Source organism: Pseudovibrio ascidiaceicola, from assembly GCF_900114245.1.
Lineage (GTDB): Bacteria > Pseudomonadota > Alphaproteobacteria > Rhizobiales > Stappiaceae > Pseudovibrio > Pseudovibrio ascidiaceicola.
On record NZ_FOSK01000008.1, the window covers coordinates 57672 to 114746 of the forward strand.

The 57075-nt window shown below is 51.3% G+C and carries 56 protein-coding genes and 1 tRNA gene (2 of these 57 running past the window's edge); 35 read left to right on the forward strand and 22 right to left on the reverse strand.

Annotation, left to right across the window (positions count from 1 at the left end; genetic code table 11):
• The 4 genes from BM231_RS15720 to hemB form a co-directional block, all read right to left on the reverse strand.
• On the reverse strand, positions 1-286 hold the 5' end (the start) of the coding sequence (locus BM231_RS15720) for an SLC13 family permease (protein ID WP_093520836.1). The gene continues 1547 nt to the left of window position 1, outside the view; 286 of the gene's 1833 nt are visible here — the first part of the coding sequence; the start codon lies at positions 284-286; the stop codon falls past the left edge of the window.
• An 83-nt stretch (positions 287-369) separates the two neighbouring features.
• Positions 370-858: an RDD family protein gene (locus BM231_RS15725; RefSeq protein WP_208860420.1), complete on the reverse strand. Its 489-nt coding sequence runs from the start codon at positions 856-858 to the stop codon at positions 370-372.
• A gap of 220 nt (positions 859-1078) precedes the next feature.
• A complete protein-coding gene (locus BM231_RS15730; protein ID WP_093520840.1) occupies positions 1079-2320 on the reverse strand; it encodes a threonine ammonia-lyase in 1242 nt (413 codons plus the stop codon).
• A gap of 34 nt (positions 2321-2354) precedes the next feature.
• Positions 2355-3383 carry a porphobilinogen synthase gene (gene hemB, locus BM231_RS15735; RefSeq protein WP_093520842.1) on the reverse strand — a complete coding sequence of 343 codons (1029 nt, stop codon included), beginning with the start codon at positions 3381-3383 and terminating at the stop codon, positions 2355-2357.
• A 467-nt stretch (positions 3384-3850) separates the two neighbouring features.
• Between hemB and BM231_RS15740 the strand changes: the two genes are divergently transcribed.
• The 17 genes from BM231_RS15740 to BM231_RS15820 all read left to right on the forward strand — a co-directional run bounded on the left by BM231_RS15740 (position 3851) and on the right by BM231_RS15820 (position 20844).
• Positions 3851-4990 (forward strand): isobutyryl-CoA dehydrogenase, encoded by a 1140-nt coding sequence (locus BM231_RS15740; RefSeq protein WP_093520844.1) that lies wholly within the window; start codon positions 3851-3853, stop codon positions 4988-4990.
• Between the two features lie 161 nt (positions 4991-5151).
• Entirely contained in the window at positions 5152-6201 is a 1050-nt protein-coding gene (locus BM231_RS15745) for an enoyl-CoA hydratase/isomerase family protein (protein ID WP_244527183.1), read from the forward strand.
• Positions 6202-6259: 58 nt separating this feature from the next.
• Entirely contained in the window at positions 6260-6670 is a 411-nt protein-coding gene (locus tag BM231_RS15750) for a DUF6163 family protein (RefSeq protein WP_057464290.1), read from the forward strand.
• A 115-nt stretch (positions 6671-6785) separates the two neighbouring features.
• Positions 6786-7730 carry a 3-hydroxyisobutyrate dehydrogenase gene (gene mmsB, locus BM231_RS15755; RefSeq protein ID WP_244527184.1) on the forward strand — a complete coding sequence of 315 codons (945 nt, stop codon included), beginning with the start codon at positions 6786-6788 and terminating at the stop codon, positions 7728-7730.
• A gap of 155 nt (positions 7731-7885) precedes the next feature.
• On the forward strand, positions 7886-8398 hold the full coding sequence (gene ldtR, locus BM231_RS15760; protein WP_057464291.1) for a transcriptional regulator LdtR: 513 nt from the start codon (positions 7886-7888) through the stop codon (positions 8396-8398).
• A gap of 505 nt (positions 8399-8903) precedes the next feature.
• Positions 8904-10256, forward strand: coding sequence for a L,D-transpeptidase family protein (locus BM231_RS15765; RefSeq protein ID WP_093520848.1), 1353 nt, complete (start codon positions 8904-8906; stop codon positions 10254-10256).
• A gap of 158 nt (positions 10257-10414) precedes the next feature.
• On the forward strand, positions 10415-10600 hold the full coding sequence (locus BM231_RS15770) for a DUF6898 family protein (protein ID WP_063307729.1): 186 nt from the start codon (positions 10415-10417) through the stop codon (positions 10598-10600).
• 183 nt (positions 10601-10783) lie between these two features.
• On the forward strand, positions 10784-12097 hold the full coding sequence (gene glyA / locus BM231_RS15775; RefSeq protein WP_063297549.1) for a serine hydroxymethyltransferase: 1314 nt from the start codon (positions 10784-10786) through the stop codon (positions 12095-12097).
• Between the two features lie 68 nt (positions 12098-12165).
• Positions 12166-12651: a transcriptional regulator NrdR gene (nrdR, locus tag BM231_RS15780; RefSeq protein ID WP_057464295.1), complete on the forward strand. Its 486-nt coding sequence runs from the start codon at positions 12166-12168 to the stop codon at positions 12649-12651.
• A 94-nt stretch (positions 12652-12745) separates the two neighbouring features.
• Entirely contained in the window at positions 12746-13891 is a 1146-nt protein-coding gene (gene ribD, locus BM231_RS15785; protein ID WP_093520850.1) for a bifunctional diaminohydroxyphosphoribosylaminopyrimidine deaminase/5-amino-6-(5-phosphoribosylamino)uracil reductase RibD, read from the forward strand.
• Positions 13892-14515 (forward strand): riboflavin synthase, encoded by a 624-nt coding sequence (locus BM231_RS15790; RefSeq protein ID WP_093520852.1) that lies wholly within the window; start codon positions 13892-13894, stop codon positions 14513-14515.
• 156 nt (positions 14516-14671) lie between these two features.
• The gene (gene ribH, locus BM231_RS15795) at positions 14672-15121 is read left to right on the forward strand and encodes a 6,7-dimethyl-8-ribityllumazine synthase (protein ID WP_057464297.1); all 450 of its coding nucleotides are present in this window, start codon (positions 14672-14674) and stop codon (positions 15119-15121) included.
• An 8-nt stretch (positions 15122-15129) separates the two neighbouring features.
• Complete coding sequence (nusB, locus tag BM231_RS15800; RefSeq protein ID WP_057464298.1) at positions 15130-15621, forward strand: transcription antitermination factor NusB; 492 nt, start codon at positions 15130-15132, stop codon at positions 15619-15621.
• Positions 15622-15624: 3 nt separating this feature from the next.
• On the forward strand, positions 15625-16644 hold the full coding sequence (thiL, locus tag BM231_RS15805; RefSeq protein ID WP_093520854.1) for a thiamine-phosphate kinase: 1020 nt from the start codon (positions 15625-15627) through the stop codon (positions 16642-16644).
• A 48-nt stretch (positions 16645-16692) separates the two neighbouring features.
• Positions 16693-17154, forward strand: a complete 462-nt coding sequence (locus BM231_RS15810) for an NUDIX hydrolase (RefSeq protein ID WP_093520856.1) — start codon at positions 16693-16695, stop codon at positions 17152-17154.
• Between the two features lie 162 nt (positions 17155-17316).
• Positions 17317-18534, forward strand: a complete 1218-nt coding sequence (locus BM231_RS15815; protein WP_063311619.1) for an MFS transporter — start codon at positions 17317-17319, stop codon at positions 18532-18534.
• Positions 18535-18714: 180 nt separating this feature from the next.
• Complete coding sequence (locus BM231_RS15820) at positions 18715-20844, forward strand: sodium-translocating pyrophosphatase (RefSeq protein WP_093520858.1); 2130 nt, start codon at positions 18715-18717, stop codon at positions 20842-20844.
• Between the two features lie 91 nt (positions 20845-20935).
• On the opposite strand, the gene BM231_RS15825 is transcribed toward BM231_RS15820, so the two are convergent.
• From BM231_RS15825 to BM231_RS15840, 4 genes are all read right to left on the reverse strand, one after another.
• A complete protein-coding gene (locus tag BM231_RS15825) occupies positions 20936-22201 on the reverse strand; it encodes a carbohydrate porin (protein WP_093520860.1) in 1266 nt (421 codons plus the stop codon).
• A gap of 284 nt (positions 22202-22485) precedes the next feature.
• Positions 22486-22905, reverse strand: a complete 420-nt coding sequence (locus BM231_RS15830; protein WP_093520862.1) for an acyl-CoA thioesterase — start codon at positions 22903-22905, stop codon at positions 22486-22488.
• A gap of 151 nt (positions 22906-23056) precedes the next feature.
• A complete protein-coding gene (locus BM231_RS15835) occupies positions 23057-23965 on the reverse strand; it encodes a DUF417 family protein (RefSeq protein WP_093520864.1) in 909 nt (302 codons plus the stop codon).
• A gap of 382 nt (positions 23966-24347) precedes the next feature.
• Complete coding sequence (locus BM231_RS15840; RefSeq protein ID WP_063311614.1) at positions 24348-24785, reverse strand: outer membrane protein assembly factor BamE; 438 nt, start codon at positions 24783-24785, stop codon at positions 24348-24350.
• A 127-nt stretch (positions 24786-24912) separates the two neighbouring features.
• Between BM231_RS15840 and BM231_RS15845 the strand changes: the two genes are divergently transcribed.
• The 6 genes from BM231_RS15845 to BM231_RS15870 all read left to right on the forward strand — a co-directional run bounded on the left by BM231_RS15845 (position 24913) and on the right by BM231_RS15870 (position 29444).
• Complete coding sequence (locus BM231_RS15845; protein WP_208860422.1) at positions 24913-25473, forward strand: ubiquinol-cytochrome C chaperone family protein; 561 nt, start codon at positions 24913-24915, stop codon at positions 25471-25473.
• Positions 25466-26038: a DUF177 domain-containing protein gene (locus BM231_RS15850; RefSeq protein WP_093520866.1), complete on the forward strand. Its 573-nt coding sequence runs from the start codon at positions 25466-25468 to the stop codon at positions 26036-26038. Before BM231_RS15845 ends, BM231_RS15850 begins: the two co-directional genes overlap by 8 nt.
• A 166-nt stretch (positions 26039-26204) precedes the next feature.
• Positions 26205-27254 (forward strand): phosphate acyltransferase PlsX, encoded by a 1050-nt coding sequence (gene plsX, locus BM231_RS15855; RefSeq protein ID WP_057464304.1) that lies wholly within the window; start codon positions 26205-26207, stop codon positions 27252-27254.
• A 10-nt stretch (positions 27255-27264) separates the two neighbouring features.
• On the forward strand, positions 27265-28242 hold the full coding sequence (locus tag BM231_RS15860; protein ID WP_063311612.1) for a beta-ketoacyl-ACP synthase III: 978 nt from the start codon (positions 27265-27267) through the stop codon (positions 28240-28242).
• A 135-nt stretch (positions 28243-28377) separates the two neighbouring features.
• Positions 28378-28689: an integration host factor subunit alpha gene (locus BM231_RS15865; RefSeq protein ID WP_057464306.1), complete on the forward strand. Its 312-nt coding sequence runs from the start codon at positions 28378-28380 to the stop codon at positions 28687-28689.
• A gap of 41 nt (positions 28690-28730) precedes the next feature.
• A complete protein-coding gene (locus BM231_RS15870; RefSeq protein ID WP_063311611.1) occupies positions 28731-29444 on the forward strand; it encodes a MerR family transcriptional regulator in 714 nt (237 codons plus the stop codon).
• Between the two features lie 102 nt (positions 29445-29546).
• Here the strand turns inward: BM231_RS15870 and BM231_RS15875 are convergent, their stop codons facing one another.
• Positions 29547-29975, reverse strand: coding sequence for an Lrp/AsnC family transcriptional regulator (locus BM231_RS15875; RefSeq protein WP_063305406.1), 429 nt, complete (start codon positions 29973-29975; stop codon positions 29547-29549).
• A gap of 139 nt (positions 29976-30114) precedes the next feature.
• Here BM231_RS15875 and BM231_RS15880 point away from each other — a divergent pair, with 139 nt between their 5' ends.
• The 5 genes from BM231_RS15880 to BM231_RS15900 all read left to right on the forward strand — a co-directional run bounded on the left by BM231_RS15880 (position 30115) and on the right by BM231_RS15900 (position 37090).
• The gene (locus BM231_RS15880; RefSeq protein WP_093520868.1) at positions 30115-33177 is read left to right on the forward strand and encodes an aminotransferase class III-fold pyridoxal phosphate-dependent enzyme; all 3063 of its coding nucleotides are present in this window, start codon (positions 30115-30117) and stop codon (positions 33175-33177) included.
• Positions 33178-33435: 258 nt separating this feature from the next.
• Positions 33436-33741, forward strand: a complete 306-nt coding sequence (locus BM231_RS15885; RefSeq protein ID WP_063289197.1) for a nucleoside triphosphate pyrophosphohydrolase family protein — start codon at positions 33436-33438, stop codon at positions 33739-33741.
• 113 nt (positions 33742-33854) lie between these two features.
• Positions 33855-34625, forward strand: a complete 771-nt coding sequence (locus tag BM231_RS15890) for a DUF2793 domain-containing protein (RefSeq protein WP_167550307.1) — start codon at positions 33855-33857, stop codon at positions 34623-34625.
• A 92-nt stretch (positions 34626-34717) separates the two neighbouring features.
• The gene (locus BM231_RS15895) at positions 34718-35494 is read left to right on the forward strand and encodes a glycoside hydrolase family 108 protein (RefSeq protein ID WP_093520872.1); all 777 of its coding nucleotides are present in this window, start codon (positions 34718-34720) and stop codon (positions 35492-35494) included.
• Positions 35495-35689: 195 nt separating this feature from the next.
• The gene (locus BM231_RS15900) at positions 35690-37090 is read left to right on the forward strand and encodes an amidohydrolase (RefSeq protein WP_093521166.1); all 1401 of its coding nucleotides are present in this window, start codon (positions 35690-35692) and stop codon (positions 37088-37090) included.
• A gap of 132 nt (positions 37091-37222) precedes the next feature.
• On the opposite strand, the gene BM231_RS15905 is transcribed toward BM231_RS15900, so the two are convergent.
• The 5 genes from BM231_RS15905 to BM231_RS15925 all read right to left on the reverse strand — a co-directional run bounded on the left by BM231_RS15905 (position 37223) and on the right by BM231_RS15925 (position 42227).
• Positions 37223-37299: transfer RNA gene (locus tag BM231_RS15905), tRNA-Pro, on the reverse strand.
• A 136-nt stretch (positions 37300-37435) separates the two neighbouring features.
• Positions 37436-38704 (reverse strand): O-antigen ligase family protein, encoded by a 1269-nt coding sequence (locus tag BM231_RS15910; RefSeq protein ID WP_208860423.1) that lies wholly within the window; start codon positions 38702-38704, stop codon positions 37436-37438.
• Positions 38701-40260 carry an undecaprenyl-phosphate glucose phosphotransferase gene (locus BM231_RS15915; RefSeq protein WP_093520874.1) on the reverse strand — a complete coding sequence of 520 codons (1560 nt, stop codon included), beginning with the start codon at positions 40258-40260 and terminating at the stop codon, positions 38701-38703. Before BM231_RS15915 ends, BM231_RS15910 begins: the two co-directional genes overlap by 4 nt.
• Before the next feature lie 12 nt (positions 40261-40272).
• Positions 40273-41487, reverse strand: a complete 1215-nt coding sequence (locus BM231_RS15920; RefSeq protein WP_093520876.1) for a glycosyltransferase — start codon at positions 41485-41487, stop codon at positions 40273-40275.
• A 182-nt stretch (positions 41488-41669) separates the two neighbouring features.
• Entirely contained in the window at positions 41670-42227 is a 558-nt protein-coding gene (locus BM231_RS15925; RefSeq protein ID WP_093520878.1) for a polysaccharide biosynthesis/export family protein, read from the reverse strand.
• Between the two features lie 220 nt (positions 42228-42447).
• On the opposite strand from BM231_RS15925, the gene BM231_RS15930 reads away from it, so the two are divergent.
• Positions 42448-44814, forward strand: a complete 2367-nt coding sequence (locus BM231_RS15930; RefSeq protein ID WP_093521170.1) for a GumC family protein — start codon at positions 42448-42450, stop codon at positions 44812-44814.
• 35 nt (positions 44815-44849) lie between these two features.
• Here the strand turns inward: BM231_RS15930 and BM231_RS15935 are convergent, their stop codons facing one another.
• The gene (locus tag BM231_RS15935; protein WP_093520880.1) at positions 44850-46067 is read right to left on the reverse strand and encodes a GNAT family N-acetyltransferase; all 1218 of its coding nucleotides are present in this window, start codon (positions 46065-46067) and stop codon (positions 44850-44852) included.
• Positions 46068-46223: 156 nt separating this feature from the next.
• On the opposite strand from BM231_RS15935, the gene BM231_RS15940 reads away from it, so the two are divergent.
• Positions 46224-47303, forward strand: a complete 1080-nt coding sequence (locus tag BM231_RS15940; protein WP_208860424.1) for a polysaccharide deacetylase family protein — start codon at positions 46224-46226, stop codon at positions 47301-47303.
• 29 nt (positions 47304-47332) lie between these two features.
• Here the strand turns inward: BM231_RS15940 and BM231_RS15945 are convergent, their stop codons facing one another.
• A complete protein-coding gene (locus BM231_RS15945) occupies positions 47333-47536 on the reverse strand; it encodes a DUF2842 domain-containing protein (RefSeq protein WP_063305456.1) in 204 nt (67 codons plus the stop codon).
• Positions 47537-47826: 290 nt separating this feature from the next.
• On the opposite strand from BM231_RS15945, the gene BM231_RS15950 reads away from it, so the two are divergent.
• A complete protein-coding gene (locus BM231_RS15950) occupies positions 47827-48915 on the forward strand; it encodes a COX15/CtaA family protein (RefSeq protein ID WP_093520884.1) in 1089 nt (362 codons plus the stop codon).
• Positions 48916-49044: 129 nt separating this feature from the next.
• On the opposite strand, the gene BM231_RS15955 is transcribed toward BM231_RS15950, so the two are convergent.
• From BM231_RS15955 to BM231_RS15970, 4 genes are all read right to left on the reverse strand, one after another.
• Positions 49045-50328 (reverse strand): O-acetylhomoserine aminocarboxypropyltransferase, encoded by a 1284-nt coding sequence (locus BM231_RS15955; RefSeq protein WP_093520886.1) that lies wholly within the window; start codon positions 50326-50328, stop codon positions 49045-49047.
• A gap of 319 nt (positions 50329-50647) precedes the next feature.
• Entirely contained in the window at positions 50648-51088 is a 441-nt protein-coding gene (locus tag BM231_RS15960; protein ID WP_093520888.1) for a CoA-binding protein, read from the reverse strand.
• 7 nt (positions 51089-51095) lie between these two features.
• Positions 51096-51473 carry a DUF3052 family protein gene (locus BM231_RS15965; protein ID WP_244527185.1) on the reverse strand — a complete coding sequence of 126 codons (378 nt, stop codon included), beginning with the start codon at positions 51471-51473 and terminating at the stop codon, positions 51096-51098.
• Positions 51474-51572: 99 nt separating this feature from the next.
• Positions 51573-52403, reverse strand: a complete 831-nt coding sequence (locus tag BM231_RS15970; RefSeq protein ID WP_093520892.1) for an enoyl-CoA hydratase — start codon at positions 52401-52403, stop codon at positions 51573-51575.
• Positions 52404-52590: 187 nt separating this feature from the next.
• Between BM231_RS15970 and BM231_RS15975 the strand changes: the two genes are divergently transcribed.
• The gene (locus tag BM231_RS15975) at positions 52591-53049 is read left to right on the forward strand and encodes a PaaI family thioesterase (protein ID WP_093520894.1); all 459 of its coding nucleotides are present in this window, start codon (positions 52591-52593) and stop codon (positions 53047-53049) included.
• Between the two features lie 345 nt (positions 53050-53394).
• Here the strand turns inward: BM231_RS15975 and BM231_RS15985 are convergent, their stop codons facing one another.
• Both BM231_RS15985 and BM231_RS15990 read right to left on the reverse strand, forming a co-directional pair.
• Positions 53395-54270: a leucine-rich repeat domain-containing protein gene (locus tag BM231_RS15985; RefSeq protein WP_093520898.1), complete on the reverse strand. Its 876-nt coding sequence runs from the start codon at positions 54268-54270 to the stop codon at positions 53395-53397.
• Positions 54271-54287: 17 nt separating this feature from the next.
• A complete protein-coding gene (locus BM231_RS15990) occupies positions 54288-55514 on the reverse strand; it encodes a hypothetical protein (protein ID WP_093520900.1) in 1227 nt (408 codons plus the stop codon).
• Between the two features lie 300 nt (positions 55515-55814).
• Here BM231_RS15990 and BM231_RS15995 point away from each other — a divergent pair, with 300 nt between their 5' ends.
• From BM231_RS15995 to rpsI, 3 genes are all read left to right on the forward strand, one after another.
• The gene (locus BM231_RS15995; protein WP_208860425.1) at positions 55815-56291 is read left to right on the forward strand and encodes a hypothetical protein; all 477 of its coding nucleotides are present in this window, start codon (positions 55815-55817) and stop codon (positions 56289-56291) included.
• Between the two features lie 231 nt (positions 56292-56522).
• Positions 56523-56987 (forward strand): 50S ribosomal protein L13, encoded by a 465-nt coding sequence (rplM, locus tag BM231_RS16000; RefSeq protein ID WP_057464394.1) that lies wholly within the window; start codon positions 56523-56525, stop codon positions 56985-56987.
• A gap of 2 nt (positions 56988-56989) precedes the next feature.
• Positions 56990-57075, forward strand: the start of a protein-coding gene (gene rpsI, locus BM231_RS16005; protein WP_063311595.1) for a 30S ribosomal protein S9. The gene runs 391 nt beyond the window's last position; only the first 86 of its 477 coding nucleotides appear in the window; its start codon is at positions 56990-56992; the stop codon falls past the right edge of the window.

Here is a 57075-nt window from a genome sequence, read left to right on the forward strand (position 1 = left end):
TTGCCTGAGCTGGCTTGTCGAGCGCGTCTGTCTGGAAGAGACCTTGGCCGACAATCAGCAAACAGATCACCGTGATCAGGGCCTGATTGGAAAAGCCGGAGAGAAAATCCTCCGGCCTGATTGGCGTTCCATTTAATGTTTGCGGGAAAGCCATGAACAGCAGCATGAGGGCTACAATGGAGCCCAGTGCTACGATCTCGATCGCAACGCGTTCCAGCGCATACAGGACGATCGTGAATCCGATGATCACAAAGGTCAGGATCATCGGTATGTTCAGGTTCTCCATGCGCGTCCCCGCTCGTGCTACACTTTCACACGTTATTAGAGGGTCCTGGCAGGTTCGTCACTGCACGTTGCATCATTGGTTTGTTATCGATGCAGACTATCCACCGGGGAATTCATAATAACGGCACCAAGCACGATATCATGGAGCAGGCGCTTTTGGTCACTAAACAATGAGACTATGAGGACAAAAGGGCTGAGTATTGTTACTGAGAAATAAAAGAGCAGGACGTGGATTGCTGCATAGAGCGGATACGGACGGCCACCATTGCTGAGGCGCATTTCCAAGCCAAACGCACGCATGCCCGGTGTTGCCGAGTTAAACCCGCCCAGTGAAAACGCAGTGTAGGCAAGGGCAACAAGTGGCCAGATTGCAGGAAATAACAGCCATGCAAGACCGAGTGTCAGGATGCCGAGAAAGCCGACGACGAAGTAAGCGATGGCAGAGAGAACGGTGATCGCGATAATATCGATGACGCACGCAAAGATCCGCTTTTTCCGCACGCCGTCAAACAGCTGCGGATTAAGATAGGGATCATAATAGATGTTCGGGTGCGCGCTCACTTGTTGGCTCATTTCTGCCTCTGTCAGGTTCAACTGTGCCGGGGCATTCCCCAGCGTCTCTCAGTAGAATTGGGTGTGCTATTTTCAAGTTTCAAGCGGGGGTAGCAAACTATTTTTGTAGAATCCGGCAAAGAGAGGATAATTTTGCGCGGCTTGTCATGCGAGCGTCTGCGCGAACGCGATGTTCGGCGCAGATGCTGATTTCAATTGCAGTTAGCGAGTGGGGATATCCCTAGAATCGCATCTCGCCGGAAGATAGGTGGGAGACGTGGATATCTCCGGCTTCCAGTGCGGCGATAATTTCCTTCGCATGCTGGTTGTCGCGGGTCTCAATGGCCACGTCCAGCGTTGCGCCTTTTACGGAAACGTCGAGGAAGAGGCGATGATGTGACACTTCCAGAATGTTGCCGCCCAACTGACCGATCGTTGTCGAGATTTCGCCAAGGATGCCTGGGCGATCCGGGATGTTACAGCGGATATGTATAATGTTGCCAAGACGCACCAGCTGGCGCAGGGCGATGGATGCCAGCAGACGTGGATTGATGTTGCCTCCGCAGAGGACAAGTCCAACTTTTTTGCCTTTAAATCGCTCTGGGTGGGCGCACATGGCGGCAAGGCCAGCAGCACCAGCACCTTCAGCCACAGTTTTCAGGCGGGTGAGGAATATATTGATGGCTTCCTCGATCTGGCTTTCGCTGACAAGTAGAATGTCATCGACATATTGCTTAGCCAGTTGTTGGGTATACGTGCCGGGTACTTTAACCGCGATGCCTTCTGCCAGAGAATTGCCGCCACATTCCATTGGCTGGTTGCGCAGAGCGGCATACATGGACGGGTAGAGCTCACTCTCCACGCCGATGATCTCGATATCCGGCTTGATCGCTTTGGCTGCAACTGCGATGCCAGAGATCATGCCGCCGCCGCCAACTGGTACGATCAGTGTGTTCAGATCTGGCTGGTCCTTCAGCATCTCAAGAGCGATTGTGCCTTGTCCTGCGATGACTTCCAGATCATCAAACGGGTGCACCCAGATATAGCCGTGTTCTTCAGAAAGGCGGTCGGCTTCTTTCTTGGCGTCGTCGACAGTTTCACCGGCGAGGACGACTTTTGCGCCATAGGCTTTGGTTGCTTCAACTTTCACATAAGGCGTGCCGTTGGGCATGACGATGAGTGCAGGGATGCCAAGACGCTGTGCATGAAGAGCCACAGCTTGCGCGTGGTTGCCGGCGGACATGGCAATCACGCCGCGGCTCTTTTCTTCTTCTGTCAGGTGCAGCAGCTTGTTCAGGGCGCCGCGCTCTTTGAAAGCGTTGGTGGCCTGCATGTTTTCATATTTGACGAAAACAGTGGCGCCAGTGATGGCATCCAGTTGAGCTGCGGGCAGGAGCGGTGTTGATATCACCGCGCCCTTGATGTTGTTTGCAGCCTCTTCAATCTTTGAAAGGGTGAGAAGAGGTGAGGCCACCTTTGGCATGTTTTGTTCTCGCAGGTGTCTTGTTTTACGGGCTTTATTTGCCGTTTAGCTTTTTCGCAAGTTCAGGTGCAAAGTAGGTTAAGACACCATCTGCACCGGCACGCTTAAATGCCATCAGGCTTTCCAGCATGGCCTTGTCCTTGTCCATCCAGCCGTTTTGCGCTGCCGCGCAGATCATGGAGTATTCGCCGGAGACCTGATAGGCGTAGGTTGGTGCAAGGAAGGCGTCTTTGATGCGGCGGAGAATATCAAGGTAAGGCATTCCCGGCTTCACCATGATCATGTCTGCACCTTCATCCAGATCCAGCTCAGCTTCTTTCAGCGCTTCATCTGTGTTGGCCGGGTCCATCTGGTAGGTGCGTTTGTCACCCTTCAGGTTAGAGTTGGAGCCAACAGCGTCGCGGAACGGACCATAGAAGGCAGAGGCGTACTTTGCAGAGTAAGCCATGATCTGCAGGTTTTCGAAGTTGTTGTTGTCCAGTGCATAGCGGATTGCACCGATGCGGCCATCCATCATGTCAGAAGGGGCGATGATGTCGGAGCCAGCTTCTGCTTGAATAAGCGCCTGACGACACAGCTGATCTACGGTTTCGTCATTGATGATCTTGTCGCCTGCCATCAGGCCGTCGTGGCCGTGAGAGGTGTAAGGATCCAGCGCAACGTCTGTCATCAGGCCTACGGGGAAGCCTTCTGCCTTGATGGCTTGCAGTGCGCGGCAGGTCAGGTTGCTGTCGTTCAGCGCTTCGGTGCCCATTTCATCGCGCAAGTCAGGGTCAGTGTTTGGAAACAGTGCCATAACCGGAATGCCAAGTTCTGCGGCCTGCTCAGCGGCGCGCACTGCCATATCGACAGAATAGCGCTCAACGCCTGGCATGGACGTGACTGGTTCGGTTTTCTTTTCGCCATCAATCAGGAAGATTGGCCAGATCAGGTCGTCCGTGGTGATTGTGTTTTCGCGGATCAGACGACGGGACCAATCGCTGTGACGATTGCGACGCATTCGGCGGCCGTTCAAAATCTGGTTCATGTCTATGGAAGAATGCGATTCATTGGCAAACGGCATGGTAACTCACCTGAATGACTGGTTGTGTGGCGTCTTTAGCTCTGAGAGCGGCGGCTTACTCAAAACTACTAGGGCATTTGATGTCAGATAGCACGGTGTGTTTGCTTGATAAAACTCAAATTCTTTTTGTGTTCCAGAGGTTCTTTAGAATCGCAGGAAGGATTTCGCTTTCTGGGCAATTAAACGGTGGACGACAGACTTATCCTCTTAGTTGATTGGACGCATGAGGGGAGTAAGTGGGGAATCACTTACGGATTGCAGCGTTGCGCGATTTGTTGCGTTGGTTTGAGCGTTTTGCGTTTTTAGAACGTTGCTGTGTACGAGGCGCTGTTTTGACTGAGCAATTGGTCTTATCTTGGTCTTTCCGAGAATTGACGCAGTTTTGGTGCGGGTCTACCGATTGACGCAATTACATTAATATTGGGGCTGGTGGTTGTGGGAGGCTGCTTGCCGGGAGGACGGATTCCATGGAATTTGAACTGAACGAAGATCAACGTGCCTTCGTGGATATGGCAGCCGGATTTGCGGAGGAGGAGATGGCGCCTTTTGCAGCAGAGTGGGATGCAAAATCTCATTTCCCGCTGGATGTGCTTCGCAAAGCTGCTGCGCTGGGTCTGGGCGGGCTATATGTGCGTGAAGATGTGGGTGGCTCGCAGTTGGGGCGTCTTGATGGGGCGCTGATCTTTGAAGAGCTCTCCAAAGGATGTGTTTCCACCTCTGCGTTTTTGTCTATCCATAATATGGCTGCTGGTATGGTGGACCGGTTTGGATCTGATGAGGTTCGGCAGAGATTTCTCCCTGATCTTTGCAGCATGGAGAAAGTGGCGAGTTATTGCCTGACTGAGCCGGGGGCCGGGTCTGATGCTGCGTCACTGCGCACAAAGGCTGTGCGGGATGGTGATCATTATGTGATCAACGGCTCAAAATCCTTCATCTCTGGCGGCGGTGTTTCTGATGTCTACGTGTGTATGGTGCGCACGGGGGAGGATGGGCCGAAGGGGATATCGTGCATCGTTGTTGAGAAGGATGCGCCGGGTCTGTCCTTTGGGGCCAATGAGCATAAGCTTGGATGGTGCAGCCAGCCGACGGCGCAGGTGATCTTTGAAGATTGTCGTGTGCCAGTTGAGAACCTGGTTGGCGAAGAAGGGCAGGGATTTTCTATCGCCATGGCCGGGCTTGATGGGGGGCGTCTGAATATTGGTGCCTGCTCGCTTGGTGGGGCGCAGTTCTGTCTGGACCGGGCTTTGCAATACATGGATGAGCGTAAGCAGTTTGGGCGTTCGCTGGCTCAGTTTCAGGCGCTGCAGTTCAAGGTTGCGGATATGGCGACTGAGCTGGAAGCGGCGCGTTTGTTGTTGCACAAAGCGGCGGCTCTGCTGGATCGGAAAGATCCTCAAGCGACCAAGATGGCAGCGATGGCGAAGCGCCTTGCAACGGATACGGGCTTCAAGGTGGTCAATGAAGCGCTGCAGATCCATGGTGGTTACGGTTATCTGAAGGATTATCCGTTGGAGCGTCATTTGCGCGACTTGCGGGTGCACCAGATTCTGGAAGGGACCAACGAGATCATGCGCGTCATCGTGGCGCGTGAACTGATGAAAGCTTGAGTTGCTGAAGCGGTTCTTCTTAGGATGGGCTGAGTGAGCTGCTTTAGCTTTTGTGTTGCGTATCTTTACCCGAAAGCCAATGTCCTGCTTTCGGAAATACGCCAGATAATTTTAGCAAAATGAATAGGTACGCTGTGCAACAGGAATATGCGGGGGAAGTCTTGTCCGAAACTACTGATGTTCTCTTTGAAGAGAAGGGCCATGCCGGTCTTATCATTCTCAATCGCTCCAAGGCGCTGAATGCGCTGACACATGAGATGTGCGTTGCTATGCACCGGCAGCTGGAGCGCTGGTTGATTGATGATGCAGTTCATCATGTTGTCATCAAGAGTAACAGTGAAAAAGCCTTCTGCGCGGGTGGGGATATTCGTCAGGTTGCCGAAAACGGTCCTGAGAAAATTGATGTGAGCCTGCCGTTCTTTGCAGATGAGTATCGTCTCAACACCTACATGGAAAGTTACGCTAAGCCTTTGATCGCACTGCTCGATGGCATTGTGATGGGTGGTGGTGTCGGCATCTCGGTTCACGGTGCGTATCGTGTGGGCAGTGAGAAGACAATGTTTGCCATGCCTGAGACGGCGATTGGCTTTTTCCCGGATGTGGGCGGTAGTCATTTCCTGCCGAAGATGCCCCAGAACACGGGCATGTACTGCGCGATGACCGGGGAGCGTTTGAGGCAGGCGGATTGTTACTGGACAGGCATCCTGACCCATGCAGTGAAATCTGAGGATATGGCAGCGCTGGAAGAGGCGCTGTGTGAGGCGCAGGACGTAGAGCCTGTGCTGGCGCGCTATGCGTTTGATCCGGGTCCTGCGCCGCTGCATGCCAAAGCGGATGTGGTGGATGAATGTTTTGGCGCTGAAAGCACGCTGGAAGTTGTGGACCGTCTGCGCAAGCTGTTGGGCTCTGAGCATGATGATTTTGCGGTTGCTGCTCTGGAAACGATTGGCAAGCGTTCACCGCTCAGCATGGAAGTTGCTTTTCAACAGGTGCGGCGTGGAGTGGGGCTTTCCATGGCTGAGTGTATGGTCATGGAGCATCGGATTGTTTCACAGATTCTGCTGGGCAAGGATTTCTATGAGGGTGTACGAGCTGTGATTATCGATAAGGATCATGCACCTAAATGGCAGCATTCAAGCCTTGCTGAAATAAAAACAGTTGATGTTGAGGCCCATTTTATGTCACCGAAGGGGGGTGACCTCGTATTTTAACGGGGCAAGGGGTTTATTGTCTGCGAATGGGGCAGATGTGTAAGGTGGAGCTTAAGGTATGCCTGGCGTTTTTGTAGAGCTGATGAAGAGGGTTCCCTCCTTTCAGTTTTTGCTGCATGCGTATGTCAGGCTGCTTGCCGTCTTCATGCTTTTTGCAGGCCTGAGCTACTGGGGCGCTATACTTGGTGTGCGCCTGATCGATGGTGCTCCGTTTGAGAGTGTCGGCGTACAAGTGCAGTCTACCATTATCTTTTTCGCTATTCTCGATCTGGTGACTGCCATCGGTCTGTGGCTGCTTTCCAGCTGGGGAACAGTGATGTGGTTGTTCCGCTCGCTGGCTCAGGTGGTGATGTATTCCGTGTTTCCCATGGTCTTTGGTCGTAGCCCGACTGAGGTCGTATTCTACATCAGTGCAATCGCCCTTTATCTCGTTCTGCTTTACCTTGCAGAGCGAGAGGAGCGGGCCTGATCGACCAAAGTTCAGTTTGGTCTGTAACTCATTGAAATTTACTGTTTTACAAACTGCCGTTCACGTCAAATTGATCTGAGCGAACCCTAGGTGTTCAGCTTGGGGCAAGTTCTAAATGTTCAAAATCCTGACGGACGGCGATTTTCGGGAGGATGCAATGGGAGAAACTGTTCTTCGCGTTGCTTTTATTGGTCTTGGCAATATGGGCGGCCCTATGGCTGCAAATCTTGTCAAAGCCGGACATGAAGTCGTCGGTGTAGATCTTTCTGAAGAGGCGCGTGCTGCGTTTCAGGCTGTAGGTGGGCAAGTTGCTTCGTCAGCAGTTGAAGCGGTTCGCGACGTTCAGGCTGTTGTTACCATGCTGCCAGCAGGGAAGCATGTTCGTGCCGTGTATACGGGCGAAGATGGAATTCTTGCGCATGCACCAAAGGGCACGCTGTTTATCGATAGCTCGACTATTGATGTGGACAGCAGCCGCGATGTTGCAAAAGCAGCAAGCGAAGCTGGCATGGGTATGGTCGATGCTCCGGTTTCCGGTGGTATTGTGGGTGCTGCGAACGGCACATTGACCTTTATGGTTGGTGGGCCTGATTCTGCATTTGAACGGGCTAAGCCGCTCCTGGATATTATGGGAGCCTCGATTGTTCATGCCGGTGATGCTGGCGCTGGGCAGGCAGCAAAGATCTGTAACAACATGTTGCTTGGTATTTCGATGATTGGTACCTGCGAGGCGTTTGTTTTGGCTGAGAAGTTGGGTCTGGACCCACAGAAGCTTTACGACATCTCCTCCAAGTCCTCCGGTCAGTGTTGGTCTTTGACCTCCTACTGCCCGATTCCCGGACCGGTTCCGACGTCGCCAGCCAACAATGAATATAAGCCCGGCTTTGCAGCGCCAATGATGCTGAAAGACTTGCTACTGGCGGAAGAGGCAGCAGATTCGAGCGGAGCTAACACACCAATGGGTGAGAAGGCGGCTCGGCTTTATGAGGAATACTGTAACAATGGCGGGGAAAACGTCGACTTCTCCGGCATCATCCACTTGCTTCGGAAGTCAGGGTAAACAGAGGGTTAACGGAAAGGTCTACACGCTTGCTAGTGATTAAGAAATAATTCATCGTGTCTCTTAAGCGGTTCTTAGAAGCGGTCGCGTAAATTTGCTTCAAGTGCTGATAAAAATACGAACGCACGAAAAATATGGACATGAGGCGCAACCAGATGATCAATACAAACAGGGCCGTTGAGGTCTTGGCGCAAGAAGAAGAAACGGTAGGGCTGAAGCCTGCATACCTCGAGGCACTGACGCTCATCGAGCGTTTGCATCGTCGTCTTCTTGACGTCATTAAAGATGAGTTTGACCGGATGGGTCGTTCTGATGTGAACAGCGTTCAGGCGCTGCTTCTCTTCAACATCGGCGACGCCGAGCTGACTGCAGGCGAGCTTCGTACTCGCGGTTATTATCTTGGTTCCAACGTTTCTTATAATCTGAAGAAACTCGTTGAAACCGGATACATCAATCACGAACGTTCCCAGATGGATCGCCGCTCTGTGCGTGTGAGCCTGACGGAAAAAGGACGCGAGATTGCTCAGATTGTTGATGACCTATACAGTCGTCATATTCTTTCTGTTGAGCAGGTTGGTGAGCTCTCAACCGAGAACTTTGAAGAGCTGAACCGGTCCCTGCGTCGTCTGGAACGCTTCTGGACAGATCAAATCCTTTATCGTCTGTAATTTTCGGCGATATCAGGGCTTTCGAAAAAACACCGCTTCCTTGCACCGGAAGCGGTGTTTTTGCGTTTTCAGGAGGGTGGTTTGGGGTGCTGCGTTTGCCGGGGGTGTGTGGATGGCGGATCAGCTCCGGATAAGGCCTCTGTGAGTAAGTTGGGCTGATTGTTGCTTTCTTGCACTAGGTGCAAACCAACACTCGCTGCGTGACCACCTTTTTCCCACTTAGGGTAATTAGCCATTAAACGGTCACATTGAGTGGGGAATACACGCGCTCACTTTTCGGGCTGAAAAAGTGCTGTTGGCTTTGGAAATTTAGAAACTGTCAACTCTGATTTGTTCAGGGGAACGATCACTTTCTTTAATTCACCAACAGATGTTCCTCCCCGATTTTTGGCTGAAGTCTTGCGAGTTTGCTAAGATAATGCCATGTAGATTTGCCATGTTAAGTCTCTGTTTACCAAGTTACATGGAATCTTACAGAATGACTGATTGCTAGGAGAACTATTTCGTGTTGGCACCTCTTTTAAACCGCAGCAAGTTTGCTCTGGCTCTCGTTGTGAGTACGGGCCTTTCTGCAGGTATGATGTCTGCACAGGCACAGGCACAGGTGAAGGTTCCAGACCTGCTTTCCTACAGCGGCAACATTCAGCAGGCCGTCAGTCAGCCAGCGTCGGTTGTTCCTACTCAGCCTATCGTTGGTCAGGGCACGGAATGGGAAGACACCTTTGATGAAGGCGTTTCATCTCTGGAACAGATCGACTTTGTTGCGCCGATTATCTCCAAGCAGACCACCCAATACATGATCGATGCGATTCTCGATTACGAGCGTATCGCTCTCAACGGCGGTTGGCCTGAGGTTTCCACTAAGAAAGTTTTGCGCATTGGTATGCGCGCACCAGCGATTGCAGCTTTGCGACAGCGCCTGATTGTTTCAGGTGACATGGCGCAGCAGGCGGGTGTCTCTGAGGTTTTTGACAGTTACGTTGATTCAGCTGTTCGCCGCTTTCAGTTGCGCCATGGCCTGACACCGGATGGTGTTGTGGGTCGGGCAACTGTGATTGCGATGAATGTTCCTGTTGAAGTGCGCTTGCAGCAGCTGCGTACTAATCTGGAGCGTGTTTCTGCTTTGGCTGAAAACGTGACTGACACCTATGTAAACGTGAACATTCCGGCGGCTCGTATTGAGGTTGTTGAGAATGGCCGCGTTCGTTCCCGTCACACTGCTGTTGTTGGTAAGCAGGATCGGCAGTCTCCGATCCTCAGCTCTGCGATCTATGAAGTGAACTTCAACCCGTACTGGACTGTTCCTGTCAGCATTATCCGGAAAGATCTGATTCCGAAAATGCAAAAGGATCCACAGTATCTGGCGAAGAACAACATCCATATCTATGACTGGTATGGCAAAGAAAAGCAGTGGCAGGAGATTGACTGGAATACGGATGAGGCGACCCAGTATCGCTTTACGCAGGACCCGGGTGAAGGCAACTCCATGGGCAGCATCCGTATCAACTTCAACAACACGCATCAGGTTTACCTGCATGACACGCCAGAGCAGTCTTTGTTCGGCGAAGGTTATCGTTTCCATTCTTCCGGCTGTGTGCGTGTGCAGAACGTTCGTGAGCTGGTGACGTGGTTGCTAGGCTCAACAACACCAGACTGGACACGCAGCCGTGTGGATGCCGCCATCAACTCTGGTGAGCGTACAGATGTGAAGATGAAGAGCCGTGTGCCGCTGCATATGTCTTATGTCACAGCCTGGGCGCTGAGCGACGGTATGGTTCATTTCCGTGATGATATCTACGATAAGGATGGGCTTTACGCAGCGAGCGCTGATCCTATGGCGCAGGCGTCTGCTCAGTAAGGTTTGCCGAGAGTTTCAAGTTTGAAGGGCCGTCTCTGTCTGGTGCAGAGCGGCCCTTTTCTTTTGGGGATGTGGCAGCGGGCATGCCTGTGCTGCGCCGTATTACCTGCTAAAACGGCAGACAACTTACGAATCTGAGAAGCAAGGTGAGGGGCCATATGTCGAAGTTAGGGCAGGTCTATTTTGAAACGCGACTGGTTGGGAACGCTGTTCGCATGACTGCAATTTGTGCTCAGAGCGGTGTGGAAGTGTTCGTTGTGGGACCTCGTAATGCGAGCGAGTCGCATCTGAAACAGCTGGCGCTTCGTAAGCTGGAACGTAAATTGCAACCTCAAGATGCGTAATTCATAAATTTTGGGTGATGGCAGCAATAGTATTGCGCAATTCCTATGAACAACGCTTGGTTCGTTACCCCCTATATGTTAATGGGCTAGGACCCGAAGCTACAACTTGTCGGGATGGGAATGCGAAACGATATTGGGACGTTTCGTCAGTTTGTTGCTCCAACCTTGTCATGAGGTCCACCTATGTCCGTATCGGATAATCCAATTACGACGCCGCTCTACCCAGAGTTTTTTACAGGTAGCCTGGCTTCTGGTGACCCAGAGCTTCTCGAGGCAATCAATAAAGAACTTACTCGTCAGCAGAACGAGATTGAGCTTATCGCTTCGGAAAATATTGTATCTCGCGCTGTGCTTGAGGCGCAGGGTTCCGTCCTGACCAACAAATATGCCGAGGGTTATCCTGGCCGCCGTTACTACGGTGGTTGTGAATACGTCGATATCGTTGAGCGTCTTGCAATCGACCGCGTGAAAGAGCTGTTCGGCTGTGATTTTGCTAACGTGCAGGCGAATTCCGGCTCTCAGGCAAACCAGTCTGTTCTGCTTGCCTTGGCGAAACCAGGCGACACCCTGCTCGGCATGAGCCTTGATGCTGGCGGTCACCTGACACACGGCGCACGCCCGAACTTGTCCGGCAAGTGGTTCAACGCTGTTCAGTACGGCCTGAACACCGACACTGGCCACATCAACATGGATGAGGTGCGTGAGCTTGCTAAAGAACACCAGCCAAAGATCATCATCGCTGGTGGTTCTGCTTATTCTCGTGAGATCGATTTTGCTGCGTTCCGCGCAATCGCTGACGAAGTAGGCGCTTACCTTTGGGTCGACATGGCTCACTTTGCTGGTCTTGTTGCTGGTGGTCAGCATCCAAGCCCGTTCCCGCATGCGCATGTTGCAACATCCACCACCCATAAGACCCTGCGCGGTCCTCGTGGTGGTCTGGTTGTTACCAACGACGCTGACATTGCGAAGAAGATCAACTCCGCGATCTTCCCAGGTCTGCAGGGTGGTCCTTTGATGCATGTGATCGCTGGTAAGGCTGTTGCCTTCGGTGAAGCGTTGCGTCCTGAGTTCAAAACCTACGCGAAAGACGTTGTCGAAAACGCACAGGTTCTGGCTGCGACACTGGTTGAAGGTGGTCTGGATATCGTTTCTGGCGGTACTGACACTCACCTGATGCTTGTTGACCTGCGTCCAATGGAACTGACCGGCAAAAACGCAGAGATTTCTCTGGGCCGTGCGAACATCACCTGTAACAAGAACGGTGTTCCGCTTGATCCTCAGAAACCGACGATCACCTCCGGTATCCGCCTTGGTACACCTGCTGGTACATCCCGCGGGTTTGGTAAGGAAGAATTCCGTGAAATCGGTAAGCTGATTACCGAGGTTCTGGAAGGTCTGCGCAAAGCAAATTCCGTTGACGACAACGAAGCTGTGGAAGCACGGGTCAAAGAGAAGGTACTGGCCCTTACTGCCCGGTTCCCAATCTACAAAAACTAATTTAAACGAGAAGAACCGCCGGACATCCTTCGGCGGTTCTTTAGTGTTTAAGTAAGGAGGCAGGCGAGATGCGTTGTCCATATTGCGGGGGTGATGACACCCAGGTGAAGGATTCGCGCCCAACCGAGGATAATACAGCTATCCGTCGGCGCAGGGTCTGCCAGACTTGTGGTGGTCGTTTTACCACCTTTGAGCGTGTTCAGCTGCGCGAGCTGACCGTTATCAAGCGTAATGGGCGCCGGGTTCCTTTTGATCGCGAAAAGCTGATGCGCTCTGTTCTGATCGCAACCCGCAAACGTCCCGTTGAGCCTGAGCGTATAGAGCGTATGGTGAGCGGTCTTGTCCGGCAGCTGGAAAGCTCCGGTGAAAGTGATGTTGTTGCGGAAGATATTGGTCATTTGGTCATGGAAGGGCTGAAAACCCTTGACGATGTGGCTTATGTGCGGTTCGCTTCTGTTTATAAGAATTTCCGCGAGGCCAAAGACTTCGAGGCTCTGCTGGATGAGCTTTCCGATGCGGATGTTGATCCGCTGATGATGCCGCCACGGACTTAATCTCTGGCTTTTTGCAGTGTTGTGTTGCGTATTTTATTCGAAGATCGGGCTTTTCTTTTAGGGAATACGTTGTAGTGCTGGCAGGGGGATAGCTTTGTCTGGTCACAAAGCATTAGATGCAAACGAACGAGTTGAGCACGAACGCTTTATGGCGGCCGCGCTCAGCTATGGCATTCGTGCAAAGGGCCGGACGTGGCCCAACCCTCCGGTTGGAGCAATCCTGACAAAAGATTTTGGTGATGGTCCTGTGATTGTGGGGCAGGGTGCAACTCTGCCTCCCGGTGGCTCTCACGCTGAAGTGCTGGCCATCAAAGATGCCGGTGAGCACGCACAGGGGGCAACAGCCTATGTGACGCTTGAGCCATGTGCTCATTATGGCCGCACCGGTCCGTGTGCGCGGGCGCTTGTGGCTGCTGGCGTGAAGCGTGTTGTTTATGGCACCGCTGATCCTAATCCTGCCGTTGCTGGGCGCGGCAAAAAGATCCTTGAAGAGGGCGGTGTTGAAGTCCTTATCGGTATTTTGGAAAAGGAGTGCCGACAGGCTGTTCGCGGCCATATCTCCCGTATTCTTAATGAGCGTCCTTTTGTTCAGCTCAAAATGGCTGTGTCGAAAGATGGCTATATTGGCAAGCGTGGAGCCGGGCAGGTGGCGATTTCCAGCCCGTTGTCTCGTCAGCTTGTGCATGCGATGCGAGCGCAGATGGATGCCATTGTTGTGGGCATCGGCACGGTTTTGGAAGACGACCCTGAGCTTTCCGTCCGCTTGCCGGGCATGGCGCATCGCTCACCGCAGCCGGTGGTGTTTGATAGTCAGGCCCGCATTCCGCTTTCCTCCAAACTGGTGCAAAACGCAGAGATCAATTCCCTGTGGGTCGTGATTGGTGAACATGCGCCAGATCATCGCGTCAGTGCGCTTGAGCGGGAAGGTGTGACAGTTATCGTCAATGACTGCCTCAGAAATGGCAAGGTATGTCTTGATAAGGCTCTGGATGCGCTTTACATGCATGGTCTCTCCCAGATTATGGTTGAGGGCGGCGCAGAGCTTGCGCACGGCCTGCTTCAGCAAGATCTGGTGGATGAGCTTTTGATTTTCCAGGGAGCCAGCCTGATTGGTTCTGATGGTATTCAGCCTTTCGGATTTGAAGGGCTGGAGAGTTTGCAAGACGGTTATAACAAGCAGATGCTGCGCCATGTGGGCGAAGATCTGTTGTGGCGGTATACGCCAAAAGAGAGGTTCTAGGTGTTTACGGGCATCGTTAGTGACGTTGGAACAATCCTTGAGCTGGAGCAGATTGCTGCAGGTCAGCGGACGAAAATTGGTACTGTTTACGATCCTGACGGGATCGATATTGGTGCTTCCATTGCCTGTTCCGGCGTTTGCCACACTGTTGTCGCGAAAGGTCGTGATGGCGAGCAGAACTGGTTTACCGTTGAATCGGCTGCCGAAACGCTGGCACTGACAACTGTTGCTGACTGGAAAGTGGGCAAGCGGGTTAATCTGGAGCGTTCCCTTTCCATGGGTGCTGAGCTGGGTGGTCACCTGGTTCTGGGCCATGTGGATGGCAAGGCGACCATTGTTGAGCGGACCGAACACCCTGAAAGCGTTTATCTGAAATTTGAGTGTGCACCTGAGTTTGCACGGTTCATCCCGAAGAAGGGATCCGTAGGGCTGGATGGCACCTCTTTGACGGTGAACGAGGCTGAAGGAAATACGTTTTCTGTCTTCCTTATTCCGCACACTCTTGACGTGACCACATGGTCCGACAGGGCGCAGGGGGATGAGGTAAACTTGGAAGTTGACATGATGGCACGGTACGTTGCGCGTCTTGCTGAGTTTCCAAGCCTTGCAGAAATCGCAAAATAGCCTTATAGCCGAAAACTTCCGCAGGAAATAACTGGACATTTCGCTTGGGGCGTGGTTCCTGAGCGCACATACGTGGGTACTGTCCGTACCCGTAGCCTTAACCCATCTTTGCTGATTGCTCAGTGAAAATATGAGGTTGGCATTAGGAGAAATTAAATGAGCGCCGTTCCGCACATTCTTGTTATTGAAGCACGGTTTTACGAAGATCTGGCTGATGCCCTTTATGAAGGTGCTTCAGATGTGCTGGACCGTGAAGGAGCGAAAATCTCTCGACTGGCTGTGCCAGGTGTGCTCGAAATTCCTGCTGCGCTTTCCATGGCGTTAACCGCAATGGAAAATGGCGACGCAGATTATGACGGTTTTGTATTGCTCGGTGTTGTAATTCGCGGTGAAACAACCCATTACGACATCGTTTCTAACGAGTCGGCTCGTGCGATCATGGATCTTTCTGTGGATGCAAACGTTGCAGTTGGTAACGGTATCCAGACAGTTGAGAATGATGATCAGGCATGGGCGCGCGCAAGCGTTTCTAAGAAGAACAAGGGCGGCGGTGCTGCTGAAGCTTGTCTTGCTATGATTGACGTGCGCGACCGGTTCGGTGTGTAAGGTTTAGGATGACAACGGAAAACAACAAGAAAAACGCCGAAGTGAAACCTGCGAATAAGCGTGGGGTTGCTCGACTAGCTGCGGTTCAGGCTGTGTATCAGATGGAGATCACTGGTGCGCGATTGAACGACGTGCTGAATGAGTATGAAGCTTACCGGCTTGGCCAGGAAGTGGATGGCGATCAGTACCGTGATGCGGATCCGGCATGGTTCCGTGATCTGGTGCAGGCGGTGTTTGAAGATCAGCTGCGGATTGACCCTCGCATTCACACAGCGCTTTCTGAAGATTGGCCGCTGAAGCGTATCGACACCACTTTGCGTGCGATCCTTCGTGTTGGTTGTGCTGAGTTTTTGCGTAAAAAAGACGTTCCGGCCCGCGTTATTATCAATGAATACATTGATGTGACGAAGTCCTTCTATGATGGAGATGAGGCGCGTCTGGTCAACGGTATCATGAACCGTCTGGCTCGCGAGCTGCGTCAGTCTGAATTTGAAGACTAAAAAATGAGCGAGAGAGCTGCCAGTTCCAGACCGGGAGAGTTCTCGCTTATAGAGCGCTATTTTGCGCCGCTCGCCACCAGCGCGGGTGCTGTGCATCTGCAAGATGATGCTGCTGTATTTGCCCCTGACACCGGATGTGATTTGGTTGTAACCAAAGACATGCTGATGGCAGGGGTTCATTTTTTTGAAAATGACCCTCCCTTTGAAGTCGCGCAAAAAGCGCTTGGTGTGAATCTTTCGGACCTGGCGGCAAAAGGGGCTGAGCCTAAGGGGTATTTGCTGGGCCTTGGGCTATCCAAAGACATCAGTGAAGAGTGGGTTGCAGAGTTTTGCCGCGGTTTGAAGCTGGTTCAGGATCAGTTCCAGATTGACCTTCTTGGCGGGGATACGATTTCCTGCCCGCAAGGACCGCTGCTTTCCATTACTGCGTTTGGTCAGGTGCCAACGGGGCAAGTGGTTCGGCGCAATGAGGCTGTTGCTGGTGCACTGCTCTATGTGACAGGCACCATTGGTGATGCTGCGCTTGGCTTGCAGTTACGTCTTAATGAAGAACTCGCAGATAAGCTTGAGCTCTCTGTTGAACAGCGTGATTTCCTCTTAAACCGTTATTTGCTGCCTCAGCCTCGTGTTGGTGCTGCTCAAGCGCTTCGTGATTATGCTGTTGCTGCGATGGATGTGTCTGACGGCTTGGTTGCTGATCTAGGCCACATGTGCCGGACGTCGCAATTACAGGCATCCGTGAAGCTGGAGACTGCTCCTCTGTCTGATGCTGCCTCTGCAATGATTGCAAAGGATGCTGCCTTCCTTGAAACAGCGATTACGGGAGGGGATGACTACGAGATTCTCGCTGCTGTGATGCCTGAGAACGCGGTGGCTTTTGAAGTGGCACTTCAGGTAGCTGGTTTGCGCTGTGTTCAGATTGGTGTTTTGGGTGCTGCTGATGTTTCCAAGAAAGAGATTGCTTTGAGCCTGAATGGTGAGACCTATGCGCTTCACGGGGCTGACGGGTTCAAGCATTTTTGACTGAGAGTTCAGCTCTTTTAGGGGCTTTGGTTGCTTTGAGTATTGAAGATGAGAGAACGTCTATCTGCCCGCCTTTTCGTATTTGATGAAGATGATCGTATCCTTCTGTTCCGCTATGATTGGACGCGCAGGGATCCCAAAGTTGCCACTCACTGGACTACACCGGGTGGCGCACTTGATGCGGGTGAAACATTTGAACAAGCAGCGCGACGAGAGCTTCTTGAGGAAGCTGGTGTTGAGGTAAAACTCGGAGAGGATGTTTTCCGTCGATCAGCACAGTTTCAGATGGGCTCTGGTGAATGGGTTGAGGCTCATGAACGTTATTACCTCATCCGCACGCAGTGTTTTGAGATTGCATCTGATCTTCTAGATCACCCAACGAGCAAAATAGCCAAAACCTATCGATGGTGGCCCCTTGATGAACTTCATCAAAGTGACGAAATCATCTATCCTGAACAGCTTGCAGAGGTTGTCACAGGACTTCTTTCTGGGTCAAAAGAGAAGATTTAGAAAACTAAATAATCGACAATAGCTGCCTTGCATGACGTATTCTCATCGAGTTGTGCGTATATCTCCCGAAGTTACAGATGATCTGGTGAGCTCTGTGGTTGCTCATTACGTGGAATTGATTAGGCTGTCGGTTCCTTCCTGATTTCTTTGAAAGTTTACATTATGGCAAATACTCTGGCGGCTCCGTTGATTGATGACGGATTGGCAAAGCGCAATGCGCTGCTTTTGGCGCTTGCCCAGTCGTTTGCTGGTGGTGTTCCTCCTATCATTTTTGCAACCACATCTATTCTTGCTTCAGTTTTGTTGGTTGACGACAAGTCTCTGGCAACATTGCCTGTTACTGCTTTTGTGCTTGGAACCGCCATCGGGACGTTGCCTGCTGGCATGATCATGCGCAGTTTTGGACGCCGCGCCGGGCTTGTTGGTGCGCTGCTGTTTGGTGTGCTGTTTGCTTTGGTTGCCGCCTACGCTGCCTACCTTGGTAGTTTTACGCTGCTTTGTGTTTCTACTCTCGGCAGTGGTTTTGTGATGGCCTTTACCCAACAGGCGCGTTTTGCTGCTGCTGATACCGCCAGCCCTGCCTTCAAGCCCAAAGCAATTTCATGGGTTTTGACCGGTGGTATTCTTGCCGGTGTGGTTGGTCCGCAGACCGTAATTCTGACACAGGGCATGTTTGAGCCCTTCCTTTTTGTCGGAACCTACCTTGCACAAGCGGTCCTGATGCTTATCGGTTTGTTTTTTGTGGCGTTTTTGGAAATACCTTTGCCACCGAAGATGGAAAAGCATGAACGTGGACGGCCGCTTTTAGAGATTCTGAAGCAACAAAAGTTCTTTGTGGCTGTTGGTTGTGGAATGATCAGTTACGCGATCATGAATCTGATCATGACCTCTGCACCGCTCGCCATGGTTGCTTGCGGGTTGACGAACTCAGATGCGGCTCTTGGCATCCAGTGGCACGTGATTGCCATGTTCGCACCTAGTTTTATTACGGGTAGTTTGATCAGTCGATTCGGCCATGGAGCTGTAATTGGCACCGGATTCTTGCTTTATGCGGTGTGCGCGCTGGTTGGCCTTACGGGACTAGAGCGTTGGATTTTCTGGAGTTCCCTGATTTTACTTGGTCTTGGCTGGAACTTTTCTTTCGTCGGGGCGTCTGCGTTGCTGACCCAAACTTACCGACCAGAAGAACAAAACAGAGTCCAGTCCATAAACGACTTCTTCGTCTTTGGTTTAGTCGCAACTGCCTCGTTTTCCTCAGGGAAATTGTTAAACGTGTTTGGATGGGAAACTGTCAACCTAATGGTGTTCCCGTTCGTTATCTTATGTCTATTTCTTGTTGTCTCACTGATGTTTACTGAAAAACGGGAAGTTAAAGTTTGAATAATTCCAAATAGTTTCTCTCCTTTCAACATACGTGTTTCCTTCCACTACCACGCAAAAGCAACTTGACGGATAGTGACAGGTATATACCGTCACTGTGTTCGTTAATTTACACAATTGCAGTGCGGATTTTGCTACGAACACACACATAAGTAGCAGGGTACCCTTAGGGGAGGAAATATGACTGAACTTATCGTTACCATTGCGTGCGGTTTGCTCTCTGTCGTTTACGGCATCTGGGCAATTCGCAGCGTGATGGCTGCTGACACCGGGTCTGCGAAAATGCAGGAAATCGCTGGTGCCATTCAAGAGGGTGCGCAAGCATACCTCACTCGTCAGTACACCAGTGTTGCAATTGTTGGCGTGGTTATCTTCGCCATCGTCGCTTACTTGCTGTCTATCACCGTAGCTATTGGATTTGTTATCGGTGCCGTTCTTTCCGGTGCCGCAGGATTTATTGGAATGCTCGTCTCCGTACGGGCAAACGTTCGCACTGCACAAGCTGCAAGCCAGAGCCTTGGGGCAGGGCTCTCAATTGCATTCCGTTCCGGTGCTATCACCGGAATGTTCGTTGCCGGTCTCGCTCTTCTGGGCGTTGCCGTTTACTATCTGATCCTCACCGGACCTATGGGCATTGAGCCAACATCACGTACTGTGATTGATGCGCTTGTGGCTCTTGGCTTTGGTGCTTCTCTGATTTCCATCTTCGCCCGTCTTGGCGGCGGCATCTTTACAAAAGGTGCTGATGTTGGCGGTGACCTTGTTGGTAAGGTTGAGGCTGGTATTCCTGAGGATGATCCACGTAACCCGGCAACAATCGCAGATAACGTTGGCGACAACGTTGGTGATTGTGCAGGTATGGCCGCTGATTTGTTTGAGACCTACGCCGTGACGCTTGTTGCGACGATGGTTCTTGCAGCGATCTACTTTGCCGGTACAGCTAACTTGCAGTCTGCAATGCTGTATCCAATGCTGATCTGTGGTGTTTGCTCTGTGGCATCCATCATTGGAACGTTCTTCGTGCGTCTTGGCGCATCCAACTCGATTATGGGTGCGCTTTACAAAGGCTTCATCGCCACGGCGATCATTTCGCTAATCATTCTGTATCCGCTGACCTATTGGGTCTTCGGTGGTATGGACACAGTGCTGACCATGAGCAATGGCGTTAGCTTTACGCCGCTGGATCTGTTCTTCTGTGGTGTCTCCGGTCTTGTGGTGACAGGTCTGATCATCTGGATCACGGAATATTACACCGGTACCAACTTCCGTCCTGTGCAGGCGATTGCCCGGGCATCTGAAACGGGTCACGGTACCAACGTTATTCAGGGTCTTGCGGTTTCCATGGAATCCACTGCGCTTCCTGCGTTGGTGATCATCGCTGGCATTATCGTGACGTATCAGCTTGCTGGTCTGTTCGGTATTGCCATTGCAGTGACAACGATGCTGGCGCTGGCTGGTATGGTTGTGGCGCTTGATGCGTTTGGTCCAGTCACGGACAACGCTGGTGGTATTGCTGAAATGGCAGAACTGCCTGCGGAAGTGCGCGACACGACTGATGCGCTGGATGCTGTTGGCAACACCACAAAGGCTGTGACCAAAGGCTACGCGATTGGGTCTGCCGGTCTTGGTGCTTTGGTGCTGTTTACGGCCTATACGGAGGATCTGAAGTTCTTCGTGGCGAACTCTGAGCAGTTCCCTTACTTCAAGGGAATGACTGAGGCGTCCATCGACTTCTCCTTGTCCAACCCGTTTGTGGTTGTTGGCCTGTTCTTTGGTGGCCTGCTACCATTCCTGTTTGGCGGTATGGCCATGACAGCGGTTGGCCGTGCAGCGGGTGCTGTGGTTGAAGAAGTTCGGCGTCAGTTTAAAGAGCAGCCAGGCATTATGAAGGGTGAAGTTCGTCCTGATTATGGCCGTGCAGTTGATATGCTGACCAAGGCTGCAATCAAGGAAATGATCATTCCGAGCATGCTGCCTGTACTGTCTCCAATCGTCATTTACTTCCTGATTGAAGCGATTGCTGGCAAAGCAAATGCCTTCGCATCTCTGGGCGCTATGCTGCTTGGTGTGATTGTGACTGGGCTGTTTGTTGCGCTTTCCATGACCGCTGGTGGCGGTGCATGGGACAACGCCAAGAAGTACATTGAAGATGGGCATTACGGTGGTAAGGGCTCTGAGGCTCATAAAGCTGCGGTGACAGGTGATACGGTTGGTGATCCTTACAAGGACACTGCTGGTCCAGCTGTGAACCCGATGATCAAGATCACAAACATTGTGGCTCTTCTGCTTCTGGCAGTACTGGCGCACTAGTTTGCTCTGACCTGATTTGAGACTAAAAAGCCCGGTCTGGGAGATGGCTGGGCTTTTTGCTGTTCTGGTGTTGGAGCGCTTTGGCGAAGACCTAGAATTTCACCGAGAACTCGGTGCCAAAGACCCAGGCGTCCGGGATGTCGTCGTTTCCAGCAGGATTGACCACGTATTGAAAATCCAGAGTGAGGTAGGACCAGTCTGCAAACTGGTAGCGGTGGGTGGCCTCGAAGACGAGTTCATAAGACTGGCCTTGTAGGTGATCGCTGTAAAAGCCAAGGATGAAGGCTCCTGCTGTGACGTCATTGTCTCTGTTGGGGAGCAAGCCTTGATAGAATAAACCGCCGCTAACACCGAAGGGTTGGGTGTTGATGGCTTGTTGTGGTGCGATTGTAACAAGGCCCCAAAGGCTCAGACCTTGCAGGTCCTTTTCCTGATAGATCATCTGCCGTGCGATGGCATAGGCGCCCCAGTTGCCTTCGCGCGTTTCTGTTGTGGTGCCTAGCACGTCAACTCTACTGGTGTTGTAGAAGGCGCCGATTTGATAATGGCCGGGGAGATACTTACTTGTGTCATCTTTCCCTGGATTTACGCCAACCTGTCCAACCATCAACACGTCGCCTTTTGGCTCAAAGCGGAAGTTGAAGCCGTTCTCGGCGTTGTTCAAGTCATCAACGGAGGCATCATAGACGCCGAGACCGATATACTGATTGTCAGGGAAGGTGTAGGTGCCTGCCAGACCCCATATATTGAAGGGGTAAGTGGTGAAGGTTGGTTGATTGATGAGCAGCTGACCGGGGGTGCTGTTCAGTGCGCCGTTGAGGTAGTATGCGAAGGTATCGTCTCTTGCGAAGATGTCTCCTACAGCGAGACGGCCTGCTGAGATGTAGATCTGATCGTGATATAGCTTTTGCTGCAGGCTTAGGTTGGCGATGGCCAGGATGTCGCTGGAAAAGATCTGGGTAACGCCAAAGTCGTTGCCAATCACTTCCTGTGAAAGGCCTTGTCCCAGACCTTGGTACATAATGTAGTGCAGGCTGCTGCCTTTGATGCCGAAGATTTTGTCAAAATCCAGCTTTGCCATGCCTTCAAGGCGTGCGCCATAGGTGAGGCTCTGGTTTAAGCCGCCGACCGGATTTGCGGCTACGTCCTGCGTATAAAGAACACCAAGATCCAGGCCTTTGTCGGAGAGGTTGGTGCGAATGCCACCCCAGTCGCGCGTTCTGTTATGCCATTGGGCCCATGCCAATGGCCAGTTGCTATTATCCTGCGCGCGAAGTTCTATGCAGGGCGCCAGGCTTGCGCTGGCAACCACGATCAACCATAGAACTGACGACCTGCGTTTGAGTGGGGCAGGCATCTTAAGTGCTCGCAAAAACTGGTTCCCCTAGACTAAACTCAGGCAAACAGAGAAACTCTGGATTATGCTGTGCGCACTCTTATCTACGCCGCATGCTCCAACACTTTGATGGAACCCATCCTTTTGCGAAAAACGCCCGCACCCTTTTAAGGATATGCCCACATCATTCCAACATGCAGCAAGGCTGCATGTCGTACTCAGATTCACTCAATAGGATGAGTATAGTCTGTTGTTTTGCCAGCGGCTCCTATCTGATACCTGCTAAGTAAAATTGAGGTGTCTTTCTAGGCTGCTGGCTCTGGCTGCAAGGCTTCGTAGCGTTCTCTTGCGTGCGCGGGCAGAGGGCAGGACTTGCGGATTTCGCGATCCATATGCACTCCGACGGCCTGCATGGTGGCAACGGGTGTGTCTGTGATTGAGTCAAACATGGTGTGTTTGAAAAGGATGGTCTTGTCGCGCATTTCTTTGATTTCAGAGCGCACAACCAGCAGATCACCTGCCGAGACCTCCGCCAGATACTTATAGGTGATCTCCAGTGCAGCCATGCCCTTGTTGCTTTCGCGGATATAGGCTGGGGTGATGCCGATATGGGCCAGCATGTGCCAGGTCGCTTCATCAAATTTGGAGGTGTACCAAGCCACATTCATGTGACCCATGTGATCTTCCTGTTGCGGGTAAACGATCCCGCGATATGTCTCAAACATCTTTGTTTCCAATGTAATCGCAATTATGACCAGCCTATTGGGAGGAGCGCTGCAGGTCATTACGACTGTCGGCTACCTTCAACTCAACATGAAAAAAGCCGGTGTTCCCTTAGGAGCACCGGCTTTCCAGTAATTGCTATCTACGGGCTGCTCAGTAATTGCGCCAGAGGATGATGGCTGCGGCGAGCAGGAACTGGTCTTTCAGGACGAAGATGCCTGTGCGGTTGAGGAGGGGGAAGAATGAGTCCGCATCCCAACCCGGTACAGAGAACATGAAAGTGAGGGTGCCGAATGCTGTTGCAGCGATGCCGAGGACACCCAGACCACCAAGGAAGCGGTTGAATGGCAGGCACAACAGCAGAAGCAGGAAGACCCACTCTACGATACCAATGAAGTTGGAAGCGCCCTGAACATCCCAGACTTGATAGGTCCAGCTGAAGAAGATGTTGGACTGCATCAGGCGGACAATGCCTTGTGCCTCAAACTCATAAAACTTCATGGCACCGATCCAGCCCATGACCAGCGCGATGCCAGCGAAGCTTGCGAACACTGCCAGCTTTTTGAGAGAGTTTGCGGTCTGTTCCTTACCAGCTGTGTGCATGTGATGCCCGAGAATGTAGGCCGGGATTGCAAACATGGAGAGGTATTTCAGGAGGTTTTGACCGGAACCAATAATCGGGAAACCTCCGAGGGCATCCATCCACACAGGGTTTGTGAACAGATAAAGGAAGTTGAGGGCGAAGATCAGCATGGCCATCAAGCAGCCGAGAATGCCAAGGCGGCGATCTTTCAGGCCAAGCAGAACCAGAATGCCCGCCGGGACTTCAAAAAGAGCCATCAAAACGCCGGTGAGAGGCACGCCGAGAGTTTGAACTACTCCACTGAAAATTGGGCTGTTGCCGAGCCAGAACTCAATTTGCTGATGTTCCGGTCCTGTCAGCTTCAGCAGGCCAACCCAGATCAGGTAGGTTGCAGTGACGAGTGTGAGATAGACAAAAAGGGCGTGATCTGAGGGGCGCAGATCTGTAATTTTTTTGAGGGCAGAAGAGGAATGCGTCATGATTTTACTTCGCGTTTATCGTTAGAGCACGTCGCGTTTATTTGCATTCACACATCGCGATCTAACATCCTTGGTGGAGCGAATTCTTGTCGTTTGATTGTTGCCAATCAAAAGGAACGCGCTCTAATGCCTTGAAGAAACCACGGAAGAAGACGGCCAGAATGCGTATAACTCCTCAATACACGATCACATGTAGCAAACCTCCAATAACACCAGCGTGATTTTAAGCGTGAACCTTAGGATTTGGCAGCATTCGCGATATGAATGGGCTAAGGCAGCCTAGCCTGTTGGCTTTCAATGTAAGGTCAGGCACTAAACGCACATAAAAAAAACGGCGCCTGATAAAACAGGCGCCGTTTTTCAAACTCGTGGTGGGCGGGTCTTAGAGACCGATTGATGGATTTGCAGCTCCACGCAGGATCTGCGTCAGGAGACCATAATCAGCACCGCCGGTGCGTGTTTTTCTGCCGAGGTAATCAAAGACTTTGCCGTCTTCAATGCCGTAATCAGCAACGGACCTCACGTAGCCATCTTTATCAAAGTACACAGCGACAACACGCTGGTCGACGATTGACGGAGACCAGAATGCCACTGTTTCGCTCTTTTGCGAGATATAATAGTAAGCTTCACCGTCCAGATTAGATGTGGTGGACGGGCTACCAAGGAGAAGTTCTACCTGCTCACGGCTGGAACCGACTTGAACATCTTGAATTGAATCAGGTGAAACGACCTGGCCATGTGTCAGTGTCTGGGTGAAGCAGCCGGCAAGTGGCAGGCTCAAAAAAGCGAGGAACACAGTACGGCGTGCGAATGCAATCATTCCAAACATCCTGTTGGCTTGCAAATTGCAGCAAAATGCAGCAAGCAAGCGGTTTAGATTCAGACTTGTGCTTATGCCATCCTCGTGGCAGTCACACAAGTAACTCGACAAGCGCAAGAGAGGTGCCATGATCTTCGGTTTTTTCCGTCGACGTAAAGACACATCCGTCAGAACAACTTACGAGCGGATCGTCGCGCAGGCACGACTACCAGTGTTTTATCAGCACTATGGTATACCTGATACGAGCGAAGGTCGCTTCGAGATGATTGTTTTGCACGCTTTTTGTGTCTTTCACCGGTTAGGAGGCGAAGATAAGGCGTCCCGGAAATTTGCACAGGCTGTATTCGATTATTTTTTTCAGGATATGGACCAGAGCATGCGAGAGATCGGTATTGGCGATGAAGGTGTGCGTAAACGGGTTCGAATTATGGTCGAATCGTTTTACGGACGCACAGCCAGCTATATGCAGGCTCTGGAAAACAAGGACAATTCCGCTCTATTTGAGGCCTTTGTAAGAAACATTTATGGCGAGGGCGGTGAAGCTGTTGCGATAAGAGCGCTGGTTCATTACATGCATGAGGCGGTTGAAGGTCTTGCTGCCCTTCCAACCCATGAAATTCTTGCGGGCGACGTCAAATTTGTGGCTCCAAAAACCGAACTTATAAGGGAAAGCGCCAGCGATGGCTGAAACTGAATACCCGTGGGCCTATTTTTTCGATGCGGTGCGTCTTGGTAAGAAAACCAAACAAGTAAAGCTTGTTCTCAACGAGAGCGAGCGGGCGCAGATCGCCAAGGCCTATGATTTGATAGAGCTGCCTGAGTTCGAAGCCGACCTTGAAGTGCGTCCGTGGCGCCGTGATGGACTGGCGGTGCGCGGTCACATCCGCGCCAAAGCTATTCAACAATGTGTTGTTACGCTTGAGCCAGTTGAGTGCATGGTGGACGAAGAGTTCGATCGTACATTTTTGCCGGATCAAGATTCCCGGGGGCGTCGTCGAAGTGATGATGATACCTTGGAAGTAGATCTGGATATTGATGAGAGTGATCCGCCGGATTATTTCGAAGGCCCTCAGGTGGACTTCGGAGCTGTTGTTTGTGAACACTTTGCGTTGGGTCTGGATCCATTTCCTCGGGCTAAAGGGGTTGAAATGGATGACAAATATGCTCCGGACCCGGAGGAAGAACTGAAACAGGATGAAGAGCAGAAGCCTTCTCCGTTTGCTGCACTAGAAGCCCTTAAAGGCAAAAAATAATCTTAGATTGCTGCAAAGGTTTTTTAGAGGTGGGTGTTGCGAGACGTTTATAATCGAGTATCTTCGCGACGCGCATTTCCACTGAACTTAGGGAAAATGCTCTTAACTATTCCGAGGTCTGCCGATACAAGGGCAGACTTTGTTGGGACAAGGCAAGAAATTGGAAATGTCTGAAAAAATACGTATTTCTCTTGATGCTATGGGGGGGGATTACGGTGTTGAGGTGGTGCTGCCTGGTGCTGATCAGGTGCTGCAACGCTGCCCGAATATCGAATTCCTACTTTTCGGTGACAGTAAAGTCATCGAGCCAATGCTCGAGGAATACCCTCGTCTGAAGCAGGCATCCGTTGTTCATCATACCGATGTGTCGATTGGCATGGACGAAAAACCAAGTCAGGCTTTGCGCAAGGGCCGCGGTAAATCTTCCATGTGGAATGCGATCGCTGCGGTCAAGAATTCTGAAGCAGATGTTGCGGTTTCTGCTGGTAACACGGGCGCGCTGATGGCGATGTCCAAGTTTTGCCTGCGTACCATGTCTGGCATCGAGCGTCCTGCGATTGCGGCAATGTGGCCGACACTTCGCGGTGAGTCCATTGTGCTTGATGTGGGTGCTACGATTGGCGCGGACGCGCAGCAGCTGATCGACTTTGCTATTTTGGGCGGCGCGATGTGTCGCTCCGTTCATGGCGTGAAACAGCCGACTGTTGGTCTTCTTAATATTGGTGTTGAAGAGGTGAAGGGTGTTGAGGAAGTGCGTACAGCTGGCAAAATGCTGCGCGAACTGTCTCCTCCAAACCTTGTTTACTCCGGCTTTGTCGAGGGTGATGACATTGGTAAAGGCACCGTTGATGTTGTCGTGACCGAAGGGTTTGCTGGTAATATTGCCCTTAAAACAGCTGAGGGAACTGCAAAACAGTTTGCTGGCTACCTACGGGCTGCTATGAAACGTACGCTCATGGCTAAAATCGGTTACTTTTTTGCGCGGGGGGCTTTCGAGCGGCTTCGGGCGAAAATGGATCCGCGTAAAGTCAACGGCGGGGTCTTTCTTGGGCTCAATGGGATTGTTATCAAAAGCCATGGCGGAACTGATGCCGAAGGTTTTGGTGCTGCCATTGAACTTGCCTATGATATGGCCAAGAATGAATTGATTAAAAAGATCTCCGAGGATCTGGCAAACTACCATCGTGGTCGTTTCTCAGAGGCTGAAGAAAACTGAAGGGTTTAAAGTGAAGGCACTTCGCTCTGTATTTTTGGGCTGTGGCAGCTATCTGCCTGAAAAAGCACTTACTAACCAGCAGCTTACCGAGATTGTTGACACTTCTGATGAGTGGATCGTTCAGCGTACCGGGATCAAGAACCGTCATATAGCGGCAGAAGGTGAGTTTACGTCTCATCTTGCAGTGAAGGCTGCCAAGGCTGCGCTGGAAAATGCCGGTGTTGATGCGCAGGACATCGATCTGATCGTTCTGGCAACCTCTACACCTGACAACACGTTCCCGGCAACAGCTGTTGCTGTTCAGGCCGAACTGGGTATCAACCACGGTTTTGCGTTCGACGTTCAGGCTGTGTGCTCTGGTTTTGTTTATGCGGTTACCACTGCTGATGCATATCTGCGCGGCGGTCTGGCTAAGCGTGCGCTTGTGATTGGCGCTGAAACATTCTCCCGCATTCTCGATTGGGAAGACCGCACGACCTGTGTTCTGTTTGGCGATGGCGCTGGCGCTGTTGTCATGGAAGCGCAGGAAGGTGAGGCTTCTGCTGAGACCAGCGGTGTGTTGACCTGTCATTTGCGTTCTGATGGCCGTCATAAGGAAAAGCTTTACGTGGATGGTGGTCCTTCCACCACTGGGACTGCAGGTCATCTGCGCATGCAGGGCAAAGAAGTGTTCAAGCACGCGGTTGGCATGGTCACAGATGTGATTGAAGCTGCCTTTGATGCCACTGGCACAACTGCGGAAGACCTGGACTGGTTTGTTCCTCACCAGGCGAACCAACGCATCATTGATGCCTCTGCAAAGAAACTTGGCATCGCTCCTGAAAAGGTAGTGAAAACAGTTTCCGAGCACGGCAACACTTCGGCTGCATCGATTCCTTTGGCTCTGGACAGCATTGTTAAAGCTGGCAAGGTCAAAAAGGGAGATCTGATCATGCTGGAAGCAATGGGCGGCGGCTTTACCTGGGGTTCAGTACTCCTTAAGTGGTAAAAAGCGGCAAAAAACCCCAGAGGGTTGCATTTCTTAGCAAATGAGCTGTTGACCCTGACGCCGGTTGGCCATACCGTAACTTGTTGAAAGCAAGCTTTATTCTTACGGATCATGGCTTTACCGGAGGAGGGTGGAATGGGTAGTCACACTGTAACCCGCGCTGATTTATGTGAAGCGGTTTACCAGAAAGTCGGCCTATCTCGGACTGAATCTGCCGAACTCGTTGAGCAGGTACTTGCAGAAATTTCTGCCAGCCTGGAAGGTGGCGAGTCTGTCAAATTGTCTAGCTTTGGCTCTTTTGTTGTTCGCTCGAAAGGTGAACGCATTGGCCGTAACCCAAAAACAGGTGAGGAAGTTCCGATCTCTCCACGCCGGGTTATGGTATTCAAGCCAAGCAATGTTCTTAAACAGCGCATTAATGATGCACTGGTTGAGGGCGCCAGCTAATTTGCTGCCCCGATAATAGTAAGGTTTAGAGGGTCTGCATCGTGGAGAAGAGCGCCGACGCGTTCCGAACAATTAGTGAAGTAGCGAGTGAACTGGATCTGCCGCAGCACGTTCTGCGGTTCTGGGAAACACGATTTACCCAGATCAGACCTCTGAAAAGAGGCGGTGGACGGCGCTACTACAGACCTGACGACCTTGAGCTTTTGCGCGGTATCCGCCATTTGCTCTATGGGGAAGGCTACACGATTAAAGGCGTGCAACGTATTTTGCGAGAGCAAGGCGTGCGCGTCGTTATGGACGTTTGGAAAGAGGGTGGTGGCGTTGTCATCCCAACCTCGTCCAGCGCCAATACGCCTGTAGGCGTAGCTCCTGATCCATCCCAAGTTTCTGAGGGTTCAGTGCGGAGTGCAGCGGAAGCTGCGGTTGCGCAGGCTATCATGTCGTCACCAGATGAGATGTATGAGCCGCAGGAAGACTGGGTTGCTGAACGGTCTGTTGAAGAACAGGCGGTGCTTCCGCTTGAGAGCGAGCCTGAGCCGCAGATGCCATTGCCGTCCGGTCTGTTGCCGGATGACGAGCCGGATCAGCATGGCAAAGGTGGACATGGAGCATTTGGTTTCATGGATCGTTTGATGGGTTCTGAAAAGGAAGAGGCAGCTGGTTCTGCTGGACTTTCCAAGGACAATGTTGATCGGCTGCAGTCCACGCTCTTTGAGTTGTTGGAGTGTAAGCGTATGCTGGATCAGGCGCGATAATCTGCAAAAATTGATAGGGTCTTGGGTTGGTGGAATGCTAATCTGAGCGTTGGTTTAAGGGCGTCAGTCACTGCTTTGTTGCAGTCGGCGCCCTTTGCTGTTTCAAGTGCGTTGAAACTCATCCCGCAAAATGACAGTGGTTGTAAGGTCCTTCACACCGTCAGTGGATGCGATGGCGTCTCTGACGTTGTTGAGCATCTCCATTGAGGAGGCAACGACTTCGACCACAAGGTCGAGCTCTCCACTTACCGAACTCACACGTTTAATCTCAGGAAACGCCGCTAGTATGTCGAGGATTTCACGCATTGGCGTGCGTGATAGGCGGATGAACAGGAAGGCGGAGATGTGCGTGGGATCAAGGCCGCCGATGTCTGCCCTGTAGCCGCGAATTGTGCCGTTGTTCTCCAGCCGTGTGATGCGTTCGCTGGTGGCACTGCGAGACAGGTTTATGCGGGCTGCCAGTGTTTTGATCGGGATACGGGCTTCTTTGGAAAGGATCGCGATAATCTCGCGGTCGGTGGCGTCGAGCATTGAAGTTCCTCTGAGCGGACTATCAGGAAGAGTGCCGTTAAAATACTTATTAATCGCGACATAGTGGCGGTACAACTGACATAAAGTCGGTGTTCTGAAATATCAGTGTACGTTATATTCCGGGCAACCGGAGAGACTTATGACTGATATTAGCTATCCCGCCCCTAATTTTGACCGCGATACCATTGCAGCCCTTCTGCTGGAGCACTGGAACCTGAAAGGTGACTTGTCTCCATTGGAAAGCGAGCGCGACCAGAACCATCGCCTTGATGCAGAGGATGGCACGCGCTGGACGGTCAAGGTCGTCAATGCCAGTGAGCCCGACGCTGAGACTGGATTCCAGACAGCCATGCTGCAGCATCTTGCTGTGTCCTCTCCGGATTTGCCTATGCCGCGCCTCCGTCTGACAAAGGATGGTGGAGCCACACAGAGTGTCGCCGGACCGGATGGAGCATCTCATGCCATGCGGGTGGTTTCCTGGGTTCCCGGGGTGCCGTTGGCTGAAACTCAGCGTGAAGATGGTGTTGTTGCCAGTTTGGGAACGTTGCTTGGCAAGATGGATAAGGCGCTGCGTGGTTTTGTGCATCCCGGTGCTTTGCGCAGCTTTGAGTGGGATTTACGTGCGGCTGGTGATGCCCGCGCGCGCCTGAGTGCCATTGGTGATCCTGATCAGCGGCGCGTGGTTGAGTACTTCCTTGATCGGTTTGACGGGATTGTTGCTCCGCAGTTTGCCGGCTTGAGAGCTGCTGTCATTCACAATGACGCCAATGACTGGAATGTGCTGGTTGATCCAGAAGATCATTCCCGCGTTTGTGGTCTTATTGATTTTGGTGACAGCCTGCATACGCCCGTTATTGCAGAAGTTGCGATTGCGGCGGCCTATACGATTATGGAGGTGCCTGATCCGATTGGCGCTGCTGCTGATCTGGCTGCTGCCTACCATGCTGAGTATCCGTTGGATGAAGGGGAGGTTGATCTTCTCTTTGATCTGATTGCGATGCGGTTGGTGACAAGCGTGAGTTTGTCTGCTCTGCGGAAAGAGGAGACTGACGACAATCCATACCTTGCTGTCAGTGAAGCACCAGCCTGGAACCTGCTTTACAAACTTTATGGCATGAAACCATCGTTTGCGACTGCAATCCTGCGCAAGGCCTGTGGCTTTGATGCTGTGCCGGGTGCTCGGAAGGTGGCGGCGTTTTGTGCAGAAAACCGGAACTCATTTGCCCCGTTGTTTGCGCGTCATCCCAAGCTCATGTCCAAGGCGCTGGTGCCTTATGCTGATCCTGACAATGAGATGACAGTGACGTCTCGTGATCGCCAGCCAGAAGCTGCGCAGGAGTGGTGGGAAGAGTACTGCGAGGCGCATGGCGTTGAGCTTGGCATTGGTCCATGGGGTGAAAGCCGCAGTGTTTACTCCTCGGATTTCTTTGAGAGCCGCTTCATCGAAGGAGAGCGTCGCCGGAACCATCTGGGGTTTGATTTGTTCCTGCCTTCAGGAACCCGTGTCTGTGCGCCAATGGATGGCAAGGTGCGGTCTGTGGTGATTGAGACAGACCCGCTTGGTTATGGTTGCATGATTGCGCTGGACCATGAAACAGACTGTGGTCAGCCGTTTGTAAGCCTTTGGGGGCACATGGCCCATGAGGCAGCGAGCCGACTGAGCGCGGGTGATGTGATCAAAGCTGGTGAGACAGTCGGGTATCTGGGTGCGGAAGATGAGAACGGTGGTTGGGCTCCCCATCTTCACCTGCAGCTCTGTGCTGACGTTTCCTTGAGTGCTGAAGAAATTCTTGGTGTTGGCGAAAAGAAGTATCTTGATGTGTGGGCTGACTTGTTTCCGTCTGCCATCGATTTTGCTGGATTACCGCAAGAAACACTGGGCAGTACTGGGCGGTCAGTCGGCGAGATTGTTTCATCGCGTCGTCAGAACCTGCTGCCGAACCTGTCTATCTCTTACAGTGAGCCAATCAAATTTGTGCGTGGTGAAGGCGCTTATCTTATTGATCACCGCGGGCGGGCTTATCTGGATTGCTTCAACAATGTTTGCCATCTGGGCCATGCGCATCCAGATGTGGTTGAGGCCTTGTCTCATCAAGCGGGTTTGCTCAACACCAATACGCGGTACCTGCACGATAACATCGTTGAGTACTCTGAACGCCTGACAGCGACACTGCCGGATGATCTGGCGGTTGCTTCGTTTGTGTGTACGGGCAGTGAGGCGAACAGCCTAATGCTCCGCATGGCAGAGGCGCATACCGGGCGCCGTGATGCGGTGGTTCTGGATTGGGCTTATCATGGCACCACGCCTGAGTTGATTGCGCTGAGCCCTTACAAGTACAAGCGCAATGGCGGGAAGGGACGGCCTGATCATGTGTTTGAAGCTGCTATTCCTGATGCATACCGCGCTCCTGCGGACTGGGTACCTGAGGAGATCACTGCGCGTTATGTGCAGAGCGTAGCCGAGCAGCTGGATCTGATGAAGAAACAAGGCCGTGCGCCAGCTTTCTTCATTGCTGAATCAATTCCAAGTGTGGCTGGTCAGGTGTTTATGCCAGATGGCTATCTGGATGAAGTTTACAAGCTGATCCGTGCTGAGGGTGGTTTGTGTGTGGCTGATGAAGTGCAGGTTGGGTTTGGTCGTGTCGGATCACATTGGTGGGCCTTTGAAACACAAGGCGTGACGCCGGATGTTGTGACTATGGGCAAACCGATTGGTAATGGCCATCCTATGGCCGCGCTCGTGACCACTCGTGAGGTTGCCGCCAGCTTTAACAATGGCATGGAATACTTCAACACCTTTGGTGGTAATCCTGTTTCCTGTGCTGTTGGGCTTTCTGTGCTGAACGTGATTGAACGAGATGGATTGCGCGAGAATGCGCATGTTGTTGGTGACTACATCCTCTCTGGCTTCCGAAAGATGATGGAGAAGTATGAGTTTATTGGCGATGTGCGCGGCATGGGCTTGTTCCTGGGCATTGAGCTGGTGAAAGACCGCCGGACCAAAGAGCCAGCAACAGATATGGCGAGACGTGTTGCCAACCGTGCGAAGGACCTTGGTATCTTAATGGGAACCGAGGGGCCATATGACAATGTGTTGAAGATGCGGCCACCGATGATTTTTTCTAAGGAAAATGCCGATTACCTGCTGGATGTTCTCGATCAGGCCATGAATGAGTCCGTTTCAGCTCTGGAAACCATGTAAACTATCAAAAAAGGGCCAAAGTCTGGCCTTTTTTACCTGAAGAATAGGCGGGGACAGGAAGTTGTCTCCGCTTTTTCTTTGACCTGAGGGCTAACGGGATGAAGGTAAGGGTGAGTTCAATTCATGTTCAAAATCCGGAAGCGTCGCTCTTGATCGCAACGTCCTGAGTGCTCCGGCTTGTTGTTTTGGGTTTGTTTTAGAACAGGTTGGCATGCCATCCGTTTGAAAGCAGGCCCCAGAGTTTGAAGGTGGGCGAACATGGTAACCATTGAAAGCAGTGCAAGCATTACGGCCTGGGGTGAGCGAACCTTTGGGCAGGTGGCTGACCTGAATGCGTTGATTGCGCGGGCAAAAGAAGAGCTTGCCGCTCTACAGCTGGCTGTCGAAAGTGGCGAGAGTTCACGTGATGTCGCTGCGGATGCCGCAGAGATCGCGATCCTGCTGCATCGTCTTGTTGGTTTGCATGGCGCTGAGCTTTCATTTGCCGTTGACGAGAAAATGGCTCGCAACCGTACGCGCATCTGGTCTCTGGCTGGTGACGGCACTGGTCGCCACGTTGCTTAAGCTTTTGGTTGTTGCTGCGGGCTGACCTGCCTGCGGTCTTCATCTCAACTTATCCCCCTTGTGACGCTGGATGGTACGCTTTTGCGTAGGCTAGGCGATCTATGGGGATCATGATGAGTGAGACGACACCGCATCTAAAGCTGCCATTTCTGGCAGCTGCTCAAGCGCAAAAACATGTCACGCACAACGAGGCTTTGGCACTTGTTGATCTGGTTGTGCAGCTTTGCGTTGTTTCCAACAGTGTGAGCACACCACCTGCAGACCCTGTAGAAGGGGGGCGTTATATCGTGCCTACTGCTGCGACGGGTGCTTTTGCCGGGCAGGAGAGTAAGATTGCAGCCTTTGATGCTGGCATCTGGCGGTTTTTAGCCCCGGTTGAGGGCTGGGCGGCATGGGTGCAAAGCCTTGGTGCGATGCAGGTTTTCTCTGGTGGCAGTTGGATTGGGTTTTCTTCTGTAACTGGGCTGGGCGTTGATAGCGTCACAGGCGGTGCGGCGTTTCAGCAGGAGAAGACTGTGCTGAGCGAGAGTGCTCATGGTGCGCAGAGTCAGTTTGTGACTGCGGATGAGCTGATCACCGTTTCTGGCGGTTTGACTGAGAGCTCGTTGGTTATCCCCTCCCGTGCAATTGTGTTTTGTGTGTCAGTCCGAGTGGTTGAGGCCGTTACGGGTGTAAGTTCCTATGACTGCGGAGTTGCTGGTGAGAGCAGCAAGTTTGGAGGGGGCTTAGGGATTGCGGCGGGTTCTAGTAATGCGGGCGTGATTGGGCCGACGGCGTATTATGTTGACACGCCAGTTCGGATGACCGCGAATACTGGTGACTTCACCGGAGGCAAGGTTCGATTGTCCTTGCATTACTTCCTACCAGTGGTGCCACAGAACTGATCCTTACTGTTTGAATTTCATGGGCCGCATCTGCGGCCTTTTTTGTGTTTGCACGGGGGCTTTGGCTCCCGTTTTTTATTAGGGACTGAGAGATGCAGGATACCTTCCAATTGATCGTTTCGGACTTGCTTGAGAGTGAAGGGGGATTTGCCCATCGAAGCCGTAAGGCTGATCCGGGCGGTCCAACAAACTTTGGCATTACTCAACGGACTTTGAGTGCGTGGCGGGGACAGTCTGTCAGTATTCAGGAGGTGCAGTCTATGGATCAGGCTGAGGCCATCGATATTTTTCGGGCGCAATATTGGGATGCTGTGAGGGGAGATAAAATGCCTTCAGGGTTGGATTATGCGCTTTTTGATTTTGCTGTGAACTCCGGGCCTGCGCGGGCGGTTAAAACGCTTCAAGCTATCCTTGGCGTTGTTGTTGATGGCGTGGCTGGTGTTGAAACGTTTGGAGCACTTGAAAAGCGTAATCTGCGTGATCTGGTCGGTAAGCTTTCGGCTGAGCGTCTGCGTTTTATGAAGCGGCTTAAGAACTGGCCTTACAACAAAAATGGATGGACGCGCCGGGTAAAGGATGTGCAGCAACGTTCGTTTGAGTTGATCAAATCGCCAGCATCTGCGGCTCAATCACTGCCTGTCCGTGATGGAGTTATGCCAGATGGCGCAGCCAAAGCGCGAGGCGAGGAGACATCTGCAATGAGCACTTGGTTGACGCCAGAAGGGATAAGTAAGGCCGGAGTGCTGATCTCCGCAGTTTCCGGCATGCTTGCTGGTTCTGGGCCGTTGCAGTGGGCATTCGCTTTTGCACTTGTTGTTGCAGCAGGCATTGGTGGTTATCTGATGATCCAGAAAGAACGGATGGCATAGGTTTAGCATGATGGCTGGGGGATGGGAGCTTACGCAGCGGTGCTGTAAAGCTCCCCAGTGATTTTGGAGCATCGGGCAATCTGTAGTGGGAACTACCAATGACGTTCTACCAAGGACGTTTTAGTGTGCTTGCAGGTTCTCTCAATACAACCGGGCACCAAAATTCTGAACTGCTGGAAAGGCATTGCAGGTTCCATGAAAAAACTTAGCTTCGTTTCTCTTCTTCTTGGTTTTACCGCTCTTACAAATGCGCATGCAGGTGAGGCTGTTGATCTGCTGATCACCAATGCGCACGTTCTGACCATGGATACGCAGAAGACCGTTTATGATCGCGGGCTTGTGGCAATCAAGGGCAATAAGATTGTGGCGGTATCTGACGGATCTGACAGTGCTGATTACAGTGCCGACAAAACCATTGATGCGGACGGCGATATTGTTATGCCCGGGATGATCAATGCGCACACCCACGTCTCTATGACTGTGTTCCGCTCATTGGCTGATGATGTTCCTGATCGCCTGCATCGGTATATCTTCCCGTTGGAGGGAGCACTTGTCTCACGTGATATGGTTCGTATTGGAGCGAACCTTGGTAACGTGGAGATGCTGAAGGGCGGCGTCACCACCTATGCTGATATGTACTATTTTGAGGATGAAGTCGCGAAGACAGTCGATCAGATTGGCATGCGTGCTGTGCTTGGTGAGACTGTGATCAAGTTTCCGGTTGCAGATGCGAAGAATGCTGAAGAAGGTATCAAATACGCTTTGAACTTCATCGAGGAATACAAAGACCATCCACGCATTACGCCGGCATTTGCGCCTCATGCGCCGTATACAAACACAACTGAGGTGCTTGTGAAGGTAAACGAGCTGGCGCAGGAAAAGGATGTTCCGGTCTTGATCCATCTTTCGGAATCATCTCGTGAAAGTGAGAAGATTGATAAGCGGATGCCGGGTAAAACACCAATCGGTTACATGGCGGAAATCGGTGCGCTTTCAAAACACTGGGTGGCTGCGCATGCCATTACAGCAAATGATGATGATATCCAGATTTTGAAGGATCATGATGTTGGTGTCTCTCACAATATGAGTGCCAATATCAAATCAGCGAAAGGTGTTGCGCCTGCCTTGAAGATGTTTGATCAGGGGCTTCGTATTGGTCTAGGGACTGACGGCCCAATGTCTGGCAATACGCTTTCCATCATTGATGAGTTGGGGCAGGTTGCGAAGGTCCACAAACTGGCCAACAAAGACCGGGCTGCGATGCCTCCGGTTAAAGTGGTTGAAATGGCAACCATTGGTGCTGCGCGTGCACTGCATATGGAAGACAAGATCGGATCACTGGAAGTCGGGAAACTAGCTGATGTGATTATCATCGATACCAAAGCGCCCAACATGGTGCCGATCTTTAACCCATATTCTGCACTGGTTTATTCTGCTTATGCCACCAATGTCAGCACCTCAATTGTTGATGGTCGTATTCTGATGGAAAACCGTAACGTGCTGACTGTGGATGAAGATCAAATCCGCAAGGAAGCGCAGGAATTTGCAGATGTCGTCCGTAAAACAGTCATTGATAAGGGTGAGGTTGTTCAATAGGCCTTATTAAAAGCCGCATTTACGAGGGGACTGGCTTGGTCAGTTCCCTTTTTTGTGCAAGCAAGTGCGCATCATTCAGCGCAGTACATAGGGCTAACCCAATCTGCAAAGAATACTGCCTTTGTGAGAAAATGGTCGGGTAGGCCGGATTTGAACCGACGACCCCTTCACCCCCAGTGAAGTGCGCTACCAGGCTGCGCTACTACCCGAACCGTGAGGAACCTTGCGCCTGGGTGCGTTGCCGCATATGCAAGTATTCCTATTTGTGGAGCTGTCTTAACAGCTTACCACACAACTTTCCTACCTAATTCAGGTTGTCTGATCAAGGATCAAATGAGACTGGGCTTATTGTGCTGGTGGAAAACGCCTGTAGCGTGAGATGCCGGATTCCGCTGCGATGATGGCCCACAGAATGCCGAGTAGCAGAAAGTAGTGGCGCCAATGATCTGTGTCGATAATGAAGCTAACACAAGCATGTAGCAGGAACGCGACGTAGGTACAGATGATGTATTTCTGCCAAGGTCGTGGCTTGAAGACAAGCGGTAAAGCTTTGATCAATGTCCAGAAAACAAGCGTTAAATAGGACAGGCCACCAAGCCACCCATAGGTTGTAAAGGCCTTTAGGTAGGCGTTGTGCTCATCCTCTGGGAAGATGGAGTTAAAGCCGCCAACACCAAGGCCGAACGGGCGTTCTGTGACAAGTGTGAAGCCTTCTCCCCAACGTCCGAAACGCCCTAAACGTGCGCCGTCATAATCCTGCACGAGCTTGGCGCGGAGCGTGAACATCTCCGAGATCGATTCAATTGAAAGAATTGCAAACAGCGCAATGATAAGGCCGACACCTGCAAAACCAAGGATACCCAGCAGCTTCATGCGTGGGATTGAACGTCGCTCATTTATGAAGACCAGCAAAAACACCATGAGTGCGCCGCCCAGTGTCATGCCCCAAGCTGCCCGGGAGAAGGAAAGGAACGCACCCAGCAAGAGAATGAGCAGGGCGCCTGACTTGAAGATGTTCTCTCTCAAAGGCTTGGTTAGAATGTCATAGGTGATCAGCAGGGTTGGTAGAAGCAGAAAGGGGCCATAGACGTTTGGGTCTTTGAAGGTGCCTTTTGCGCGGCCATACAGTGTGAACTGATCATAAGCGCCGGGGAAGGCGTTGAAGTACCCAGCAATGGCGAGCAGTGTGGCAAACAGGGCTGCCAACAAGTAGCCCTTCTCAATGATGTCTATTCGCTCAATCTTTGCAGACAGTGTTGCTGCATACAAGAAGGACGAAAACGCCAGAAAGACCGTCACAGCGTAGAATATGGTAGCTTCTTTAGTGTCTGCAGCTGCTGGTAAGGCAAGAATTCCGCCTGCAATGTAAAAGCACAGCAGGATCAGAAGTGGCAGGATGTCTTTGCGCAGTTCCAGACCGAAGAAGGACCAGCCTACCAATAGCAGGGCAATCAGCAGGTCATAGGGTGCTGGTTCTATGATGACGAGTGCGCTCACGGATGCGGTCAGAAACAGTAGCGCTCTGGCTATTGTTTCTGTTCCTATTGTCAGAGGCACATACCAGAAGGGGCGTGTGTTTCTGATTGCATCGTGTGGGCGCGACAGGTCGGTCAATATGCGTTTTCCGTTTCCAGAAGACAGAACGGCGTTTTAATCAGGATGTAGAGATCAAAGAAAACGGACCAGTTTTCAATGTAGTAGATGTCGCATTCGACACGCTTCTGGATCTTGTCTTCGGTATCTGTTTCGCCGCGCCAACCTTTGATCTGCGCCCACCCTGTGACACCTGGTTTGACCTTGTGACGTGCGAAATAGCCATCCACCACGTTCTCATAGAGACGATCCTCAGCTTTTGCGGAGAGGGCGTGCGGGCGTGGGCCAACGAGAGAGAGTTGCCCCATCAAGACGTTCATCAACTGTGGCAGTTCATCAATGGAGGTTTTGCGGATGATGCGGCCGATTTTGGTAACGCGTGGATCGCCTTTGGTCACCAGTTTTGAGGCGTTGGCGTCCGTCATGTTGTGGTACATGGAGCGGAACTTGAAGACGTCGATCAGCTCGTTGTTAAAACCATAGCGTTTCTGGCGGAAGATGACCGGGCCGGGGCTGTCTAGTTTGATCAGCAGGGCCGTCACCAGCATAACCGGAGAGAGAGCGATCAATGAAATGCTTGCGAAGAATATATCGAAGGCGCGTTTTGCAATTGTGTCCCAATCTGCGATCGGTTTCTCAAGAACATCTACAAACGGCACTGCGCCGACGAAAGACGATGCTCTCTGGCGGAAGCGCAGTTTATCAGCATGTGCTGAGAGGCGGATATCAACCGGGAGAACCCAGAGCTTTTCCAGCAGCTGAATGATGCGCTTTTCTGCACGGATCGGGATTGTCACCAGCAACATGTCGATTTGGGCAATGCGGGCGAACTCTACCAGATCAGAAACGTTGCCAAGCTTTTGGTAGCCAGCGACGCTTGGTGGGGAGCGATCATTTGAGCGGTCATCAAAAATCCCGCAAATCTCAATGTCATTGTTTGGTTGACGCTCAAGTTCTGCGATGAGATCAGCAGCACTTTGTCCACCACCGACAAGAACTGCTCTGCGGCTCAAGCGACCCATGCGGGTCCAGCGCACGATAAAGCCACGCATGATCATACGGAAGATTGTGAGGACTACAGCCCCGCTCACAAACCATTTCAGCAGGAAAGCTTGTGGAATCTCTGTAGATGGCAGGATGAGTAGCAAAGACGTAATCAAAGCAGCAAATACCAGTGCCCAAGCTGTGATGAGACGCATAGCTTGAGCCACGACTTTTTGTAGGGCATTGGCCTGATACAGGTCAGCCATTTGAAACAGCATGACGCCAATCAGGGAGGCTTCGAACAGTGCGAAGATCTGCCAGAGAGGCGGGATATCAAGGGAGGCTCCGCTCAGATAAGCGAAAACACCTGTCAGAACGATCAAGGTCGCATCTGAGCAACGCATGAAACCATCAAAAACCGTTTTAGAGATGGTGTTGGTGCGAAGGGTAGCTGCCACCTCCAGAGCATCCTTGGACAGATTGCTTGTCGTGAGGTCTTCATTTTGTGTCAAAGAAGCCTGCTGACCGTTCGTCCCGGATTGGTCATCAGGTGACGGGCCACTCTCAATTACATTGAAGCGATGCTTGACCATTGTGCCGTGCGCCTAAGTGAGTTTGTTTTGTGAGTGCAGCGTGGACTGTTGAGACTGCTGTGAGGCGTCTGCCAGTTCATCTTTCGCACTTCGAACAGGGTGATAAAGTTGGGTGATGCTCTGCGCCATTTGCGACAGAGTGAAATTCGTTTTCAGATGGTCCTGCAGTTGCAGGCTTAGTTGGGTTTGCTCTTCAGAATGAGAAAGCGCCCAACTGACTGCATTTGTCAGTGACTGCTGATCATCGGGTTGAACAAGTGTCTTTTGATGCTCGGCATAAATCTCAGGGATGCCGCCAACATGTGTTGTGATCAGCGGTTTTTGCGCGGCAAGGAGTTCCAGCACGATATACGGCAGAGCTTCTGCGCGAGAAGGGATGACTGCAGTTTTACCGAGTGGAAGGGCCTGGCTTAGCGGCAAGAACCCGTGAAAAGTAACGAAGACTTGTAGATTCTTATCACGAACCATTTGCTCAAAAAGAGCACGATCTGGGCCGTCTCCGACAATTGCAAGAGTTGGCTTGGTACTGGAGTTTTTGTGCAAGTCATCCAGAGCATTGATGAGCAGGTCGACGCCTTTCAAAAGACGAAGCTCTCCGACGAAGAGTAGGTCAGCTGCGTTCTCCCGAGCTGTGCTGCGTTTGAACTCTGCTTGCCGCAAACCGTTATGTACGATCTTGTGGTGTGGATGGTTGTCGTTCAGGCCGATCTTTTGTTGATAAGCTGCTTTCTCAAACGCACTGGTAAACACGAGCGAGTCTGTGAGTGGTCTCAATAGTTTTTCAAGCGTGATGTAGACTTTGCCTGAGGTGGTTGAAAAATCGTAGTGCAAGCTGCCGCCATGAGGGCTGTAAACGCGCTGGGTTCTGATTCCGCGCAGCCTCAGCGCAGACCCTATGATGCGCGCCCAAACGCCACCTTTAGCGCCATGACCGTGCAAGACATCCGGCTTTAAAGGGGCGAGATGTTTTGTGAGCTTGTAGAAGCTGAAAAGGTCTTTGGGAGCGAGTGATCGTGCCATCGGAACAGCGAGTAAGCCAAGGGAAAGACTAGGCTTTAAGGCTTCCAATTGCTTCATTGATGAAGGAGGGATAGCGTTGGAGGCACAGATAATGCCAAGTTCATGGCCCATCTCGATCTGTTCTTCAACAAGATCCATAAGATGGCGAAACGCGCCGCCTAAAGGCGCACGTATGCAATGAACGATTTTTAGCTTGTCCGTAGACATCCGCAGCAAACTCCCCACCGCGCATGCATTGTCTTATGCTCCCCAGCACAGACCGCCGCGCAATTGAGTTTATTGCTAGCTTAAAATACTGTTTGACCTGTTAATCGACAGGGTTAATTAACTCTTAATCGTGAGTTTTAGCCTAATAAAACGCAAAGGCATGTAGGGTGCATGCTCTTAATTTAAAAGAGCCTTTCATGCACATAGAGTGTGTCGCCAGGGCGAACCGGTGTTGTGATTGGTGCTGGCCCGCTGGCAATTTCACCGCCGATCTGCCGGGTCAAGTCAACATCCTGCTGGCGCGCTCTTGCGGTAAAACCTCCTGCAGTCGCGACGGCGTTTTGCACGGTCATGCCTGGAAGGTAGGCGTACTGGCCTGCGTTTCTGACTTCACCCATGATGAAAATTGGTCTGTAGACTGCAACTTCAACAGAAACGTCGGGATCGCGGATGAAACCGTTTTTTAGACGGGCACGGATCATGCTTGCGAGTTGTTTTGGAGTTTTGCCTGTTGCGTTGATCTGACCGATCAATGGGAAGGCGAGGCTGCCACCCTGATCAATCTTGTAAGTATTAGACAGATCAGCCTGTCCAAAAACAATAATGCGGACTTCGTCGCTTGCAGCAAGAGTGTATGGCTGGACCAGTTCCTCATGAAAAGCAGGCTCTGGCTTTTTATAGGATGAACAACTCGTTAACAGAGTTAAGCCAGCAATAACTGCTAGTAGGCGCGGGCGCATTACGAAATCCTTTAAATTCATTGGGAGTATATTTCGGCGCTCAAGGTTAACAGAGTATAAATATTGTAATTATCCTCTAGTTAATTTTGCAAGAATTGTTGGGCGCTTTGTCATTTCTTTCCAGCATTTGATTAAGGTGCTTAATAACTTGGTTACCCTGTCTATGCATTCTTGTGATTGAAAATTGTTTCGGGCTTTGTATTGAGTGGGGAAGTGGGCTGTGCCGCAAGAAGATGTCTTTCTTGATATGGGCGTGCTGTTCAAAAAAGTGTTTAAGGGACTCCTTTGGGTGATCCCTTTTGCAGCGCTGATCGCCTTTGGCACTTTTTACCTGGCCAGCAAGCAAACTGCTAAATACACAAGCGAATCCAAAGTCCTCATTGATACCGCCAAGATTGTGCTGCCTGGCCAAATCCGTAACAGTGAGCAGGAACGTTCTCTGCTGGATAAAGAAGGTATCGCTAGCCAAGTACAGTTGCTGCAGTCGCGTGATTTGGCGCGCCACGTTGTGCAAACACTTGATCTAGCAAACAACAGTGTTTTTGCGACTAAAAGCAAGCTGGGCCTTGTTGACCAACTGATGACCCGTGTTGGACTTGAGCCGACATCTGGACAGGTGAGTGAAGCCGAGCGGCTGTTGAACAAGTTCACGAGTAACCTGGATGTGTATCAGGTTGACGGGTCCCGCGTAATCGCAGTGCGTTTTACGAGCAAAGATCCAGAGCTTGCTGCACGTGTTGCTAACACAGTGGTCAACGAATATCGCATGCTGCAGGATAATGCGAAGCGCGCGGTGACCAATAACACGGCTGATGCACTTGCGCCGCAGGTTGCGCGTCTTGAAAACGAAGTTGAGGCTGCGAAAAAGACCGTTGCGGAGTTTCGTGCGGGAGCAGACCTGTTACTTGGGTCCGAAAACAGGACGCTGAACCAACAGCAGCTGGCTGAGCTCAACTCTCAGGTTTCTTCCGCCATTGTGGCTAAGTCGCAGGCTGAAGCTCAGGCACGACAGATCCGATCCTTGCTGGAGGATGGCGGGTCTTTGGAAACTGCAACGCAGGTTCTAGCTTCGTCTTTAATCCAGCGCTTGCGTGAGCGTCAGCTGGCGCTGGAAAACCGTATTGCGGAGCTTTCAACTACGCTCCTGCCAAATCACCCGCAGATCAAAGCACTGCGCTCCCAGCTGCGTGGATATGATCGTCAGATCCGTGCTGAGGCGGAGAAAATTGTTATTGGTCTTGAGAATGATGCCAAGATTGCTCAGGACCGTTATGTCGCGCTCAATGAGAAGGTGAATGCACTTAAGGTAGAAGCTGCCCGTTCGGGCGCTGATCAGGTTCGTTTGCAGGAGTTGCAGCGTGAAGCGCGCTCCAAAGAAGAGCAGCTGAACCAGTTGCTTGTGAGCCTGCGTGAAGCTGAAGTGCTGCAGGGCGTTGGTGTGCTGAATGCTGACTCCCGTGTGATCTCGCGTGCATCTGTGCCAAGTGAGCCATCTGGCCGGAAGCCTTCTGCGCTTGCTGCGATTGCAGGTTTTGCCGCGTTCTTCTTGGGATGCCTGTGGACGATTGCACGCGCTTTGATTGCTGGTGAAGTTTTGCGCCGCGAAACATTTTCTACGCCAACCGCACCTGCTGCTAATCCGAAAGAAGCGACTGGTACAGCAACCTCTAATGCGCTTGAAAGTGTGGTGGATGCAACGACCCGCAGCCATGCTGTTGCCGCTCCTCCTGTTGAACTGAAGCCTTCCTTTGTTGAAGAGGAAGATAAATCTGATGATGAGCAGGAAACCTCAGAGGTGGAAGAGCCTCAAGAGGAAATGGCTGAGCTTGCTGAGGATGAAGTTTCTGAAGAAGAACATGATGAAGCGCGCGAAGAAGAGTTTGACGAGGAGTTTGAGGAAGAAGAAGCAAGTGCTGCGGTTCCTTCAATTACCCTAAAAGAAGTTCAGGCTGACAACGCCAATCAACTGGCAAAGGTTGGCCGTGTGGTTGTGCTCAGTGTTGAGGACGAAAGCCTGTCTTCGCGAGTTGCCTTGAGCTGTACGCGCAAGATTGCTGCACGTGGTATTATGCCCGTGGTTGTTGAAGTGCGTTCTGAAGGTGGGGAAAGTGCCCAGTCCATCCTCAAAGAAACGCCGCTTGAAGAAGTTGGAGATGTGCCTCAGGCTGAAGATGGTTCTGATGATCTGCTGAAACCGGGTTTTGCCGAGTTGTTGGAAGGTGAGGCGGCCTTTACAAACGTAATTCACCGTGACCCTGTTTCCCGTGCACATGTGATACAATCAGGTGTCATGCCTATTCGTGATGAAGTGGTTTATGGCGGGCGCTATAATCTCATCATGGAAGCTTTAGATCTCACGTACGATGTGATCGTTGCTGACCTTGGGCTTATCGAACCGAGTTTGATTTGTGCGCAGATGCTTTCGGAAGCGGACCGTGTGATTATTGCGACTGACGGGTCACCTGCAGGTCCTGAACTGGAAAAAGCTCTGACTATTCTTGAGAAGCACACCAAGGCACCTGTTGAGGTGGAGCGAGTGGTCAGCAATGAAGCTGCGGCTTGGCTTCAGGTTGATATGGCAGCATAAGAGCTGCTGCTTGTTTCCAGGTTTTTTGAATGAGCTTAGCGCTGCATACGCGCGAAAATTCCACGGACACGTCTGTAAAGCTGCCAAAAACGCTCGTTGTTCCTTAGCTTACGTTTAAAGCTGAGTTTGAGGCTTTCTAGCGCCGCAGCGAGCTTACCTTTGAACGTGAGTGGTTCGATCCAGTCTTTCAGGTATTCTGGTTCAGCCCATGCCAGCTTGAAACGTTCTTCACCCAGACCAAAATCAAAGACCTCCATGCCTTCCTCGCACATATCCTCAATGACGTGCTGCATGAGCAGTTCGCCCGGACTATTGCGCATCAGCTCTCCGCTGATTATGGAAGTGCAGTAGCAATATACTCGTTTCCCAGATTTAAGACTGAGGCATGTGCTGATGATTTCATCATCAAGCTTCAGGCTGTAAATCACCGGTTTTGACGGGCTGTCATCTTGTGAAAGGTTTGTGAAGGCCTCTCGCACAAAACTCTGGTAATTGGGAAGAGCGAAGGCTGTCGGAATGCCCGTCTCAGCCTGACGAAGCTCTCGTTGCCTTATCATGGCATCAACGGTGGTTGTTGCGCCTTCTTTTGTGGTTTCCGCCGTGAAGCTGAGCGTTCCCAGTGATTGCAGTTTGCTGAGTTTGCTACGGTGTTTTTTGCGGGCACCTTTAGAGCGTTTTGTTTTGATGAACTCTTCAGCAGGGCTTGCGAGCTTAAATGGATAGATTGCGTTGGTGCTGGTTGTGTCGTCCAGGCGTATTAGCGGATTGTCATGGTCACCCACACAACATGCCATGTTGCCAAGATGGATGAGGTCTACGCCCCATGCTTTGAGGGCTGCGACCAAACGGGGGCGGAGAAAATGAGCTTGCGGAGCTTGTAATAGCTCTTGAGACCAATAGCCCGTGTTCTGATTGAAGATTTCCTCTCCGAGCCATCGGGCGGTTTTTGCAAGGTGGCACTGATGGAGGGCGAGAGGTAGCAGGGTGTGGAGTTTTGAGTCGATATATCCGGCAACAATCAGTGTGGTGGCTCTTTCTGAGTGGGCAACATGCTTTGCCCAGCTTTTACACCATTCATAGGCGTGATAGGCACTTCCATCGCCTAATGCTTCCAGAATGAGCCAATCATTCCGCAGTTTTGGCAAATCTGTATCTGAGATGATCTGAAAAGAAAGCTTATTCAAATCCAGCGTGTTATTACAATCAGCACGGTTAGAGCGCTCGCTGTTTGACGTGGATTGTGGAAGTGCCATTGAAAAATGCCCTAAATAAAATACAAGGAATTATTAGTTCCAAGCTCTTAATGAATCTCAAATCTAACTAGGTAGAGCAACCCAAATTGAAATTAATCGTAAATAATTCCCAGTTACAATTTGATACATATTTCGGTTTGGAACTAGGGGGTCTCCGTGCGGAAGTCCTTCAAGCATTTATTTATTGATTACGCCAGCTACTTTTTAAGTAGTCGTGGGCCTGCACGGTTCTTTCGGAACATGACCGCTGGTGATGGCCTTATTTTCACGCTTCATCGTGTTTTGCCTGAAACAGAGCGTACCTTTCAGCCGAATAAATTGCTTGAAGTTACACCTGAATTTCTACGTAAAACCGTTCTTCAGGTTCGAAAGGCGGGATACGAGTTCATTTCGCTGGATGATGCTTTGGAACGGCTTCAAAGCAAAAGGCAATGCTCTCAGAAGTTTGCGGTTCTGACTTTTGATGATGGCTATAAAGATAACCGGGATGTGGCCTTTCCTGTGCTGAAAGAACTCAATGTTCCTTTCACCGTTTTTGTTAGCAGCGAATACAGCAAGCATAACTCTGAGCTGTGGTGGATTATCATAGAACAGCTTATTGCCAAGAATGACTACGTCTCATTCCGATATGAAGATAAGCAGTTTGATTATGACTGTACCTCTTTGAAGCAAAAAGAGGCCGCGTTTATATCAGCGCGCTGCATGTTGATCAGCGAAGTACCAGAAGCTGAGCAGCGCGCAGTCATTCGTGAGGCTGCAGAGCGTTATGGATTGGATTGGCGCGCACTTTGCCGCGAGCTTATTCTGTCCTTTGACGAGCTACGCGCGTTCTCACAGGAACCACTGGTAAGCCTAGGCGCACATACGGACACTCATCCGATGTTGGCGCGTCTTTCAACCAGAGACGACATCCGGCAACATATTCAGGCAGGATTGGAGGAGATGACTGCGCAGCTTGGCAAGACGCCGACGGTATTGGCGTATCCCTATGGCTTTGCTGAAGCGGTTGACGAGCGCTGTGAGAGTGTGACCGAGGAATTGGGCTTTGCGGCGGCTGTGACGACGCAACCGGGAACCTTGAGTGCTGATAGTCTCAACCGGCGCTATCATTTACCGCGTGTCTCATTGAATGGATTACATCAACACCAAAGAATGGTTGATGTGTATCTGACCGGAGCAGCGTTTGCAGCTTATTACGCAGTGAAGCGCGTCCGGTCTTTTCTGAGAAGGGCTTAAGCTTTGGTCTGTGCCAGAGCCTTTTGGTCTTAGCGCTTTTTGTAGGTCCAGCTGATAATCAATCCTGCCGGGACCACCCAGATCAAACCAGCAATAGCAAAAAAGATAAGCTTAATAGACCAGTGCTTGCCCGCCATTGTCATATCGCCAATGACCATTGCCAGGAAGATATAGACAAGAACAAAAGTGACCAGAAATACCATGCCGATGAAACGGCGAAATGGCGAAACCATAGAGTTCTCCTTGAAAGCCTCTTTGTGTAGGGCCTTTCTTTTCCGCGCAAGCCATAGTTCAAAATGCATATATTTTTCAAGAGGATCTTGCTGGTAATTTGCAATTTACAGTGTGCAGATCTACTTTTGTCCTCTCTAAGTCTATGACACACCAGTGCTATTGCACGGCTGACTTTCATCCGAAAAATCTAGGTAATTTGTCTAGACTGCTGTGAGGATCTGCGTATTTTTCCTGATTTGCTTGTTGATCTGACATATATAGGGGCAAACGCATTCTTCGAATAGGTGTCATGTCTACTCCGTTCTACAGTTCAGATCTTTCTGCTCAAGACCTTTCCAACCGCAGGCAAATGCGTGTGTGGTTACTGTTTATCTGCTTCTTGATTCTGGCCATGGTTGTTGTTGGCGGGGCGACCCGTCTGACTGAATCCGGTCTTTCCATCACTGAATGGAAGCCAATACATGGTGCAATTCCGCCGTTGAGTGCAGCTGAATGGACGGAGGAGTTTGAGAAATACAAACAAATCCCCCAATATAAGCTTCTCAATGAGGGCATGACGCTTAGCGAATTCAAGGCGATCTTTTGGTGGGAATGGGGACACCGGCTGCTGGGCCGGGTGATCGGGCTGTTCTTCTTTATCCCGCTTGTGTGGTTTTGGGCGCGAGGGCAGGTTAGTTCTTGGCTTAAGCCGCGGCTTGTCGTTGCGTTCCTACTGGGTGGATTGCAAGGGGCGATTGGCTGGTGGATGGTTGCCTCTGGTCTTGTGAACCGTGTGGATGTGAGCCAGTACCGTCTTGCGGTGCACTTGAGTGTGGCCTGTATTCTGTTTGCTTACCTGTATTATCTTGCTGGCGTTCTAAAGCGGCGTCCAGAGCTTGAGCGTGAAGGCTGGAATGTTTTTGGTGATGGGTTGTTTGGTGCATATGGCATTGTTGCCTTGGTGCTCTTTCAGCTGTTCCTCGGAGCACTGGTCGCAGGCCTCAATGCTGGGCTGACCTTTAACACCTGGCCGCTGATGGATGGGCAGATTGTTCCATCAGGTTTGTTTGTCATGTCCCCTTGGTGGATCAACTTTTTTGAGAATGTGATGATGGTGCAATTCCAGCATCGCATGATTGCATATGCGCTGGTGATTGCTGTGTTTCTGCAGAGTTTCTCTTTGATGCGAGGCAACAGAGAGGGCGTACTTAAACGTAATGCCAGCTGGCTCATGGTGGCGATTGTTATTCAGGTGTTCCTTGGTGTTGTGACGTTGCTTGGCATGGTGCCAATGGATCGCGCGCTGGCGCATCAGGCGATGGCTCTTATCGTTCTGGCGCTTGCTGTTGAGCAGGTTTGTCTGCTTCGCCGTGAAAAAGAAGCTGCATTGAGAAGTTGATTCAGTTCGTCTGATTAAGTGTTTGATATAGAATCGAAAAAGGCGCCTTGAGGGCGCCTTTCTTGTTTTGTCGTCGCCGCTTGCAGATTGATTCATTTATCAATCATACTGCATTGAAATATATAGGCATTATGCCTTTTCGAGGGCTTGCTTCAGGTCTGCGATGATATCGGCAGCATCTTCAATGCCGATGGAGAGACGAACAACATCAGGGCCCGCTCCAGCGGCTGTCTTTTGAGCGTCAGACAGCTGGCGATGTGTCGTCGATGCTGGATGGATTACGAGTGAGCGAGTGTCCCCTATATTGGCAAGGTGAGAGAATAGCTCCAGACCTTTTACCAATTCAACGCCTGCCTCATAGCCCCCCTTCAAGCCGAAGGTGAAGACAGCGCCTGCACCCTTCGGGCAGTACTTCTGATGTGCCTGATGGAATGGGTCATTGGCGAGGCCTGCGTAGGAAACCCAGCTGACAGCTGGGTGGCTCTGGAGGAACTCAGCGACCTTCAAGGCATTGTCAGAATGCTTCTGCATGCGCAGTGCCAGTGTCTCGATGCCTGTGATGAGCATAAAAGCATTTTGTGGAGAGATAGCCGGGCCGAGATCCCGTAGGCCGAGCACGCGACAGCAGATCGCAAAAGCGATGTTGCCGAAGGTCTCAAACAATCGCATATCGTTGTATTCTGGACGAGGTTCGGTCAGCATTGGATATTTGCCGGAGGCTGCCCAGTCGAATGTGCCAGCGTCAACAATTGCGCCGCCCATGGAATTGCCATGTCCGCCCATGAACTTGGTCAGGGAATGCAGCACGATATCTGCGCCATGCTTGATTGGCTGGCAGAGGTACGGGGTCGCCATTGTGTTGTCGACGATGAGCGGGACACCAGCTTCTTTGGCCACTGTTGAGATGCCCTCGATATCCATGATCACACCGCCCGGATTGGCGATACTTTCGATGAAGACGGCACGAGTATTTTCGTCGATCTGGTCTGCGAAGCTTTGTGCGTCCAGACCCTCTGCCCATTTCACATCCCAGCCGAAGCTTTTGAATGAATGGTTGAGTTGGTTGATGGTGCCGCCGTACATGCGCTTGGAGGCGACGATGTTGCAACCGGGTGTCATGAGAGCGTGGAAGGCTAGAAGCTGCGCGGCGTGGCCGGACGCCACGGCCAAAGCAGCTGTGCCGCCTTCCAGTGTTGCAACGCGCTCTTCAAGAACAGCGGTGGTTGGGTTTGTGATGCGGGTGTAGATGTTGCCAAATGCTTGCAGGCCGAACAGGGATGCTGCGTGGTCTACATCCTCAAACACGAAAGATGTGGTCTGGTAGATTGGTGTTGCGCGCGCGCCTGTGGTTGGGTCTGGTTTCGCGCCTGCGTGAATTGCAAGGGTATCAAAGCCTGGGGTGTGATCGCTCATGAGGCAGTCCTTTCAATGCGCTTGCAGGATGGAGCGGTGCTGCGCAAGGTGCATGCTTTGCAATTCCTTGGAGCAGGCGCGTCATTCTCTGCTGAAATTTATATAATTTCCCGCTAGGAACTATGAGGGGGCAACCGGAGGTTGGCAAGCGCAGATGAAAAGATGAGCGTGCTTCACTCTTGCAGAAAGCTCAAGCAACTTGACGACTATTTGATGCTTGAAATTCTGTTCGCTTCTACTTGGTGAGATTGGAAAATCGTTCTAACTTATCGGATGCGCTCTCAATTTTCGCGGCATCGAGAGCGCCTTATAGGAGTGTTTAGCTAGCTGCAACTGATGCCAGACGTGGAATTTCGATCTTAGGGCAGCGATCCATTACCACTTTGATTCCCTTGTCTTCTGCTCGTGCTGCTGCGTCGTCGTTTCTCACACCCAGCTGAAGCCAGATTACTTTGGGATGGGTTGGCAGAGCGATTACCTCATCAATGACACCGCCAGCCGCTTCTGAATTGCGGAAGACATCTACCATGTCGACAGGTTCTGGAAGGTCAGTCAGGGAAGCATAGACTTTTGCGCCTGCGATCTCGGTTCCGGCCTGACCGGGATTGATCGGATAAACGGTATACCCTTCTTCCAGCAGGTAGTTCAAAACGCGGAAGCTGGCGCGTTCTGGCTTGTTGCTAGCTCCAACCAATGCGATTGTCTTGGTGCCTTCCAAAATGCCTTGGATGTAGCTGTCTGCATAATGATCGTGATTCATATTCTTATCAACTTTCTGCAATTTCCTTGGCTGCCAGCTGCATTCGTCTGTGCTCTGCACGCAGCTCCTTGCGAATAACAAGCTTGAGGCCGGACCAGACTGCGTCAATCGCACAAACCTTGATATCGACCAGCCCCATAGGCAAGCAAACTTCTCTAACTGTATCTTCTGTCACTTGTGAGGGGACATTAGATGCCTTCTTGGGCCATGACACCCAGATCATACCGTCTGCATTCAGTGTCCTGCGCAGTTTACTCAGAAGATCTGCTAGTTCGCTTTGACCCGTTACAAAAATATGGGCAGCGTTTATGCCGTTTTCCAGAGTGGGCAGGAGGACTAGATCGTCAACTCCTGCTGCAATTTCATCGAAGACGGTTTGTGGCATGTTGTGCCACCAGCAGCTCATGCGGGGTTTCAGACCTAGCTTTTGAGCTAGTGATCTTTTTGAATGCCCGGTTGTCATGTGCGGCTCCCTACATCTTGATCAGCTGTCTTTCCAATCTGGTGTGCGTTTTTGAAGGAAGGCGTTGATGCCTTCTTCTGCGTCATTGGCCAGCATATTCTCTGCCATGACCTGAGAGGTGTAAGCATAGGCTTCTGCCAATGGCATATCGGCCTGCTTGTAGAAGGCTTCCTTACCGGTTTTGACTGTGAGGGCAGACTTGGATGCAATCACTTCAGCGTATTTCTGAACCACGACTTCCAGATAATCGGCTTGCACCACTCGGTTAATCAGACCGTATTCTTTTGCGGCGGAGGCGTCGATGCTCTCACCTGTCAGCAACATTTCCATGGCCTGTTTGCGGCCAATGTTGCGGGTGAGAGCTACCATTGGAGTGGAGCAGAAGAGGCCGATGTTAACGCCCGGGGTACAGAAGGTTGCTGTATCCAGTGCTAATGCCAGATCACAGGAGGCAACCAACTGGCAGCCTGCTGCTGTTGCAACGCCAGTTACAACGCCGATGACTGGCTTTGGAAGGTTCACGATCTTCTGCATGAGCTCAGCGCATTGATCGAATGTCTGCTGATAGAAGGCTTTGCCGTCATCTGCTTGCGCACGTGCAGCTGTTAGCTCTTTCAGGTCGTGACCTGCGCAAAAGACTTTGCCTTCAGCGCCGAGCAACACAACGCGCACTTCCGGGTTTGCTGCGGCTTCATCCAGTGCAGTGCAGAGTTCTTTCATCATGGCCATGGACAGAGCATTCATGCGCTCCGGGCGTTGCATGACGATACGCTGAACACCATTGTGCAGCAGCTTGCCAAGCATTGGGCGTTCTGCTTCGCTGTGATCTTTGGTGGTGCCTGCGTCAGACATGGTGGTTCTCCATAGTACTGTAAATAGTCGTTGAGATGCCTTTAGCAGGCTATCGGGCCTTGATTAAGTGTTAAATCACAGAGTGAACAAAACTTGAGCCTAGCGCAACGGTTTAGAACTTTTGTTCATCTGGTAAATCATGGAGCCATATTTCAATATGTCGGCTTGCGTGAGGAGGAGGGACTTCATGACCAGTGAGGTAGCGGCGCCTGCTGTTAAGTTTAGTCCGGCAGAGCTGACGGAATTTCTGGACAAGGCATTTCCGCAGATGCACGCGTTAGGCCGTGCATATTTCATCGATGAAATTCTACCGGGAAAAGCAATTGTCAGGCTCAAGGCCGGGGACGTGCATTTGCGTCCTGGTGGTACTGTTTCTGGCCCTTCGTTGATGGCTCTGGTTGACTATGCGGCCTATGTGGTTCTGCTGGGCAATATGGGGCTTCATGCACTTGCTGTGACCACCAACATCAATATCAACTTCCTACGCAAAGCTGAAGCTGGTGAGATGATCGCCACGTGTCGCATCCTGAAGGGCGGCAAGCGTCTTGTCGTTATGGATTGTGAAATCACTCGCCAAGGCAGCGATGATCTGATTGCCCATGCCACAGCGACTTACTCCATCCCTCCGGCCTCGTTCAAGGGATAGGATGCCTGTTTTTTGTTGTCCAACTGAGTTGTTGGGCAACCATTTTGGATCTTTCGCCACATTGGATTGTTGAGTGCCATTTGGCATTGAGCCAGATAGGCAGTGCCGTCTACATAGAGACAGGAAAAATCACCCAGTTCGACCCGAATGCCTTTGTTGGTGCAATAGCAGTCTGGTTGCTTGAACAGACTACGAGGGCGTTTGCGGAACTTGCTTTCTTGCGCGTTAGCATTCCAAGCCCAAACCAGCAAAAATGATAGGGTGAGTAAGAGATAGCGATGCATTCCCCATGATAATATTTAGGGCATACGTCGCTACCACTGTTTTTTAGGGGCATTTTGAAGGTCAGAGATAAATCAGAGTGCCTTGTGCGCGCAGGATTTCAAACCACTCCGGCTGTTTGGTCAGGCGTGTCCAGCGTAGATCCAATTTGCGCAGATTCTTCAGGTTGCTCATGCTGGCGGGCAGCTCCTCCAATGGGTTTGCCCTGAGATCTAATTGATAAAGATTGGGAAGGTCTCCAATTTCTTCAGGGAGCTGAGAGACTTGATTGTTGCGGAGGTCCAACACTTCGAGCTGATGCAAATTGCCTACGTCCTTAGGAAGTTTTGTGAGAGCGTTGTTACGCAAATAGGCCTCTCGCAAGGATGTGAGATTGGAAAAGCTCAGGGGGAGTGCGCGCAAGCCATTGCCGTAGAGTCTCAACTCTTTCAGACCTTGCAGGTTCCCAATGCTCTCTGGCAGATGCGTGATGGTGTTGTCGGTGCAGCCGAAATACTCAAGAGCAGAAAGATCACCAATACTTTTCGGTAGCTGCGTCATGACTGTGTTGCTGGCATAGAGCACCCGCAGTTTCTTCAAAGCGCCTATCTTTGCAGGAAGATGTTCCAGTGCTTGGTGGCTGAGGTCCAAGATCTCCAGATTTGGCATGTCACATAGGCTATCGGGCAGTTGTGTCAGCTTGCATCCGTAGATGTAGAGTTCTTTCAGCGCCCGCAGATCAGAAAGTTTCTGCGGTAAATCGCTGATTGGATTTTGTCCCAGATAGAGGCTTCGCAAGGATCTATGTTGCAATAACTCTGATGGGAAACGATCCAGCTTACACTTTGTTAGAGCGATATCCGTCAGTCTGCTGTCGGACTGAACTGCGCATGGAGTTCCATCTTGTCGATGCCTGATGCTCTTGAGACGTTGATACTGAGTTGAAGCCTGCGTGATCATGGGGACCTGAAATGTGCTTAGTGGAGGTACTGCTGTTGTAGCGTCGAAACGAGCTGCTCCGAAAGCGTAGTTTTCAGGAGATTGATTGTGCCCGACGACAATGTCGCATCATTAGATGCTGCAGACTTTATTCGAGGCAGAACCTCATCGAGTGATGTTCCTGCCTTCTGTAATTCCTGATCGACTTTCTGCCAGAATGCAGCGCCTTTCATATAGAAAAGAGGGTAGTAGCTGGAGTTATTCTCCCGCGTTACATTGAGGTGGGCTTCATAAAGGCCTGTTGCCGCATGGGGGTAGCGCTCTTTAAAGATTTGCCATTGCTCCATTGGAGTTTCTGTTTGTAAACCTGCTTTCTCCAGAGATTTATAGCCGTAATACTGAGCAAGGCTCTCAGATATCCAGAGTGGGTAAGGTTGGTTTGCAAGCATGTGAAACAGTTCGTGGGCGGAGACCCAATGAAGTTTTGCGATGCTGTCGTTTGTGGCTGTGCCATCTGTTACTGCAAAATTGGCGAGGAACGCTTGTTTGCCAGCAGCTCCGGCTGTTTGCCTCAGTTCCTTGTCGATTGCGACCCATACAAGGTCGATGTAGCTTGGTGCATTCTCCTCAGAACCAAGCACCTCTTGCAGGTATTCAAGTTGCTGTTGAAGAGCGAGCAGGTTCTCAGCTTTCATGGTCGAAGTTGGGTCGTCTTTGAAGAGTGTGAGCGCCGTTTGCCCAGTTGCCAGCGTTTTGGTGGACTTCCCCCATGTGAGGATCAAAGGTGGTTGGTTTGGTGCAGGCAGAGGGTTGCATTTGATTGCATATGTCTTGCCATGGACTTTACCGCAGATCTCTACTTTAGAGATACCTTCGAAGCGAGGAATGTCATCCCACTCCGTCAGGCTCCACCACCCGGCAGGAGAGTAGAGGTTTTGTTGATTGGCAATGGCGTGAGGGGCGGTCTGCACATTCTGGAAGGTGACAGTCCACTGTAGCTCACGACATGAGAATTGCTCTTCATAGGCAACGTTGGCTTTTTGAATGCCATCACAGAGGAATTGGAATGATGAAGTCTTCGTGTCACTTTGAAGAGTGCGGGGCTTCAGCAACTTGACGTTTTGCGGAGTTGGAAAACTCACTGTTGCAGTTCCGTTCATGGGGGAGGCTACGTTAGCTTCAATTATGATCTGAAGTGGTGGGGCATCAGCAAGAACAGGGGTTATGAGTAAGAACGAAATAAGAGAGAAGAGGGGAAGGTGCATTCAAAAATCTCATAGTTGAGAAAAACAATTTGGGATTGAACAATCGATTCGATAGTTTCCGCACGGAAATGTGTTCATCCCATGTTATCCAATGCATGGGGCACGTGCTCCGTAAGACTGCACTGCGTTGAAGTGCCTAAAACTCTCAGCTTATTGAAATTTTTAAATTAAATTTGCTTGAAAGTTGAATTGTCTGTTGATCCAAAAGCAAAAAGCCACTTAAAATTCAGGGACTAAAGCCAAAGGCCGTTTTTTGATGGATGGGAGACCTGAGAGGACGGCGTGTGGGGAGGCAGGCTTGTGTTCTATCGTGCGTTTTTCGGTTTCATTCTTGATTTCCTGTTGGTGCCACTCCGCTTTGGTACGCTGCTCGCCACAATCGGCTATATCGGCTTTCTAGCACTGAATATCCTCTTGATTCTAGCTGTTCCAGCGTTCTTTGATCTCTATGTAGTCAGTGAGCCTCGGGTCTTTGCTGAATTCCGCGATACGATGTTCTATCTGGATACGGCCTTCATTGGAGATCCAATCGTCTTCGTGAGTCTGGTGTTCTTCAATCTTCTGCTGGCAAATGCCACGTTGACGACACGCCTGACCCGAAGCCGCTGGCGGTTCTTTTATCCGGTTCATTTCACGCCCATCAATTTGCGCGAATATCGTGTGGCTCTTGCAGGTTTAGGCTATTATGTCAGCTGTTACAGCGCCAATTGGGTCTTCTATGAATTGCAGGTGGATGACCTTATTTTGACTGCTGCGCGCGCGGCAGGTGTCTCCTGAGGTGCAAAACCCTCAGATTCATGCGGAAAAAGTGTGGTATTATAATACCTATTTTGTATCATGTTGATTTTATTGATTAATTTGCTTTGGTGTGTGTTTTTTTGTTCTTGACGTTGTGCCCAAGCTCGCGTATCTACCCGTTCCTACACGGAGCTATCACGTTTAGCTGCTCTTTCGGGCCTGAACGAATTTCTCCCAAGAATTTTAACCGTCAAAACTACGGTAGATCTTATGAAGACTCATTCCACTAAAGTGGCTGAGGTCGACAAGAAGTGGATCTTGATCGACGCAGAAGGCGTTGTTGTTGGCCGTCTGGCAGCATTCATCGCAAACCGTCTGCGCGGCAAGCACAAGCCGACCTACACACCACATATCGACGATGGCGACAACGTAATCGTTATCAATGCAGACAAAGTTGTACTGACTGGTAAAAAATACCAGAGCAAGAAGTACTACTGGCACACTGGTTACCCTGGCGGTATCAAAGAGCGCACTGCACGTCAGCTGATCGAAGGTCGTTTCCCAGAACGCGTTCTGGAAAAGGCTATTCAGCGTATGATGCCAGGCGGACCTCTTTCCCGTACACAGCTGCGTAACCTGCGTGTTTATGCTGCTGCAGAACATCCGCATGATGGCCAGTCTCCAGAAGTGGTAGACGTTAAAGCCATGAATCCTAAAAATGCGAAGAGGGGTTAATTATGTCTGAGCTACAGTCCCTTGAGGAACTGGGCGGCGCAATCGCCCCTACCGAGAACGAAGCTCCTGTACATGTTCAGAAGCTCGA

Coding starts and splice junctions, on each gene's coding strand:
- BM231_RS15725 (WP_208860420.1), bottom strand. CDS start 858: ATGAGCCAACAAGTGAGCGCGCACCCGAACATCTATTATGATCCCTAT.
- BM231_RS15730 (WP_093520840.1), bottom strand. CDS start 2,320: ATGCCAAAGGTGGCCTCACCTCTTCTCACCCTTTCAAAGATTGAAGAG.
- hemB (WP_093520842.1), bottom strand. CDS start 3,383: ATGCCGTTTGCCAATGAATCGCATTCTTCCATAGACATGAACCAGATT.
- BM231_RS15740 (WP_093520844.1), top strand. CDS start 3,851: ATGGAATTTGAACTGAACGAAGATCAACGTGCCTTCGTGGATATGGCA.
- BM231_RS15750 (WP_057464290.1), top strand. CDS start 6,260: ATGCCTGGCGTTTTTGTAGAGCTGATGAAGAGGGTTCCCTCCTTTCAG.
- mmsB (WP_244527184.1), top strand. CDS start 6,786: ATGTTCAAAATCCTGACGGACGGCGATTTTCGGGAGGATGCAATGGGA.
- ldtR (WP_057464291.1), top strand. CDS start 7,886: ATGATCAATACAAACAGGGCCGTTGAGGTCTTGGCGCAAGAAGAAGAA.
- BM231_RS15770 (WP_063307729.1), top strand. CDS start 10,415: ATGTCGAAGTTAGGGCAGGTCTATTTTGAAACGCGACTGGTTGGGAAC.
- glyA (WP_063297549.1), top strand. CDS start 10,784: ATGTCCGTATCGGATAATCCAATTACGACGCCGCTCTACCCAGAGTTT.
- nrdR (WP_057464295.1), top strand. CDS start 12,166: ATGCGTTGTCCATATTGCGGGGGTGATGACACCCAGGTGAAGGATTCG.
- ribH (WP_057464297.1), top strand. CDS start 14,672: ATGAGCGCCGTTCCGCACATTCTTGTTATTGAAGCACGGTTTTACGAA.
- nusB (WP_057464298.1), top strand. CDS start 15,130: ATGACAACGGAAAACAACAAGAAAAACGCCGAAGTGAAACCTGCGAAT.
- thiL (WP_093520854.1), top strand. CDS start 15,625: ATGAGCGAGAGAGCTGCCAGTTCCAGACCGGGAGAGTTCTCGCTTATA.
- BM231_RS15810 (WP_093520856.1), top strand. CDS start 16,693: ATGAGAGAACGTCTATCTGCCCGCCTTTTCGTATTTGATGAAGATGAT.
- BM231_RS15815 (WP_063311619.1), top strand. CDS start 17,317: ATGGCAAATACTCTGGCGGCTCCGTTGATTGATGACGGATTGGCAAAG.
- BM231_RS15820 (WP_093520858.1), top strand. CDS start 18,715: ATGACTGAACTTATCGTTACCATTGCGTGCGGTTTGCTCTCTGTCGTT.
- BM231_RS15825 (WP_093520860.1), bottom strand. CDS start 22,201: ATGCCTGCCCCACTCAAACGCAGGTCGTCAGTTCTATGGTTGATCGTG.
- BM231_RS15830 (WP_093520862.1), bottom strand. CDS start 22,905: ATGTTTGAGACATATCGCGGGATCGTTTACCCGCAACAGGAAGATCAC.
- BM231_RS15835 (WP_093520864.1), bottom strand. CDS start 23,965: ATGACGCATTCCTCTTCTGCCCTCAAAAAAATTACAGATCTGCGCCCC.
- BM231_RS15840 (WP_063311614.1), bottom strand. CDS start 24,785: ATGATTGCATTCGCACGCCGTACTGTGTTCCTCGCTTTTTTGAGCCTG.
- BM231_RS15845 (WP_208860422.1), top strand. CDS start 24,913: ATGATCTTCGGTTTTTTCCGTCGACGTAAAGACACATCCGTCAGAACA.
- BM231_RS15850 (WP_093520866.1), top strand. CDS start 25,466: ATGGCTGAAACTGAATACCCGTGGGCCTATTTTTTCGATGCGGTGCGT.
- plsX (WP_057464304.1), top strand. CDS start 26,205: ATGTCTGAAAAAATACGTATTTCTCTTGATGCTATGGGGGGGGATTAC.
- BM231_RS15865 (WP_057464306.1), top strand. CDS start 28,378: ATGGGTAGTCACACTGTAACCCGCGCTGATTTATGTGAAGCGGTTTAC.
- BM231_RS15875 (WP_063305406.1), bottom strand. CDS start 29,975: ATGCTCGACGCCACCGACCGCGAGATTATCGCGATCCTTTCCAAAGAA.
- BM231_RS15880 (WP_093520868.1), top strand. CDS start 30,115: ATGACTGATATTAGCTATCCCGCCCCTAATTTTGACCGCGATACCATT.
- BM231_RS15885 (WP_063289197.1), top strand. CDS start 33,436: ATGGTAACCATTGAAAGCAGTGCAAGCATTACGGCCTGGGGTGAGCGA.
- BM231_RS15890 (WP_167550307.1), top strand. CDS start 33,855: ATGAGTGAGACGACACCGCATCTAAAGCTGCCATTTCTGGCAGCTGCT.
- BM231_RS15895 (WP_093520872.1), top strand. CDS start 34,718: ATGCAGGATACCTTCCAATTGATCGTTTCGGACTTGCTTGAGAGTGAA.
- BM231_RS15900 (WP_093521166.1), top strand. CDS start 35,690: ATGAAAAAACTTAGCTTCGTTTCTCTTCTTCTTGGTTTTACCGCTCTT.
- BM231_RS15915 (WP_093520874.1), bottom strand. CDS start 40,260: ATGGTCAAGCATCGCTTCAATGTAATTGAGAGTGGCCCGTCACCTGAT.
- BM231_RS15920 (WP_093520876.1), bottom strand. CDS start 41,487: ATGTCTACGGACAAGCTAAAAATCGTTCATTGCATACGTGCGCCTTTA.
- BM231_RS15925 (WP_093520878.1), bottom strand. CDS start 42,227: ATGCGCCCGCGCCTACTAGCAGTTATTGCTGGCTTAACTCTGTTAACG.
- BM231_RS15935 (WP_093520880.1), bottom strand. CDS start 46,067: ATGGCACTTCCACAATCCACGTCAAACAGCGAGCGCTCTAACCGTGCT.
- BM231_RS15945 (WP_063305456.1), bottom strand. CDS start 47,536: ATGGTTTCGCCATTTCGCCGTTTCATCGGCATGGTATTTCTGGTCACT.
- BM231_RS15950 (WP_093520884.1), top strand. CDS start 47,827: ATGTCTACTCCGTTCTACAGTTCAGATCTTTCTGCTCAAGACCTTTCC.
- BM231_RS15955 (WP_093520886.1), bottom strand. CDS start 50,328: ATGAGCGATCACACCCCAGGCTTTGATACCCTTGCAATTCACGCAGGC.
- BM231_RS15960 (WP_093520888.1), bottom strand. CDS start 51,088: ATGAATCACGATCATTATGCAGACAGCTACATCCAAGGCATTTTGGAA.
- BM231_RS15965 (WP_244527185.1), bottom strand. CDS start 51,473: ATGCCACAAACCGTCTTCGATGAAATTGCAGCAGGAGTTGACGATCTA.
- BM231_RS15970 (WP_093520892.1), bottom strand. CDS start 52,403: ATGTCTGACGCAGGCACCACCAAAGATCACAGCGAAGCAGAACGCCCA.
- BM231_RS15975 (WP_093520894.1), top strand. CDS start 52,591: ATGACCAGTGAGGTAGCGGCGCCTGCTGTTAAGTTTAGTCCGGCAGAG.
- BM231_RS15985 (WP_093520898.1), bottom strand. CDS start 54,270: ATGATCACGCAGGCTTCAACTCAGTATCAACGTCTCAAGAGCATCAGG.
- BM231_RS15990 (WP_093520900.1), bottom strand. CDS start 55,514: ATGCACCTTCCCCTCTTCTCTCTTATTTCGTTCTTACTCATAACCCCT.
- rplM (WP_057464394.1), top strand. CDS start 56,523: ATGAAGACTCATTCCACTAAAGTGGCTGAGGTCGACAAGAAGTGGATC.